The following is a 45,521-nucleotide window of genomic DNA, read 5'->3' on the forward strand; positions in this document are numbered from 1 at the left end:
CTGAAGCGGGGACCCTCCGAAGGAGGGCGGTGCAGTTGCGGTCGCCTTCTTTTGCTTACTTTTCTTGGCGAGACAAGAAAAGTGAGCGGCTGCCGGGCCGCCCCCGGCGCGTTCTTCCGACCGGAGAGAGAAAGTAATTAAGCTAGAGCGCAGGAAAGCAATCCGTGCAGACTGCCCCAAACCGCAAAATCAACACCGAAAAAAATACCGCCCAAAGGAGAAAACCCAAGGGCGGCACAGAATAATTCCAAAAAGGAATAAATCAGCGCTCCGAAAATGGATGCGTCTTCTTCCAATGTTCAGCGATATCGATGCGCCGGCAGATCCAGACTTTGTCATGTGACTGCACATAATCCAGGAAGCGTTGCAGGGCGCGGAACCGCCCAGGCCGCCCAAGCAAGCGGCAATGCATCCCGATGGACAGCATCTTCGGCGCCTCTTCACCCTCTTCATAGAGCACGTCGAAGCTATCTTTCAGGTACTGGTAGAAGTGCTCGCTGGTATTGAACCCCTGCGGCGTAGCAAACCGCATGTCATTGGAATCCAACGTGTAAGGCACCACCAGATGCGGCGCCTTCACCCCATCGCTGGTCTCCACTTCAGTCCAGAACGGCAGATCATCCCCGTAGTAATCGGAGTCATAGGCAAAGCCCCCATGCTCCACCACCAGCTGCCGCGTATTGGGCGAATCCCGCCCCGTATACCAGCCCAGCGGCGCGCTCCCGGTGAGCTCACGGAAAATCTGCACCGCCTCCCGCATATGCGCCCGCTCGGTCTCGATATCCATGTTCTGGTAATGAATCCACTTCAAGCCATGGCAAGCGATCTCATGCCCCAATTCCTGGAATGCCTGGGTCACATCAGGCGAACGCTGCAAGGCCGTGGCTACGCCAAAGATCGTCATCGGCAACCCGCGCTTCTCGAACTCGCGCAGGATGCGCCACACCCCCACCCGCGACCCATATTCGTAAATCGATTCCATCGACATGTGACGCGCCGGATAAGCCGCCGCCCCCACGATCTCGGAAAGGAATTGCTCCGACGCAGGATCGCCATGCAAGACGCAATTCTCGCCGCCTTCTTCATAATTGAGCACGAATTGCAAAGCCACCCGCGCCTGGCCAGGCCAGCGCGCGTGCGGCGGATTGCGGCCGTAGCCGGCCAGGTCGCGAGGGTAAGTTTGTTGCTGTGACATAAGTTCTTCGTTTGGCTGTCAAGAAAGGAAATCGCAGCGCCCGACCACAGCGCCGCAGGAAAAATCACACACGTGCAAAACCGCTGAGCAATCCATGATAAGCCTTGGGCAAGGGCCGCGCCCATTCACCCCCCTTGGCCGTGCCCAGCCCCAGTGCCACCAGCGACTCCGCCAGCTTGACCGCGGCGGTCACGCCATCGATCACCGGCGCACCAATGTCGCGGCCAATGGCCGCACACAGGTCGGCCATGCCCGCGCAGCCCAGCACGATGGCCTCGGCCCCGTCCTCGGCCAGCGCCCGCCGGCACTCCTCGGTAATGCGCGCCCGCGCATCGGACGCCGGATTCTCCAGCTCCAGCACCGCAATCTCGCAGGCGCGCACGTTACGGCAAAAACGCTGCATGCCGTAACGCTCGGCCAGGTGCCAGGCCATGCCGCTGGTGCGCGCCAACGTGGTCACCACCGAAAAGGAGGGCGCGACCAGGCTGGCCATGTGCATCGCCGCTTCAGCAATCCCGATCACCGGCCCCCGCGCCAACTCACGCGCCGCCGACAAGCCAGGATCACCGAAACAGGCAATCACGTAGGCATCCACGCCCTCGCGCTCACCCTGCTCGATTTCCTGCAGCAGCCCCGGCACGGCCAGCGCCTCGTCATAGTGGCTCTCGATCGAGGCCGGTCCCATCTGCGGACTCACGCCCGTGATCTCGGTGCCGGGGGCCGCCACCTGGCGGGCACAGGCCGTCATGGCCTCGGTCATGCTCATGGTGGTGTTGGGATTGATCAGCTTGATGCGCATGCTTGTTCCTTGATGCAATGAAGTCCAGGTCGGCGATGCTCAGCGCTTGCGCGCGAACATCAGGTAAAACACCGCGCCTAGCGCCGCACCGATGAACCAGGAGAAGTCCGCCGCTTTGCGCAGCTGCGGCAGCATCACGCAGGCCACGCAGACGGCAGCGGCCAGCACCAGCGCCTTGACCGCATCACGGTTGACGCCATTGGTGTACCAGTAACGGCCATCGGGACGCATGGTGTAGAGATCATCGACCTTCACCTGGCGCTGCTTGACCAGGTAGTAGTCCGACAGCAGGATGCCGTACAGCGGGCCAATGAAGCCCCCCAGCACATCGAGCGTGTAATGGATCACTTCCGGATTGCCGAACAGGTTCCAGGGCGTGATGAAGATCGAGGCCGTGGCCGCGATCATGCCGCCGGCGCGCCAGCTGATGCGGCTGGGCGAGAGGTTGGAGAAATCGAAGGCGGCCGAGACGAAGTTGGCCACGATGTTGATGCCGATGGTGGCCGTCAGGAAGGTCAGCGCGCCGATCACCGCAGCCGTGGTGCTGTCGATGCGCGAGACGGTTTCCACCGGGTCGGTGATCAGCTCGCCAAACACGGCGATGGTGGCAGAAGTCGTCACCACCGTGACTATCGAGAAGGCCAGGAAGTTGACCGGCAGGCCCCAGAAGTTGCCGCGCTTCACATCGGCGAAAGTATGGCAGTAGCGGGAGAAGTCGCCGAAGTTGAGCATCGGCCCGGAGAAGTAGGACACCACCAGCGAGATCGCCGTGATCATCACCGAGACCGCCGCCCAGCCGCTGTACTTGATCTCGCCCAGGTTGAGGCCCACGTTCTGCCAGCCAGCCTTGTAGATCATCCAGCCCGCCAGGATGAACATGACCACATAGACCGCCGGACCGGCAAAGTCGATGAACTTCTTGATGGTCTCCATGCCGTTCCAGAACACCAGCGCCTGCAACACCCACAGCAGCAGGAAGCCACCCCAGCCCAGCGTGGAGAGGCCGGCGAAGGAGTGCACGTGGACATCGGCATAAGGCTTCAATTCCGGGAAGAACTTCAGCACCACGACCACGAAGGCGGCCGAGGCCAGGTAGGTCTGGATGCCGTACCAGGCCACCGCGATCAGGCCGCGGATCATGGCGGGGACGTTGGCACCCAGCACGCCAAAGGACAGGCGGCTCATCACCGGATAGGGCACGCCGTGTGCCTGGCTCGGACGCGCCACCAGGTTGCAGAGCAGGTAGACGATGCTGATGCCGATCAGCAGCGAGATCAGCACCTGCCAGCTGGTCAGGCCCAGGGCGAACAGGCTGCCGGCAAACACGTAGCCGCCCACGCTGTGCACGTCGGACATCCAGAAGGCAAAGATGTTGTAGGAACCCCAGGTCTGTTTCTTCAGCGGGGCAAGGTCTTCATTGGTCAGGCGCGCATCGTCGGCGCCGGCGATATAGGCGCCGGGTGCAGCAGAGGGGGAAGCGTCGGTAGTCATGGCCGGTCTCCATCAAAGAGAAAGGTGGGGTGAAACGAATCACGCCCGGCCGCAGCCGGGCTGTTCAACGGACTTCCTGCATGCTCTTGTCGGCATGGTGGTGGTCACACGGTCGGTATTGCATTTGGCCGCGCGACGTGGCCCTGTTTGTTTCTCACTTCCTTTTTCCATCTTCCTGATCCTCCCTGGCGGGAAAATCAGGGTGTGCGCGCCGGCCCGTGGGTCACAGTCCCTTGCCGAGCACGGCACGCAGATCGAACTGGTCATCCGCATCCGGCCGTACCCGGTCCTCGCACAAATGCAAGTGATGTGCCATATGCGACTGGGCAGCGGCGACATCGCCTTTTTCCAGCGCTTCCAGCACGGTCTCGTGTTCATCGAAGGAGCAGGCGTTGTGACCCGGCGCCTCCGTCTTGGCGATCATCAGCGTGGTGCGCGAGACCAGCTTGCGCAAGGTGTCCACCAATAGCGCATTGCCGGTCAGCTCCGCCAGCGCCAGGTGGAACTGGGCGGAAAGCCGGATCCAGCGCGGCCGGTCACCGTTCAGGTAGCAATCCCGCTCTTCCTCCACCATGCGCCGCAAGCCGGCGATCTGGCGCGTCCCCGCCTCGCGCCCGACCTTCTCCAGCACCGCATGTTCGAGGATGTTGCGCAACTCGAACATGTCGCGCACCTCGGCATGCGAAGGGCTGGCGATGAAGGCGCCCCGGTTGGCTTCCAGGTCCACCATCCCCTCCGAGGCCAGGCGCGAGAGCACCTTGCGCACCGTGTGGCGGGCCGTGTCGTAGATCTGGCACAGGGTCTGCTCGGTCAGCTTGGTACGCGGCGGCAGGCGGTGCTCCATGATCGCGTCATAGATGTCCTGGTACATCCTCTCCTCGACCGCTCCCGTGCTTTCGCGCTCGCGCGCACTGGCGCGGGCCGGGGCGGCAGGGGGGCGTGCGGTTTTGCTGGCTTTGTTCATGATGCTCATGCTCTGGCTGGAATGACTGTCTGGAAGGTCTTGCCGGTCAACAACGAGGCGCATGGATCGTCAACAATCTGAAAATGGATTTGCAACAAAACGGGGCTCATTCTGCACCAAAAAGAATGCCCTGTGACCCTCTTTGGGTCACTGTCTGCGCGACTTTCGATGCTGCGGCGCAGCGCCGACGGGGCAAATTTCCCTTGTGAACAATGGTGTACCGCGTGCTGCATGGCGTAATCTTTATTCCAGAAATTGTTGTCAATCCGTGCGTACGATTGCGGCAAAAACGGGTGGTCAATGGTGTCGGTGGCACGCTGCAAAAGACGGGCCGGACCGTCGCCAATCCCCTGTCACGGCTATGCAAGAAGCGTGCTTGACCGCAGGGGATATGAAAAGAAAACGCCCGGCACGGGGCCGGGCGCGGTGTGGCGGGCTGCGGCGGGCTCAGTGGCTGGCGGCGTACTGTTCCAGCTCCTGGTGCAGGGTGGCCTTGTCTTCGTCAGACAGGAAGCAGGCATCGATGCCATTGCGCGCCAGCTGCAGCACCTGCTCGCGCGAGAGGTTCAGCGAGCGGGCGACGGCGTGGTAGTTGGCGTTCATGTAGCCGCCGAAGTAGGCCGGGTCGTCGGAGTTGACGGTCACGGCCAGGCCGGCATCGAGCAGGCGCGCCAGGTTGTGCTCGGCCATGTCCTTGACCACGCACAGCTTCAGGTTGGACAGGGGGCAGACCGTCAGCGGGGTGCGCTGTTGCGCCAGGCGCTGCATCAGGGCCGGATCTTCCTCGCTGCGCACGCCGTGGTCGATGCGTTCGACGTGCAGCACGTCGAGGGCGCCGATCACGTAGGCCGCCGGACCTTCTTCACCGGCGTGGGCCACCAGGCGGAAGCCCAGTTCGCGGCAGCGCGCGTAGACGCGTTCGAACTTCTCCGGCGGGTTGCCGCGTTCGGAGGAATCCAGGCCGATGCCCAGCCACAGGTCGGCGTACTGCTCGCGCAGCGGCAGTGCCGCTTCCAGGGTGGCAAAGGCGTCCTCTTCCGAGAGGTGGCGCAGGAAGGACATGATCATCACGCTGCCGAAGCCATCGCGGCGGCGCGCATCGCGCAGGGCGGCGGCAATGCCGGCGAATACGGTGGCGATGGGAATGCCGCGCTCGGTGTGGGTTTGCGGATCGAAGAAGATCTCGGCATGGCGCACATTGTCGGCTTGCGCGCGGGCAATGTAGGCCGCGGTCATGTCGTAGAAATCCTGTTCGGTGCGCAGCACGTTGGCGCCGGCGTAGTAGAGATCGAGGAAGGACTGCAGGTCGCTGAAGTTGTAGGCCGCGCGCAGGTCGTCGACCGAGGCGTAGGGCAGGGCGACGTTGTTGCGCTGGGCCAGGGCGAACATCAGTTCGGGTTCCAGCGTGCCTTCGATGTGCAGGTGCAGCTCGGTTTTGGGCAGGCCGGCGATGAAACCGTCCAGCGCGGCGCCGGTAGCGGAAGAAGAAATGACAGCTGAGCTCATGGAAACGACCCTTCAAAAATGGCTGGAACAGGGAAGGCAGGCGCGGGTTGAGACCCGATGGAGCCGCGCGACACCTCGCCGCGCCAGCATAGCCGCCTTCCGGACCCCGCATTATCACGCAAATCGCATACCCGGCTCCACAAAGGTAAAGGCCGGTATGCCGCTGAACCAAAGCGGCCGCACGGGCTCTGAGCAGCAGCATGGCTGGCTCCCGCCGGGCGGGACTTTGACGAAGATGCAAGGAATTCTCGCCAGCACCGGGCAAGACATGTTTAAATGCTAAGCTTCTTGGGGGAAACGAATGCGCAAGTCGATCAGGGAAAGCATGCAGTGGATCGTGGGTGGCACGGTGCTGGTGGCCATGTCGGGATGTTCGGTGATGCCGTGGACGGAAGCCGAGGACCCCACGGTAGTCCCTTACAAGACCATTCTCAGCGGTTCCTACCAGGGTTTCCTGAAGAACTGGGATGAGCAGCGTCAGCCGGTCTTCTGTGCCCTGATCCGCAGCCGCGCCGAGTGGGACCGCTGGATGCAGCCGGCCCCGGTGATGAACGACAAGCGTCCCTTCGGCCCCTCGGCTGATCATTTCGAGCGCAAGCAATACCTGGTGGTCGCGCGCAGCATGAGCGCCCCGGATGCGGCCGAGCGCCCCCATGTCTTCACGCCCTTGTCGCTGCGTCTGCGCGACGGCACCCTGCGCCTGAACTATCTCTATCGCGCACCGGCTTCCGGTGCTTCGTATCGCATCAAGGATTACCTGATGGTGGCCATTCCCAAGGAAAGGTTCACGACGGGGCCGGTGGTGTTTTATGAGAATGACCGGAAGGTGTGTGAAGTCGACCGGTAACGCTCAGGCTGGCCGCATCGCCAGCGACATCCGTGCAGGACATGAATGAAAAAGCCGAAGGCGAGCACCTTCGGCTTTTTCTTTTCTGACTCAGGCTGACACGTGACGGCTTCAAGCCCCCTGCGTCATCCCAATGAACTGCTGCAATTCCGGCGTCTTGGGATTGCCGAACAATTCCTCCGGCGGTCCGATCTCATGCACCTTGCCCTGGTGCATGAACACCAGCCGGTTGCAGACTTCGCGCGCAAAGCGCATCTCGTGCGTCACCATCAACAGCGTCATGCCTTCCTTGGCCAGGCCGCGCATGACGGTCAGTACTTCGTTGACCAGTTCCGGATCCAGCGCCGAGGTGATCTCGTCACACAGCAGGGCTTGCGGATTCATCGACAGCGCGCGGGCAATGGCCACGCGCTGCTGCTGGCCGCCGGAGAGTTGGTCCGGAAATGCATCGAACTTGTGGCCCAGCCCGACCTTCTCCAGGTTGGCCTTGGCGGTGGCCATCGCCTCGGCTTCGCTCGTGCCCTTGACGATCATCGGTGCAATCATCACGTTGCGGCCCACCGAAAGATGCGGGAACAGGTTGAACTGCTGGAAGATCATGCCGACCTTCAACCGCAGGTTGCGCAGCTCCAGTTCGCTGGCACCCAGCTTGGCGCCGGCTACGCTGATGTTGCCTTCGTCGATGCTCTCCAGGCCGTTGATACAGCGCAGCAGCGTGGACTTGCCCGAGCCGCTCTTGCCGATGATGGCGATCACTTCACCCGGTTCGACGTCCAGGCTGATGCCCTTGAGGACTTCGTTGTCGCCGAAGCGTTTCTTGACGTTGTCAATGGCGATGAGCGGCATTGTATTTCCTTTCTAAAGACTGGCTGTACTTGGACAGCGGCCAGCAAAGCACGAAGTAGAAGGCGCCCACGATGGCAAACACCGTGAAGGGGCGGAAGGTGGCATTGGTGATGACGGTGCCGGCCTTGGACAATTCGATGAAGCCGATGATGGAGGTCACCGCAGTGGACTTGATGATCTGTACGCCAAATCCCACCGTCGGTGCAATCGCAATACGGAAAGCCTGCGGCAGCACGATGTAGCGCATCTGCTGGAAGTAGCCCATGGCCAGTACCGATGAGGCTTCCCACTGCCCCTTGGGAATGGCTTCCACGCAGCCGCGCCAGATCTCGGCGAGATACGACGCGCTCCAGCACATCAGTGCCAGTCCGGCTGCCAGCCAGGCCGGCACTTCGATACCGAACAGCGCAATGCCGAAGAAGACCAGGAACAGCTGCATCAGCAGCGGCGTGCCCTGGAACAGTTCGATGTAGAGCCGTGCGACTTGCCGCAGCCAGTTCTGGCGCGAGGTGCGCATGAAGAGGATGACCAGGCCCAGCGCGCCGCCGAGCACGAAGGTGACCAGCGACAGCAGGATGGTCCAGCGCCACGCCAGCATCAGGTTGCGGACGATGTCCCAGGTAGTGAACGTGATCATGCGGTCCTCCGGGCGGTGATGAAGTAGTTGCCGATCAGGCGCAGCAACTGGCGGAGCAGGATGGCCAGTACCAGGTAGATGGCGGTGGCGACGATGTAGGCTTCGAAGGCGCGGAAGTTGCGGCCCTGGATGTAGTTGGCCGCGAAGGACAATTCTTCCACCGCGATCTGCGAACACACCGCCGAGCCCAGCATGACGATGACCACCTGCGAAGACAATGCCGGCCAAATTTTCTGCAGCGCCGGACGCAGGATGATGTGGCGGAAGATCTGCCCGCGCGACATCGACAGCGATTGCGCCGCCTCGATCTGCCCGCGCGGAATCGCCTGCACGCCGGCGCGGATGATCTCGGTGCTGTAGGCGCCCAGGTTGATCACCATGGCCAGGATGGCCGCCGTGATTTCACTGATGTGGATGTTCAGCGAAGGCAGGCCGAAGAAGATGAAGAACAGCTGCACCAGGAAGGGCGTGTTGCGGATGATCTCCACATAGCCGCTGACGATGGGTTTGAGCCAGCCCGGCCCCTGTGTGCGCGCCCAGGCACCAAAGATGCCCACGGCCACGCCCAGCACGCCGCCGATGGCGATGAGCTCGGCGGTGGTCGCCACACCCTTGACGATGACGTCGGTGTAGTCGAGCGTGGAAAGAAAATCGAATTGATAAGCCATGATGTCGTGTCTGCCCTGCCTCGAAAATGCTGCGTTTGCCGGGTTGTCCGCCTGCCTGCTGCCGGGGTGAAACTGTATTGCTGCTGTATTGCTGCTGTATTGGTGCTCTCTGGCGACCGTATTGCCGTCGCCTTGTGGACTGTACTGGTGCGTTCCCGCAACTGTCATGCCGCACACCACGAGGGTGTGCGGTCACTCCAGCAAATTACAGGCCAGCCGGCAGCGGCAGGCCCAGCCACTTCTGGGAGATGGTGTTGAGGCTGCCGTCCTTCTTGGCATCGGCTAGGATGGCGTCGACCTTGTCCTGCAGCTTCTTCTCACCCTTGTTCAGGCCGATGAAGCAAGGCGAATCCTTGATCAGGAACTTGGTCTCGGGCTTCTTGGGCGGGTTCTTGGCGATGATGGCGGCGGCCACCACGTTGCCGGTGGCGACCAGTTGCACCTGACCGGAGAGGAAGGAGCTGATGGTGCTGTTGTTGTCTTCGTAGCGCTTCACGGTCGCCGAGGCCGGCACGATCTTGGTCAGTTCCAGGTCTTCCACCGAACCACGGGTCACCGCAATGGTCTTGCCTGCCAGGTCGGCGGCGCTCTTGACCGGCAGGTCGGCCGGGCCGAACACGCCGTTGAAGAAGGGCGCATAGGCGGCGCTGAAGTCGATCACTTTTTCACGCTCGGCGTTCTTGCCCATGCTGGAGATGACCAGGTCGACCTTCTTGGTGGTCAGGTAGGGAATGCGGTTGGCGCTGGAGACCGGGATCAGTTCGACCTTCACGCCCATCTTCTTGGCGATCAGGTTGGCCACGTCGATATCGAAACCCTGGGGCTTGAGGTCGCTGTCGACCGAGCCGAAGGGCGGGAAGTCGGCCGGGACGGCCACGCGCAGCGTGCCGTTCTTCTGGATATCGTCCAGGGCGTCGGCGCGGGCAGCCGAAGCGGAGAACATCATGGCGCCGGCCATCAGGCCGAGCAGGAGTTTGGTCAGTTTCATAGCAGTTTCCCTTGGGTTGACGTCATTGACTACGTTGATGAGAGGCCTGTTGTGCAGCTCAAGGCCCTTTGCTTTGCTGGCGTGGCGGCCCGGTCTCGCTCGCGGCCCCCGGCCGCGATACCGATGCCAGTGCCTGTCGCAGCGGTTCCAGCGGATCGCTGCTGCGCACCTGGGTGAGCCCTGATTCCACATGTTGCAGGTGGTCCTGCATCAGTTGCTCTGCCTGTTCCAGATCGCCGCGCTCCAGCGCCTCGACGATCAATACATGTTCCGAACACGAATCCTCCGCCTGCTCCGACGACTGGTGCAGCATGGCCGTCAAGGTGGTGCGTGCGGTCAGGTCGCGCAGCGTTTCCGACAGCAGCGAGTTGCCCAGGCATTCGCACAGGCAGACATGGAAATCCCCCAGCAGGTAGCTGCGTGCCCCCACATCGGCCCCGGCGATGGCCGCCTCTTCGCGGGCGATGTGGTCGCGCAGCTGGCCGATGGCCTGCGTGCTGATCGGCCGCACCCGCGCCTGGCGCAACAGCCCCAGCTCGATCACGCGGCGTGCCTCGAAGGCTTCGCGCGCCTGTTCGGCGGTAGGCTCGATGACGAACCAGCCGCGCCGCGCACTGACGGTGACGATGCCGCGCGCCATCAGCCGGGTCAGCGCTTCGCGCACCTGGGTGCGCGAGACGCTGAACAGGTCGGCCAGCTGCTGTTCGCCCAACCGGGTCCCCGGCGCCAGTTGCTTGGCGAGGATGGCCTCGGTGATGCGGACCGCAATCTGCGACGACGACTTGGCGGAAGGATCGATGCTCATGTCCTCTCCTCAGCAAGTTGTGTGCCACGCTGATATACAAGATTGGCATACAACAACCCGCGACGATTATTGGCGGCCAGGCGCCGCTGTGGCAAGGGTTTGCGACCGGTGTCGCAGTACGGTCACGACCGCGGGAGGGGCGGTGATGCGGCGCAAAACGGGTGAAATGAAGGTTTGGGGGGCAGCCGCTGCCTGCTTTTGGTGCGTGCGGGCCGACCACAAGCGCGGTTGGCTTGCCCTGCTTTTGTGCGCCGCAGGGTGACCTGTGAAGGAATTGGCAGTTTTAGCCGTCAAATTTTTGCGGTTAGGCGGCAATATATTCACTTGAAGACACAGCTAAATTCCCTCCCGGTAATAAACTTGCAGTTGAATCTAGTTGGAATTTGATACAAATTGCTAACAAGCGCACCAGGAAAATCTGAAGAATTCGAACAACAAGCGGGGGATGGCAGCTCATCCGAGTCAGGATTTTCCGGATGCCAACAAGGACGTAGCCATGGTTTCATGTGGCCGGCCAAATTCATGACAAAATATCAGGGAGAGCACGTGCCGCGCTCAGCAGCAAGCCAAGCCTTACAACAATCAGCTGGTCGGACCTGGCGCGCCTTGCGGGCGCTGGCCTGGACCCTGGCCGCCGGCGCGGCGGCGCTGGTGACCGGTGCAGCACCGGCCCAGAACCCGGCCCCGAGCCCGGCGGCAGCAAGCGCGGCCGCGCCGACATCCATTGCCTTCTATTACGGCCCCAATCCCCCGCTGGCCGACCTGCAGGCCTTTGACGTGGCGGTGGTGGAACCGGCCTTCGTGCGCGACCCGGCCGCGCGCACACGCAGTGCGGCCAATGGTGCGCACCAGCTGTTTGCCTATGTCTCGCTGGGCGAGGTCCAGCCTTCACGGCCTTACTACAAGCAGATGCCGCCCGGCCTGCTCAGGGGCGACAACGCCGCCTGGGGCAGCCGCGTGATCGACCAGACCGCACCCGGCTGGCGCGACTTCTTCCTCGACAAGATCGTGGCACCCTTGTGGGCGCAGGGCTGGCGCGGTTTCTTCCTCGATACCCTGGATTCATACCAGCTCTTTGCCAAGACCGATGCCGAGCGCGCCGCCCAGACCCAGGCCATGATCGCCACGCTGCGCGAATTCAAGCGCCGCTATCCGCAGGCCAAGCTCATCCTCAATCGCGGCTTCGAACTGTTCCCGGAGGTGGCACCGCTCACTTACGCGGTGGCTGCCGAATCGCTCTATCGCGGCTACGATGCCGGCCGCCGCAGCTATGGCGCCGTAACCGACAATGACCGCGCCTGGCTCTCCGGCCAGCTGCGCACCATCCGCGACCGTTATCGCCTGCCGGCCATCGCCATCGATTACGTCGATCCGTTCCAGCCGGGTGCCCGCGCCCTGGCGCGCGAGACGGCCAACAAGATCAGCGCCGACGGCTTCCTGCCCTGGGTGGCCGATGGCACCTTGATGTCCATGGGCGTGTCCACTGTCGAACTGGTGCCGCGCAATGTGCTGGTATTGCTGGATGTGGCCCAGGGTGATGACCTGCATACCACCGAGGCCCAGCGCTTCCTGGGCATCCAGCTGAACCATCTCGGCCTGCGCTACGAATTCCGCGAAGTCGGCCGCGAGGGCCTGCCCACCGAGCCGCTGGCCGGGCGCTATGCGGGCGTGGTGACGTGGTTTCGCAGCGGCACCGATCACCAGCGACTGGGCCCTTGGATAGGGCAGCGCATCAAGGAAGGCGTGCCGGTGGCCATCTTCAATGCCTTCGGTTTCCAGATGACCAAGCTCAGCGCGGGCATGCTGGGGCTGACCAATTTTGCCGCACCGTCGCCGGAGCAGCTGGAGGTCACGTATGCCGACCCCGAACTGATGGGGTTCGAGACCAAGCCGCGCGTGGACCGCACGCAACTGGAACTGGTGCGCCTGACCGATCCTGCCGCCAAGTCGCTCCTGCGCATGAAGGATGGCCGCAACAATACCTACGATGCGGCCGCCATCATGCCTTGGGGCGGTTTCGCCCTGGCCCCGTTCGCCACCACCACGCTGCAGGTGATGGACCCGCCGCGCTGGGTGCTGCAGCCCATGCTGTTCCTCAAGCGCGCGCTGCGCCTGCCCGAACTCCCGGTGCCGGACGTCACCACCGAGGGCGGCCGGCGCATCCAGACCAGCCACCTCGATGGCGATGGTTTTCCTTCCAAGGCCGAGTATCCGGGCTCGCCCTTTGCGGTCGAAGTACTGCAGCGGGAGATCTGGGACCGTTACCGTTTTCCCGTGACGGTCTCGGTGGTGGAGGGCGAGCTGAGCCCGCAGGGCGTCTATCCGCAGCTCTCGGCGCAGACCACGGCGCTGGCGCGCAAGATGTTCACGCTGCCTTACGTCGAGCCGGCCAGTCATTCCTTCTCGCATCCCTTCAACTGGGCCGATGCGATGTATGACACCCGTACCGCCGACATCAACCAGATGGATGGCGATGCCTCGCGCACGCTGGACATCCCGAACTACAAATTCAACCTGCAGCGCGAGATCAAGGGGTCGATGGACTACATCAACAAGACCCTGCTGCCGCCGGGCAAGAAGGCCGAGGTCTTCCTCTGGACCGGCAACTGCGTGCCGCCCCCCGAGGCCATCGCCCAGACCTACCTGGACGGCTTCCTCAACATGAACGGCGGCGACACCATGATCACCAGGAGCCGCAACACCTGGACCGACATCGCCGCGCAAGGCGTGCGCAAGCAGGGCTGGTACCAGGTCTTCGCGCCCAACCAGGACGAGAACGTCTACACCGGCAACTGGACCGGACCCTTCTACGGGTTCGAGCGCGCCATCGAAAGCTATGAGTTGACCGGCGAGCCGATCCGCTTCAAGGCCGTGGACATCTACTACCACTTCTATGCCGGCACCAAGCCCGCCTCGGTGGCGGCGCTGCACAAGATCCACCGCTGGGCCGAGGCGCAGCCGTTCACGCGGCTGTACGTGTCGCAGTACATCCGCAAGGTCATCGATTTCGAAAACACCAGCATCGCCCGTACCGCCGATGGCACGCTGGTCTATCGCACCGGCGAGTACCTGCGCACGCTGCGCATCCCGGCTGGTGCCCCTGACGTGGACTTGTCACAGCCCGGCATCGCCGGGATCGCACCAGGCCCCAGCGGCCGTTACCTGATCACCTCGGCGGGCGAAGTGCGCATCCGCCCGCGCAGCACCAGCGAGCAAGCCGATGCGTCGCCGGCCTTGCCCATGCTGCTGGAGGCGGCCGGGCAGGTCGGTGATTTCCAGCGCAGCATCAACGGCAACAAGGCCGAGCTGCGTTTTTCGCTCACCGCCAATGGCGTCACGACCTTCAGCATCAGTGGTGCGCGTACCTGTACTGCTACCGCCGACGGCGTGGCGCTGGCCAAGGGCAAGTCGGTCAGCATCACCGGCCAGGCGTGGTATCGCAATTTCACCGGCAAGACTGCAGTTCACCAATATGACATTGGCTCCGCAACCGCCCCGCTCGCGACAACACGGCACCTGGTACTCGTTCAATGCACCTTATGAACGGGCCAGGCTGTTCTCGCCCTGGACGATCGCCGGCTTCGCGCTGGCGGTCGGGACGGTACTCGCCCTGGTCTACCCCAAGGTCTCGCTGCAGCAGCGCCTGGAAGTGGCCAATGCCAGCGGCAAATCCGACCTGCTGACGGTCGAGTACATCAAGGTCTTCCTCAAGGCCCAGCCAGGCAATGCGGCGCTGCGCGCCGAGCTGGTCAAGCAGATGATCGACCTCGGCCAGTTCGGCGAGGCGCGCGCGCAACTGGCCTTGCTGCAGATGGACAGCAGCGCCGACGCACGCATGTCGGCGGCCTGGCTGGAATACCGCATCCGCCAGCAGGAAGTCTTCGCCCTGCCGAAGGATGCGCCGGAGCGCACGCCCTTGCTGGCGCAGCTGCGCGAGCAGCTCAATGTGCTGATGACCTATCCGCTCACCGCGCAACAATGGCTGACGCTGTCGCAGGATGCCCTGGCGCTCGGTGACGGTGAATCCGCTCGTGCCGCCTTCGCGCGCCTGCTGGCCGATCGCAGCACGGCCGACATGTCCTACACCGAAGCGGTACGCTTGGGCCAGCAAAGCCTGGGCGTGGGCGATTACCACAGCAGCGCCGCCTTCTACCTGCTGGCCATGCAGCATGCCGGTTCGCTGGCCGCGCGCCGCGAGAATTTCCTCGACGCGATGCGGACCCTGCAGGCCGGCGGCTTCTACCAGGAAGCGCTGGCCGCCGCCGAGGCCAACCTCGGTCCGCTGGCCAATGACAAGACCGTGCTGCTGTACCTGACACGGCTGGCCCAGGCCGCCAATCGTCCGGATGCCGCCGAGCGTTACGTGAAGCAGTTGCTGCAACTGTCGATGGCGCGTGCGCTGGCGCCGCTGGCGGCCGCGCGAACCGGGCAGGGCGGTGTGGTGGCCGTGTCCATGCACGATTTCAGGCAGTCGCTGCAGCAGATGCAATCGCTGCTGCACCACCCGCAGCGCCTGCAGCATGAACTGCAGCGCGCGCTGCAGCAGGGCCGCCTGCTGCGCGTGGCCGGGGAGAACCAGCCCTCGGCAGCCGATGTGGCCTCCAGCCGCGCGCTGGCCAGGCTGCCCTTTGATGAGGAGATCTACACGCTGGCCTACAACGTCTTCCTGGCCAATCGCAACCTGGTCGATGCGCGCCTGCTGGCGCAATCGGCGGTGCGCCAGCGTCCCGATGACGCGGCCTGGCGCAAGCGGCTGGCGGAGATTTCCGAATGGAGCGGCGTGCCGGAACAGGCCACGCCGCAATGGCTGGCCTATGCGCGCCTGTCGGGCGATGAAGTGGCGTGGGACAACGTCCTGCGGGCTGCCGCCGGGACCTTTGAACAAGACATGCTGGTGGAAGCCCTGCAGCACAAGATGCAGGTCGAGCCCGGCAATGCGCAGTGGGTCAACCTGCTGGTGGCGCAATACGAAAACATCGGCCAGCCCGAGCGCGCAGCGGCCTTGCTGGAAGAGCGCCTGCGCGGCAAGCCGGCACGCACCCCCGATGCCGCCACCGAGCGCAAAGGTACGATGGAAGCGCTGGCCAAGCTGTACCTGCGCATGGGCCGCGATGATGCTGCGCTGGCCACCTTGCGCCGCCAGCGCGAGGAGTTCGGCCCTTCTGCCACCAACGCCCTGATGACCGCCAATCCCCTGTACCTGCGTGGCCGCCTGGACGATGCGCTGGAGGTGCTGCGCGCTGCCGCCAAGGTGGCGCCGGACGGCAATGCCGACTTCTGGCGCACCTATGCGGAAGTGTCGCGCTACATGGGCCTGAATGAAGAGGCGCGCATCGGCTACGACCGGCTGCTGGCCGCAGACCAGGCTGCCGAAGGCGACATGAGCAACATGATGGTGGTCATCCAGGATCGCGAACCCCGTGCCGCCGCCGAGCTGGCCGAGTTCGGTTTCCACCGCACCGGCGTACCCAATTTCGCGGTGCAGGCGCTGACCTATCGCCTGCGCCTCAATGACCTGGAGGGCGCGCGCGCTTTCCTCGCCAGCCTGACCCCGCAGCAGAAGGCGGCATTGGAAAAATACGTTCCTTTCCTCAGCGTGCGTTCTTCGGTCAGGCAATTGCAGCGCGATCTCGACGGGGCGCGCGCCGACATGCGCCTGGCCCTGTCGCTGGCACCGCGCGCGGCCGATGTGCGGGCCGAGACCCTCTGGGTGCTCATCGCCACGCGCGATGCGGCACTGCTCAATCGCGCCCTGACGATGTGGGCGCATGAGGCCGAGACCACGCCGCAACTGTGGGGACCGTATGCTGCGGCCAACATGTCGCTGAACCGCCAGGACCAGGCGCTGCACTGGTTCCGCAAATCCGGTTTCCCGCATGACGATTACCTGTGGCTGATGAGTTATGCCGAGGCACTGGATGCCACCGGCCAGCCCGACCTGGCCTGGCGCATCCGCCGCCATGCCTGGCTGGAAGTGCGCAATCCGCAACTGCTGCGCAATGTCCCGCCCGGACAATTGCACGAGTGGCGCGATCGCCTGGCGGCGCTGGCACCGCTCTTCATGAGCGCCGATGACAGTGCGCGCGTCATGCGCGCGCTGTTGCGAAGTGACGTGACGCTGCCGCCGCCCCCGGACGACCAGCCCGTCCCCGCCAATGGCCCGGCCCTGCTCAAGGACATGCAGCAAGCCGCGCGCAGCGATGCGCGCCAGCGCAGCCAGGATGAGGCGCTGTCAGCACGATTGGCGCAAGGTCCGGCGGCACTGTTCGCGCCCACGAACGATACCGGCCAGCGCCCGGGCGATGATGCGCGCTTGTCTTCCGGCGCGCGCGAACTGGCGCTGGCCTATGCGATGAACCAGAACCAGTCCGACCTGGCGCGCACCTGGCTGGCCACACGCTTTGCCCGGCAGCTCGACAAGCCGCTATGGGGCGAGCTGGCCATGGCGCTGGCCAGCGATGACCGCCAGCGACTCAACACCATGCTCGACAACCTGGCCGACTGGTTGCCCATGTATGACCGCGTCGAAGCGGCACGCGTGGCCGGGCGCGTCGGCCTGGCGCAGACACTGGCCTTCGACCAGCTCGAACGCCTGCCCGCTGACGACGAACTGCACGGACGGCTCACGGGCCTGGTCACCGATGAGCCGCCGCGCTTCTCGACAGGCTTCACGTCCACGCGCGAATTCCCGCTGGCTACCAAGCTCTTCACGGCCAATGCCGGCGTGGCGCTGACACCGGGCACGCGCTTCTACTTCGGCTATACCGAACGGCACCAGACGGTCAACGACACCACCTTGCTGGGCGATGTGCCGGCCGTGGATCGCCTCTTCGAATTCACCCTGCGCAGACGTATCGAGGATGGTTTCGTCAGTGCCAGCCTCCAGCACCGCGATGCGATGACTTCCTTCAACGGGCTGCGCCTGGAATTCTCGCAGCAGCTCACGCCCAAGATCACGCTCTCCGGCAATGGCGGGCTGAACCTGGCGGCCATTGATTCGGCACTGATCCGCGTGGGCGGACGGCGCAGCGGCGGCGAGCTGAACCTGAACCTGCAATTGAGCCGTACCGAATACCTGCGCCTGGGCGGCGGCCTGCAGCGCTACCAGACGCAGTCCGGCACGGCGCTGGGCAATGGCCGCACCCTCAATGCCGAAATCGGTACGCACCTGCGCGTGGAATATCCCAACCTGACCCTGCGCGGCTTCGTCAACGATGCCAAGTTCAGCGATCGGGGTGCCAGCGATGAGCAGATCGCGCGCCTGGTCCCGGCCGGCAACGATCCCACGGGCTTTCGCTACATGCCGCTGGATGCGCGTTCCTGGGGCCTTGCACTGGGCGCGGGGACCGTCATCGAAAACGCCTATACCCGCGCCTGGCGCCCGTATGCCGAGTTCGGCCTGACCCGTACGTCCGACATCGGCTGGGGCCGCAACCTGCGTGCCGGCATCGCCGGCAGCGTGCTGGGACAGGACGTGCTGTCGGTGGCCGCGCAGAGTACCAGCGCCACCCCCAATACGCCGCAGCGCGGGTTTGAATTGAATGTGCTCTACAAATGGTTCTATTGAAATTGAAACCGAAGGTGAAGACCTCGCTGTCCGTATCGTGTAAAAAATGATTGATCAACGAAATCGATGAATCAGCCCTCATTAATCTCTGGCCGCGAAAGGCCGCGCATCGCTCCAAGGTGACCACCATGACAAACAAGATCCTTTCCATGCTGTACAAACTCGGCAGCGCTGCCGTACTCGCCCTGGGCCTGGCCGCCTGCTCCACCACCGACATCGGCCAGGCGCCGGTGGTGCCGGCTGATGCCCGCTGGGGTTTGCTGCCCTTCGCCAATCACACCGAGACCCCGCAGGCCGGACTGCGTGCCGAGTCGATCTCGGAAAGCATTCTGCGCGCCAACGGACTGGCCGAGCTGCGCCGCTATCCGGCTTCGCTCAACAATGAAACCTTGTTCGAACCGATGGACCGCAAGCAGCTCGATGCTGCCCTCGACTGGGCGCGCAGCGAGAACATCGCCTATGCGCTGTCAGGCACTGTCGATGAATGGCGCTACAAGGTCGGCATCGACGGCGAGCCGGCCGTGGGCCTGACGCTGCAATTGATCGAGGTCTCCAGCGGCAAGGTGGTGTGGGCTGCGGCCGGTGCCAAGAGCGGCTGGAGCCGCGAGGCGCTCTCGGCCGTGGCCCAGAAGCTCATGCGCAACCTGCTGTCCCCCCTGCGCTCGCTGGCGCAGAGCGCTGCGGCCGTCAATGCCGCAAGCGCCGGCGAGGCGGCACGGGGTAGCGCACCGCAGGCCGATGCACTCACCAGTACTTCGGCTCCCGCGACGCCGCGCCCCTGATGGGAGAGAACGTGAACGAGCGCCAACGGCCCGCCTCCCCACCGGCCTCCCCGCCAAACGGCAGCGGCCGGCCATGGGCCGCCTCGCCGCGACCGGCCGCTACGGCAGCACAGAAGCGCCAGAAATTCTGGTCGCGCTTCTTTACGCGCTTCGATACCGACAGCGGCTCACCCCGCAAGGCGGCGCTGCGCATCGTCGAGACCATTGCGCTGGTGGCGGCCGCGCTGGCCGTGGCATGGTGGCTGGCCCCGGAAGATCCCTTCGGGCTGCAGGCGCAATTCCCCTGGCTGTGGCTGATGCCGGCCATCCTCGCCATGCGCTACGGCAGTACGCTGGGCGTGGTGGCCGTGGCCACCATGCTGGGCGGCTGGTATCTGCTCATGCATGGCCATCAGGAGGACGAGGCGCAAGCCGTGGTGTCGGCGGCGCAAGCCTTCCCGCAAGCTTATTTCCTGGGCGGGCTGGTGCTGACGCTGCTGTGCGGCCAGTTCGCCGAAGTGTGGAATGCACGCAGTCGCCGCCTGCGCGGGGTCAATGCCTACCTGGAAGAGCGCCTGACCATGCTCACCAAGAATCACTTCCTGCTGCGCCTGTCGCACGAGCGGCTGGAACAGGATCTGCTGTCCAAGCCGCTGACCCTGCGTGAATCGCTGGACCGCATGCGCGCCCTCACGCTCACGCAATACCTGCTGGACCCGGCGCGCATGCCGGCGCCGGATGCCTTCCTGCAGATCCTGGTGCAGAGCTGCCAGGTGGAATCGGCCTCGGTCTTTGCCTGCGACGTGCATGGCCACGTCCTGCCGGAAGCGGTGGCCAGCGTGGGCAAGGTCACGCCGCTGGTGGCCGATGATCCGCTGGTCCGTTACTGCCTGACCCAGCAGAAGCTGGGCCACATCCAGACCGAGAGCCTGAACCAGACCCTGCGCAACCAGAGCCGCTACCTGGTCTGCGCGCCCTTGCGCAATTACGAGGGCCGCCAGTTCGGCTTGCTGGTGGTGGAGCACTTGCCCTTCCTGGCCTTGAACGAAGACACGCTGCAACTGATGTCGGTGCTCATCGACTACTACGCCGACGGCATCGAGATGGGCGACAGCGCCCGCGCCATCCTGCAGCAGCTGCCGACCTGCCCGCCGGAGCTGGCGGTGGACCTGGTGCGCCTGCATCGCCTCAAGCGCAGCACCGACATCGATTCCTCGCTGGTGGCGCTGGTCTTCGGCGACGACGAACTCTCGCGCGACATGTACGACCAGGTCCGGCGCCTCAAGCGTGCCGCCGATGTGGTCTGGACCTACAAGGCCGGTGGCCGCAACGTGTTGATGACCCTGTTGCCGCTGGCCGGACCGGCAGCGGTCGATGGTTACCTGATGCGCATCGAGACTGCCTCGCACGCGCAGTTCGACAACAAGTCCCTGGCCAACTTCGCTGCCGCGCACACCGCTGCCCTGGGCAGCGATGAGCCCATGCGCCTCTTGATCAACCTGGTGGAACGCTGTGCTGCTTAAACTCTCCGCTGCCGGTCTGAGTTTCGAGACCGCCTCCGTCGCCTTGCTGCTGCAGGGCGGCAACGGGCTGGGCGTGCTCTCCGCTTACCTGCTGCTGCACATGGCCTCGTCGGCGCTGTTCGCACTGGCCATCGCCCAGGTGGCGCCACCGCAGTACCGGCGTCCGCGCACGGCCTTGCTGCTGTACCTGTTCTTCTTCAATTTCTTCATTCCCGTCGGCGGCATGCTGTGTGCGGTGGTGGCCTTGCTGGTGGCCGTGCTCTGGCCCAAGGACAAGCCGGAAGACCACTTCGATACCAGCCAGGCACCGGCCTTCGTCACCGCGCGCAGGCGCGAGGGCAGCGGCTTTTCCGGCAACCGCGTGCGGGCCCAGCTGGGCAACGTGGCCACGCCCGTGGACAAGCGGCTCAACGCCCTGGTGGCCATCCAGAGTACGCCCACGCGCGCCAGCGGCGCCTCGCTGCGCAGCCTGCTGGGCGACCCGGCCGACGACGTGCGCTTGCTGGCCTATGGCATCCTGGATGGCAAGGAGAAGAAGATCACCCAGCGCATCGTGGACATGCGCAACCATCTCAAGACCGTCTCCGATCCCGAGACCCTGGGCATCCTGCACCAGCAGGTGGCCGAGCTGTACCAGGAGCTGATCTACCAGAACCTGGTGCAGGGCGACCTGCTCAACTACTCCTACGCGCAGATGCGTGAACACGCCCAGGCGGCGCTGCAGATCGATGCAGCCCAGCCCGGCCTGTGGTTCATGCTGGCGCGCATGGAACTGGCCAACCGCAACGTGGCCGACGCCGCCGAGGCCATGCAGCGCGCGCATGAACATGGCTTTTCGCGCGTGCGCCTCTTGCCTTACCTGGCTGAACTCAGCTTCCTCGAACGCGACTACGAACAAGTGCGCAAGCTCTTCATCGAAATGCAATACGATCCCAGCGTCTCCTCGCAGCCGCAGCTGCATCGCTACTGGCGGCATGGCCGGCGTACCATCGCCAATCGACCCGAACCGTTCAATCCCGCAAGCGCTGCACGTCCCACCGGAGGCCGCCGATGAATGCTCCCGCCCTCCGGCCGGTCGCCGGCGATGCCTCCTATCAGCGCCGCGCCAAGGACTGCGATGTCATGCTGCTGCTGGAAGGGACCTTCCCGTACGTGAGCGGTGGCGTGTCAAGTTGGGTCAACCAGATCATCCGCGGGTTTCCCGAGATCCGTTTCGGCCTGTGCTTCATCGGCAGCCGGCCCGACGATTACGGCACGCCCAAGTACGCGCTGCCGGACAATGTGGTCCACCTGGAAACGCACTTCATCCACGAACACCTCTCGGCCACTGAGGTGGTGCGTTCGCGCGGCGATGCCAAGGCCTTCGAGCGCATCGACGAGCTGCATGCGATGTTCCGCGCCTACGACCGCACCGATGCCACGTCGCATTCGGCGCTGGTGGCGCAACTGGGCGAGCTGATCCCGATGATGGAGGACGGCGGCAAGATGGACCAGGACACCTTCCTCTTCAGCAAGCGCTCCTGGGATTACCTGGCCTCGCAATACCGCATCTTCTGCACCGACCCGTCTTTCGTCGATTACTTCTGGACCGTGCGCATCATGCACCAGCCGGTGTGGACCCTGGCCCGTGTGGCGCGCCAGCTGATCCCTGCGCGCTGCTATCACACCATCTCCACCGGTTATGCCGGATTCCTCGGGGCGCTGATGAAGATGCAGACCGGCCGTCCGCTGATCCTTTCCGAACACGGCATCTACACCAAGGAACGCAAGATCGACCTGTTCCAGAGCGAGTGGATCCGCGACAACCGCAATGTCTTCGAGAAGGATGCCTCGCAGATTCCCTACTTCCGCGAGATGTGGATCCGCTTCTTCGAGGCGCTGGGCCGATTGTGCTACCAGGCGTCCAACGAGATCGTCGCGCTCTACGAGACCAACCGCCTGCGCCAGGTCCATGACGGCGCACCGGCCGAGCGCACGCGCAATATCCCCAACGGCATCGACCTGCCGCGCCTGTCCAAGTTGCGCGCATTGCGCAGCGAGAAGATTCCGCCGGTGCTTTGCCTGTTGGGCCGGGTGGTGCCGATCAAGGATGTGAAAACCTTCATCCGCGCCATGCGCACCGTGGTCAACCAGTATCCTGAGGCCGAAGCCTGGATCGCCGGGCCGGAAGATGAAGACCAGGCCTACGCCGGTGAATGCCACGCGATTGCCGATGGCCTGGGCCTGACCGACAAGGTCAAGTTCCTCGGTTTCCAGAAGATCGATGAGCTCATGCCCAAGATCGGACTGGTGGTGCTCTCCAGCATCAGCGAGGCCTTGCCGCTGGTATTGCTGGAAGGGTTTGCCGCCGGCGTGCCGGCGGTAGCCACCGATGTGGGCTCGTGCCGCCAGCTCATCTACGGGCTCTCGGAGGAGGACCAGGCGCTGGGCGCGGCCGGTGACGTGGTCGGTATCGCCCAGCCGCAGGCGCTGGCCGATGCGGCCTTGAAGCTGCTGACCGATCCGCAGCGCTGGCATGCCGCCCAGGCGGCAGGCATTGCGCGCGTGGAGCGTTATTACACCCAGGACATGATGTTCGGTGCCTACCGTGAGCTGTACCAGCGTTCGCTGGCACACGGCAACGCGCACACCGACGCTGCATCCGGCCAGCCGCTGCGCTGCCCGGTGCGGCACTGACGAGGACCGCCATGGCCGGTATCGGTTTTGAACTGCGCAAGATATTGAAGCGCGACAGCCTGCTCTCGCTGATGCAGGCGTATTCCTACGCGGCCCTGATCAGTTCGGGGCCGTGGATCATGTCCATCGTCGGCATCCTGGTCATCGGCCTGGTGAGCTATACGGTGAACATGCCCAAGCTGGCCATCGTGCAGTTCCAGGTCAGCATCACCTACGTGATTTCGCTGTCGCTGATCTTCACCGGCATCTTCCAGCTGGCCTTGACGCGGTTTGCGGCGGACCGCCTGTTTGAAAAGGACAATCACGCCATCCTGCCCAATTTCCATTCGGTGTCGCTGTCGGTGACGCTGGTGGGCGGCGTGCTGGGACTGCTGGCGGTGGCTTTCCTGTTCCCGCAGCAGAGCGCGCTGTACCGGCTGCTCCTGCTGGCGGCCTTCATCATCATGTGCAACATCTGGATCGCCACCATCTTCCTGTCGGGGATGAAGCAATACAAGGCCATCTTCTGGATCTATGCGCTGGGCTACACCATCACCGTGGTGGCGGCGCTGCTGTTGCGTCCGTTGGGACTGGAGGGCTTGATGGGCGGCTTCGTGATCGGCCAGGCGGTGTTGCTCATGGCGATGATGGCGCTTATCCTGCGCAATTTCCCTTCGGACCGTTTCATCTCCTTCGAATTTTACGAGCGCAAGAAACTCTATCCCTCGCTCATGGCCATCGGCTTGTTCTACAACACGGCGATCTGGATCGACAAGGCCATGTTCTGGTTCACGCCCGAAACCAGCCAGGCCATCATCGGCCCGCTGCGCGCCTCGGTGATCTATGACCTGCCGGTGTTCCTGGCCTACCTCTCCATCATTCCCGGCATGGCCATTTTCCTGCTGCGCATGGAGACCGATTTCGTCGAGGACTATGATGCCTTCTATGAGGCCGTACGTACCGGGGCCTCGCTGGAAACCATCGAGAAGCACCGCAACGGCATGGTGGAAACGGTGCGCCTGGGCCTGCTGGAGATCATCAAGATCCAGGCCATCACCACCTTGCTGCTGATGGTCACGGGCGAGTCCATCCTCAAGTGGCTGGGCATTTCCACGCTCTACCTGCCGCTGCTCTACATCGACGTCATTGCGGCCAGCCTGCAGGTGGTGCTGCTGGGCATCCTCAACGTCTTCTTCTATCTCGACAAGCGCCGCATCGTACTGGGCCTGTGCGGGGGACTGGTGGTACTCAACGTCGCCCTCACCGCGCTGTCGCTGCGCCTGGGGCCGACCTTCTACGGGTTCGGGTTTGCACTGGCGGTGTTCGTGGTGGTGCTGGCCGGTTTCGTGCTGCTCACCCGCAAGCTGGAACTGCTGGAGTACGAGACCTTCATGCTGCAATGAGCGCCGCGCTCATTGCGGGACTCATTGCGGCAATGCTTGCGCCTTCCATTTTTTCCACAGACGATGCATGCGTTCGTGGCCATCCTTGACCTGGCCGGCGAGGAAGTCGCGTGCGTAGGCGATGCTCGGGGCCAGGCGTACCTGCTTCTGCTGCAGTTGCTGCAGCAGGGCATCGGCCACCACCAGGTCGTTCTGCAGGCCCAGCTGGTCCTGCAGGCGTGACAAGGCTTTCAGGTAGGGGCGGCTGCTTTTCTCGCCATACAGCGCCTGGAAGAACTCGATGTCGTAGCGCATCTTCTTGGCGGCGATGCGGGTACGGTGGCGCGCGCGGTCGTTTTCTTCCAGATGTGCACCGCGCTTGTTGAGGCGCTTCTCATCCCGTCGCAGCATCTGGCGTGCGTAGCGGAAAAGCGCTTGCGCGAGGGCTTCCCGGCCCGCAGCGTCGAGTCCATCGCGCCAGCCCGCCGTCAGCAGCCAGCGGCTGAACTGCAGCACCAGCGCCGTATAGCGCGGCGAGGCCACGGCCTGCACCGCCAGTGCATGTTCCTTGCCGGCTTCCACCAGCGCCGCATGGCGCACCCGTTCCAGGTCGATGGCACCGATGGCGTGCGCTGGCAGCGCGGCCAGTGTCTGCGTGGCCAGCACATCCCAGTCACGTGCATTGCCGATGGCTTGCGAGACCCACTCGAATTCATCGGCCAGGGAAGCGGGCAGGGTGATCACGGGATCGAACAGCGTGAAGGCCGAACGCAGGCGGCGAAGTCCCACGCGCATCTGGTGCAGGCGCTCGATGTCGTCGCTGTCCTGGTCGGCGATGTCATTGGCCTGGATCTGCTCCACGCAATTGTTGATCACCGCCAGGAAGGCCTGCTCCACCGGCATCTTGCGGGTCAGCTGCAGCGGCTTGGCGCGGCTGGCCGAGGAGGTGGCGGCAATGCCCTGCTGCGTGCGGCGCGCCTGATGGAACAGTCCATAGCCGCGCTGCGCCTTGCTCTGGATGCCGATGCGCAGCGGCAGGTCCTGCAGCAACTGCAGGGCGAAGTCGAAGAGGGCGCTGGCCTCGCCTTGCTTGAGTTCCAGTTCGATTTCGCAGACGTCCACCTTCAGGTCGCGGTGTTCTACCGTGCCCTGGTCGATTACGCATTCCACCTCGCTGCCATCCTGCAATACCAGGTCCCACACCATGCGCTGGATGTGGGTGCTGAAGATGGGCGTCAGCTGCGCAGCGGTCTTGTCGGAAAAGACCTTCCTGGCCCAGGTCTCGTCGGAGGCCGCCAGCTCGCGCAGCACCGGCAGGTCAGGTTGTTCACCATCGACCAGCGACTCCCATTCATTGCGCTGGTGCAGGCCGCCACTGACGCCGCCGCCTGCCTTGAGGGTCTGGATATATTCATTTCCGGTCCGGCGCACGCGCAGCCCGGCTTCGTTCTGGCGCAGCAGCAGTTCGGGCGTATCGAAGTAGGTACCGGTCTGGTCCTTGATGCGCGGTGCGGCCCGGGCGTAACGCTTGATGAGCGGATGACGGATGAAGGCCTTGGTGTGCTCGGGGGCGAGCAGCAGTTTCAGTTCGGTTTCCATGAGGCGTTCCGTGTCGGTTGGAAGTAGGGCGCTACCGGACTGGGCGGCGGCGAAGAAGCGGGGCGGGAAAGCGGTGCCTGGCGCTGCGCCATGTAGCGTGCGGGCGGCTTGCCCAAGGTATTGCGGAACATGGTGATGAAGGCGCTCACCGATTCATAGCCCAGGTCTTGCGAGACGCGCTGCACCGAGCTGCCCGAGGCCAGCCATTGCAGGGCCAGCATCAGGTGGATCTGCCGCCGCCAGCGGCCGAAGCTCATGCCGGTTTCGGCCTGCACGAAGCGGGCAAAAGTGCGCTCGCTCATCGCATGACGCTGGCCCCATTCGGCCACCGTGCTGCGGTCGGCAGGTTGTTCGGCCAGGTGGCGCGCAATCGCACGCAGCCGCGAATGCTGCGGCACCGGCAGGTGCAAGGGCAGGGCGTGGCGCTGGCTGTGTTCCAGTTCTTCGACCAGCACGGCGGCCAGGCGCGCGGTGCGCTCGTGCGGCGCGTAGTCCTGGCGCTGTTCGGCGAGGTGGCAGATCATCTGCACCAGCAGCGGCGACAGCGCCAGGGTGCAGCACTGGTCCGGCATGCTGGCCGCATGCGGCGCGATGAAGAGGAAGCACAGCTGGCCGTCCAGCGTGACGCGGTTGCTGTGCGGCACGCCCGGCGGGATCCAGACCGCCGACTGGGGCGGCACGATCCACATGCCCTGGGCCGTCTCGCAGGTGACCGCACCGTGCAGGGCCACCACCAGCTGGCCCTTGCGATGGCTGTGGAAGGGCGTCTCCCGCTCGCTCTGGCTGGTATGCACGCGCAGGGCCGTGACCGCGGCGTCGAGGCGGTCCGGATCGTGTTCGACCAGGCTGGCATAGAGAGTGGCCATAGGGAGTTGGGTTGACCGTTTTTAGCAATATGCTGGCATTGTAGCCAAATACGTGCAGGCTGCGATTGGCTAAGCTGGGCGCTCGCTGCTTTCGATCAATCATTGCCATCACGCCCGCCATGCATGCCACGCATCCCCCTCACGTTCGCCCTGTTCATCGCAGTGTCTGGCTCATTGCAGGCATCCTGCTGATCGCCGCCAATTTGCGTGCGCCGGTGACGGCCGTGGGGCCGGTGATGGGGCTGCTGCAACAGACCTTCGCCCTCTCGGCCGGGGCGGCAGGGCTGATGCTGACCTTGCCATTGCTGTGCTTTGCGCTGGTCTCGCCGCTGGCGGCGCGCGTGGCGCGCGGCCTGGGACTGGAGCGCACGCTCTTGCTGGCATTGTTGTTGATCGCAGGCGGCATCGTGTTGCGCTCGTCCGGATCGGTGGCAGCCCTGCTGGCCGGGACTTGCGTGATCGGCTGCGGGATTGCCGGCGGCAATGTGCTCTTGCCGAGCTTGCTCAAGCGCGATTTTCCCGATGACCTCACGCGCATGACGGCCGTCTATGCGCTCACCATGGGCGGTGCATCGGCACTGGGCTCGGTGTGCGCCGTTCCGCTGGCGGCGGGACTGGGCTGGGCGTGGGCGCTGGCTTCTTTCATTGCATTGCCGGTGGTGACGGTGCTGGTGTGGCTGCCGCAATTGCGGCGCGATACGCGCCCGGCCACGGCGCCTGCGCGCGCGGCGTCGATGTGGCGCCAGCCGCTGGCGTGGCAGGTGACCTTCTTCCTCGGGACCAATTCGCTGGTGTATTACGTGGTGACGGCGTGGCTGCCCTCCATCCTCGCGGCCAATGGGCACAGTGCCGTGGAGGCGGGCAACCTGCATGGCCTGATGCAACTGGCCTCGGCCTTGCCCGGTTTGCTGCTGGTGCCGCTGGGTCCGCGCATCCGTGACCATCGGCCGGTGGCGGTGAGCATGTCGGCTGCGACGGTCCTGAGCCTTGTCGGCCTAATGGCGTGGCCGCAGGCGTCCATCGTCTGGGTGCCGCTGTTCGGATTCGGGACCGGTGCGGTGCTGATCCTGGGGCTGGCTTTTGTCGGTACGCGCGTATCGACACCGCCACAGGCCGCCGCCTTGTCGGCCATGGCGCAGAGCGTGGGCTACCTGCTGGCGGCCGCCGGGCCCATCCTCATGGGACGGCTGCATGACGCCAGCGGCGGGTGGACGCTGGTGCTGGGCTTGTGTGCGGGCGGCGCGGTGCTCATGGGCGCGCTGGGCTGGCTGGCGGGCCAGCCGGGGCGGGTCATCGGGGCGGCCGCGCCAGGAGAGTGAAGCGCGACTGGAAATATCCGGCGGCTTCGCGGATCATGGCGGCTGCATCGCATGAGGGCGGCGTGTTGATCGCCGCTTTCGATTCCCCTTGATCCGCGACGACCAGCGCGACATACACCATGACCGCCTTGCTTCTTGCCCCGGTAGACCTGTATTGCGAACGGCTCGGTACCGCTTTCTGGGCCGAACCCGTCAATGCGCTTTCCAATCTCGCTTTCCTGCTGGCCGCGTATTTCTTGTGGCGCTTGCCGCTGCCGCAGGGGCGCAGCGCCGTGGTGATGTCACGCATCCTGATGCTGATGGTGGCCGTGATCGGGGTGGGCAGTTTTCTTTTCCACACCGTTGCGCAGCGCTGGGCATTGTTCGCCGATGTCATTCCGATTTCGGTGTATCAGGTGCTGTTCCTGGCGTTCTATCTGCGCAAGGTGGCGCGCCGCAACTGGCTGGTGACGCTGGGCTGGGTACTGTTCTTCTTTGTCGTGACCTACGGTGCGGGACGCCTGCCGGAGCAGTGGCTCAATGGTTCGGTGGCGTCGTATGGTTCGGCATGGCTCTTCATTGGCGGACTGGGCGTGTATCACTGGCGCATGCGCAAGACTGAACCGATGGCCCTGCTGTTGGCCACCGGTGTATTTACACTGTCTCTGGTGCTGCGTTCGATGGACATGGCGGTGTGCCCGAGCATCAGCATCGGGACGCACATGTTCTGGCATTTGCTCAACGGGGTGGTGTTGTATCTCACCACGCGGGCTTTTGTTCGCAATGCAGGCTCGGGGCCATGAAATGTTGTCGTCCGGTTCAGACTGAAATCGCCAGGGCCATGGCGTTGAATAAGGCGTGTACTGAAACCGTGACTAACACCGGAAAACCCTTCGGTCTTCTGGTCTCGACCAGGAAGACCCAAGAGAAGGCCAGGCCCGCGATGAACATGTCAACAGGCCAGCGCTCCTCAAATTCATGTGCCAATGCAAATAGAAAGCCCGAGATGACCAGGATGACGGGGGCGTTCAAGCGAAGCATTTGCAGACACTTTATGCATGCCCATTGAAAGATCAGGGTTTCCACCAAAGGGGCGAAGATGATCCCCGTCAGCACGGCACGCGCCGGTGACCAGGTTCGGAAGGGATCTGGCTGCGCAGTGACTGAAAAGCCGAGGAAACTTGCGGTTTCGTTCACCAGAATCTGTCCCGCCAAAATCAATAGCGGAGTCACTACCACCAGATGCCACCGAGCCACGATATTGGGATCGAGGAGGCTGCTTGAGCCTTGGCAGCGTCTACGCATTTGCGCCGTTTTTCATGAGTATCGAGACTGCAGTCATTCCTTGACTGCCCGCGTTCGTGGCACCCTTGTTCTTTCCAGCGTCCCGCCTTTGTAAGGCACCCGCCCCGACGGCACCACCACGGCTGCCTTCTGCACATGTCCCTCCTGGTCATCAAAGAACATGTGTGCGCCGAAGGCCTGCAGTACCTCCGCCTTGTTCAGCCCGCCGAGGAAGAAGGCTTCATCCACCGTCACGTTCCAGGTCCGCAAGGTATGGATGACGCGCTGGTGCGCCGGGCTGTTGCGTGCCGTCACGATGGCAATGCGCACCGGGCACTGCTTGGGCGGAAACTGTTTCTGGATCGCCGACAAGGCCAGCAGCAATTTGGCGAATGGACCTTCCTTCATGGCTTTCTTGCGATGGCGCTGCTCATGCCGCGCAAAGGCCTCCAACCCCTTCTCCGCAAAGATGCGCTCGGACTCCGCCGAGAACAGCACGGCATCGCCATCAAAGGCAATGCGGATTTGCTTGTCCGGCGCACTGTAGTCCAGCGGGGCGGCATACAACTGGGCCGCCGCCACGCCGGCATCGATGGCTTCCTGCACGTCGCCGGTATCGCGCGAGAGGAACAGGTCGATCTTGAAGGCTTGCAGGTAAGGCGCGGTCGGTCCGCCACCGGTGAAGGCCGCACGGCTGATGTCGAGCTTGTGGGCAGCGATGGCATTGAAGGCGCGCAGGCCCGTGTCGGGCGTGTTGCGCGAGATGACCACCACTTCCACCAGACGGCGTTCCGGGATCAATTCATTCAACTGCAGCAGCGCCTTGACCAGCGGGAAGGCCGTGCCGGGCTGCAGTGGATCGTTCTCGTGATCGCGCTGGTACTGCGCGTAGGCATCCACGCCCTCTTGGTCGTAGATGGCGTTCTCCGCTTCAAGATCGAAGAGGGCGCGGGAAGAGATTCCAATGACGAGCTTGTCCGAGAGATCGTAGGGCATGCGGCACATCCGTGGCGGGAAAGCCCTGATTGTAGAGCCCCCGGCCTGCCGACGCAGCCTTGGCAGAGATATTCGTATTCTTGATGTCTGGAGCGAACTGCTGCATATATCACGTCAAGTTCTGCCAACTGCGCATATTGTTTGCCAAACGGGGGTGTTACTCCGCGTAAAGAGAAAAAATCGGATTGCCCCGTTCAAAATAAATTTGTATGATGACCGGATAACTTTACGATAACGACCGCGAGACAGCATGTTTCAGAAGATCCCCGCACAGGCGCTCAGCGACACTGTAGCCAGGCAATTGCTGGAAAACATCGACGCCGGTGCCTTCCCCCGTGGCAGCAAGCTGCCCACCGAGGCGGTGCTGGCGCAGCAGTTCGGTGTGAGCCGCACGGTGGTGCGCGAAGCGATTGCGCGCCTGAAACATGAAGGCGTGGTCGAACCGCGCCAGGGTAGCGGCGTATTCGTGACCGAGCAGGCGGGCATCAAGCCGCTGCGCATCGATTACACCGAGGTCAGTTCGCCCGATGCGGTGCTGCAGATCGTCGAGTTGCGCCGCGCCATCGAGGCCGAGGTCGCCGCGCAGGCGGCCAAGCGCCGCAGTGCGGAAGACTTGCAGGCCATCGAGGCGGCATTGCTGCAGATCGGGGTCGATGTGGCCGCAGGTGGTGATGGCGTGGCCGCCGATGTGGCCTTCCATCGCGCACTGGCGCAGGCCACGCGCAATCCGTACTTCATCAAGACGCTGGAGTTCCTGTCCCAGTATCTGGAAGCGGCCACGGCGGTGACGCGTGGCAATGAAGCGCGGTATGAGGATTTCTCGCGCCAGGTGCGCGAAGAACATGAGGCCATCGTCGCGGCCATTCGCGCCGGTGATGAAATGGCGGCCCGCAATGCCGCCCAGACGCACATGTTCAATGCGGCACGGCGCTTGAGCCAGGGACAGTCCTGAACAGGATGTCCCGGCTTGAATGGCAGCAAATGAATTAAATGCTTTAAATGTTTTAAACGATTTATACGATTTAGACGATTTACGAAATCTGGAATTCTGACGCCGGCCTTTGCCGGCGTTGCATCATCAACCCGGCGCAATGTCCTGCCCGTCATGAGCGGCAGCGGCGTCATCAATGCGGAGGCAATTATGTCCAAGAATGTAGGTGTGATCGGTTTGGGAGCCATGGGTTATGGCGTGGCCAGCTCGCTGTTGCGTGCCGGTTTCAATGTGCATGCCTGCGACGTGCGCAAGGAAGTCCTGGACAAGTTCGCCGCCGCCGGCGGTGTGGCCTGTGCCAACCCGGCCGAGCTGGCCGGCAAGGTCGACGTGGTCATCACCCTGGTGGTCAATGCCGCGCAGACCGAGATGGTGCTCTTCGGTGAGAACGGCGCCGTCCCCGCCATGAAGCCGGGCAGCGTCGTCATCTCCAGCGCCACCGTGGCGCCTGACTTCGCCGTCGAACTGGGCAAGCGCCTGGCAGAAAAGGGCCTGCTGCTGCTGGACGCACCGGTCTCCGGCGGTGCCGCACGCGCCGCTTCCGGCGAGATGACCATGATGACCTCCGGCCCCGCCGAGGTCTACGCCAAGATCGAAGACGTGCTGGCCGGCATGGCCGGCAAGGTCTATCGCCTGGGCGACACCCACGGCATCGGCTCCAAGGTCAAGATCATCAACCAGCTGCTGGCGGGCGTGCACATCGCCGCCTCCGCTGAAGCCATGGCCCTGGGCCTGCGCGAAGGCGTCAATCCGGATGCGCTGTATGACGTCATCACCCACAGCGCCGGCAATTCGTGGATGTTCGAAAACCGCGTGCCGCACATCTTGAACGGCGACTACACCCCGCTGTCGGCCGTGGACATCTTCGTCAAGGACCTGGGCCTGGTGCTCGATACCGCCCGCCGCAGCAAATTCCCGCTGCCGCTGTCGGCCGCTGCGCACCAGATGTTCATGATGGCTTCCACCGCCGGTCATGGCGGCGAGGATGATTCGGCCGTCATCAAGATCTTCCCCGGCATCGACCTGCCGCCGGCCAAGGCCAAGTAATCCAGCGTCGTCCCTGCACCTGAATCGAGGAGTTTTCATGTCCACATCCCGTCCCTTGCTCGGTTGTATCGCCGACGATTTCACCGGCGCGACCGACCTGGCCAACATGCTGGTGCGCGGCGGCATGCGCACCGTGCAGACCATCGGCGTGCCCAGCGAAATGCCGGCCGTGGCGGCCGATGCGCTGGTGATCGCGCTCAAGTCGCGCACCATTCCTGCTGCCGAGGCCATCGAGCAATCGCTGGCGGCACTGCGCTGGCTGCAGCAGCAGGGCTGCACGCAGTTCTTCTTCAAGTACTGCTCCACCTTCGACTCCACCGACGAAGGCAACATCGGTCCGGTGACCGATGCGCTGATGAAGGAACTGGGCGTGGACTTCACCATTGCCTGCCCGGCCTTCCCGGAAAACGGACGCACCATCTACCGCGGCTACCTGTTCGTGGCCGATGCGCTGTTGAATGAGTCGGGCATGGAAAACCATCCGCTGACCCCGATGACCGATGCCAACCTGGTGCGCGTCCTGCAGCGCCAGACCGAATCCAAGGTCGGCCTGGTGCGCTACGACACCGTGGCACGCGGCGCGGCCGCAACCCAGGAGCGCTTCACCGCACTGCGTTCCGAAGGCGTCAAGATGGCCATCGCCGACGCCGTCTCCGACAAGGACTTGTTCACGCTGGGCGAAGCCTGCGCCGAACTCAAGCTCATCACCGGTGGTTCCGGCGTGGCGCTGGGTCTGCCCGAGAATTTCCGCCGCGCCGGTCTGCTGACCGCCGCCGGTGAAGCCGCACAACTGCCCAAGGTCGATGGCCTGTCGGTGGTGCTGGCCGGTTCCGCCTCCAAGGCGACCAATGCGCAGGTGGCCGAATGGAAAGCCAAGCGTCCCGCCTTCCGCATCGACCCGCTGGTCCTGGCCCGTGGCGAAGACGTGGTGGCACAGGCGCTGGCCTTTGCCGATGAACGCATCAAGAACGAGCCGGTACTGATCTACGCGACCGCCACCCCCGACGAAGTCAAGGCGGTGCAAAAGGAGCTGGGCGTGGCCAAGGCCGGTCACCTGGTCGAGCAGGCGCTGGCATCGATCGCTGCGGGCCTGAAGCAACGTGGCGTGCGCCAGTTCGTGGTGGCCGGTGGCGAGACCTCCGGCGCGGTGGTGCAGGCGCTGGACGTGCGCGCCCTGCGCATCGGGCCGCAGATCGATCCGGGCGTGCCGGCGACCGCTACGCTGGATGAGCAACCGGTGGCGCTGGCCCTGAAGTCGGGCAATTTCGGCAGCGTCGACTTCTTCGAGAAGGCGCTGCGCTATCTCGACGGGAAGACGGCATGAGCCGCAACACCAACGAAAGCGCGCTGCGCGAAGAGATCTGCCGCATCGGCGCTTCTCTCTACCAGCGCGGCTATACGGTCGGTTCGGCCGGCAACATCAGTGCGCGCCTGGATGACGGCTGGCTGATCACGCCGACGGATGCCTGCCTCGGTTTCCTCGATCCGGCGGCCATCGCCAAGGTCAATACGGCCGGCGAATGGGTCTCGGGCGACAAGCCGTCCAAGACCCTGGTCCTGCATCGCGCCATCTACGACAACAATCCCGAGATGCATGCGGTGGTGCATACGCACTCCACGCATCTGGTATCGCTGACCATCAACGGCGTCTACAGCGAGCAGGATGTATTGCCGCCCATCACGCCGTATTACGTGATGAAGGTCGGCCACATCCCGCTGATCCGCTATGCCCGTCCGGGTGCGCCGGAAGTGGCCGAGCAGGTGGCAAAGATCGCCACGCAAGTGCGCGGCGTGCTGCTGGAGCGGCTCGGTCCGGTGGTGTGGGAAAGCTCGGTCTCCAAGGCCGCCTTCGCCCTGGAAGAACTGGAAGAAACCGCCAAGCTGTGGCACCTGGCCGGTGGCCGTGCCACGCCGCTGGAAGAGCCCGCGCTGCAGGACTTGCGCGACACCTTCAAGGCGCGCTGGTAGCAGTAACGACAGCGCCCAGGCAGCGTCAGCAACCCATAGCAACAAAGCGTCATGGCGGCCGATGTTGGCCCGCCATGCCCCGCTTGCGCCCAACGGAAGGTGGTGGGCACAGGCGGCAGTCAAGCCGGCACCAGACCGGCCAATCAATGCCGGCCTTCGTACCGTTCCGAAAAGAGCGGTACGCGGGTCCGATTGAATCCATAAATTGCCCGTCAGACCACGGGCACCAAGCAACCAGCGGCCGTGCATAGACAGCCGCGACACTCTTAGGGAGATGTAACATCATGACCACCGCAAGCACTACCGGCGTCGGACTCGACGTCAACGACAAATCCAAGGACGGGCTGTACAAGAAAGTCTTCTGGCGCATCATGCCGTTCCTGATGCTGTGCTACGTGATCGCTTACCTGGATCGCGTCAACGTCGGCTTTGCCAAGCTGCAGATGTCGCAGGACCTGGGCTTTTCCGAGACCGTCTTCGGTCTGGGCGCGGGCCTGTTCTTCATCGGCTACTTCCTCTTTGAAGTGCCCAGCAACATCCTGATGCACAAGGTCGGCGCGCGCATCTGGATTGCCCGCATCATGATCACCTGGGGCATCCTCTCGGCGGCCTTCATGTTCGTGCAGAACGCCACCCAGTTCTACGTCCTGCGCTTCCTGCTGGGCCTGGCGGAAGCCGGTTTCTATCCCGGCATCATCCTGTACCTGACCTACTGGTTCCCTTCGCACCGCCGTGCCAAGGTGATCGCGGTCTTCATGTCCGGCATCCCGGTGGCCGGCATCCTGGGCAACCCGCTGTCGGGCTGGATCATGGATGCGTTCCACAACAATGGCGGCCTGGAAGGCTGGCAGTGGATGTTCCTGATCGAAGCCATTCCGGCGGTCCTCATCGGCCTGGCCACGGTGCTGTACCTGGACAACGACGTCAAGAGCGCCAAGTGGCTCTCCGATGAAGAGAAGGCCAGCCTGCAAGCCGACATCGACGGCGATGCCAAGGGCAAGGAAAGCAAGCACGGCTTCGGCGCCATCGTCAAGGATGCGCGTGTCTGGCTGATGTGCCTGATCTACTTCTCCTTTGTCATGGGTCAATACGGCCTGACGCTGTGGATGCCGACCCTGGTCAAGGCCACCGGTGTGAAGGGCAACCTGGAAATCGGCCTGCTGTCGGCCATTCCGTTTGGCTGCGCCATCATCGCCATGAACCTGATCGGCCGCAGCGCCGACCGCATGCGTGAGCGTCGCTGGCACCTGGTGATCCCGGCCCTGATGGGCGGCGTGGGCTTCGTGGGTGCGGCCCTGTTTGCCGACAACACTGCGGTCTCGATCGCTGCGCTGTCGCTGGCTGCGGCTGGCGTGCTGACCTGCGCCCCGCTGTTCTGGTCGCTGCCCACGGCCTTCCTGTCGGGTGCTGCGGCGGCCGTCGGTATTGCCGCCATCAACTCGGTGGGCAACCTGGCCGGTTTCGTCAGCCCCTACCTGATCGGCTACCTGAAGGACCTGACCCACAACAACGCTACCGGCATGTACATGCTGGCGTTGATGCTGGTGGTCGGTTCGATTGCCACCCTGGCCACCAAGCCGGGCATGGTCAACAAGTAATGTGATGTCCCGTTCAAAGCCCGCATGCCTGTGCTTGCGGGCTTTGACGTTTTCTGCACCTGCTGCCGGTGTGGACGCGCGCAAGCGTGTTCGCGCTACACTGGCCCCCTCGTTACCAAGGAGAATCCGATGCTGCGTTTTGCCGCCAACCTGAGCATGATGTATGTGGAACACGATTTCCTGGACCGCTTCGCCGCCGCCGCCAAGGATGGCTTCTCCGGCGTCGAGTTCCTGTTCCCCTACGACTACCAGCCTGAAGAGATCAAGTCGCGCCTGGAGGCCAATGGCCTGACCCAGGCGCTGTTCAACGCGCCCCCGGGCGACTGGGCCGCCGGTGAGCGCGGCATCGCCTCGCTGCCGGGCCGCGAAGACGAATTCAAGCGCAGCATCGAGACTGCGCTGAAGTACGCTTCCGTCATCGGCAACAAGACCCTGCACGTGATGGCTGGCCTGATCAAGCCCGAGCAGGATCGCGCGCGTCACCGCGCCGTATATCTGGACAACCTGTCCTATGCGGCACACCAGGCCGAATCCGCCGGCCTGACCGTGGTGATCGAGCCGATCAACACCCGCAACATTCCGGGCTTCTTCCTGAACCGCCAGGACGATGCCCAGGCCATCTGTGCCGAAGTGGGTGCGCCCAACCTGAAGGTGCAGTTCGACTGCTACCACTGCCAGATCGTCGAAGGCGACGTGGCCGTGAAGTTGAAGCGCGACATGCCCGGCATCGGCCACATCCAGATTGCCGGTGTGCCCGAGCGCCACGAGCCGGATGTGGGCGAGCTGAACTATCCGTATCTGCTCAAGTTGATCGATACCCTGGGTTACCAGGGCTGGATCGGTTGCGAATACAACCCGGCGGGGGCGACCTCTGCGGGATTGGGATGGTTGAAGGCGCTGGCTGAGCAGGGCCTGACCACGCTCAAGGCCTGATCACGACATGGTGTCAGCCCGCGTAAAGCGGGCAAGAAAAAAAGCGGAGCCCATGCAACGGGTTCCGCTTTTTTGTTTGGACGATGGATTCGTTCAGAACAAATCAATTTCTCCACCCACCGGCTTGGCCTGCAGCTTGGACGCATATTCACGTTCACGGCTGGCCAGATCGGCAGCGGCGTCCTTGATCTTCTTGACCAGCACCTTGCCCGTGCGCGGGAAGAAATGCACCTTGCGCGGCCAGATGTCGTTGAGGTCTTCGGCCACCACGCGGATCTTCTCGGCCGAGAGGTAATTCTTCACGAAGGCGGCATTGCGCTCGCCCACGTTCATGGCGTTCATGCCGCGCAGCACCGCGCCGCCGCCGAAGACCTTGCATTCCAGGTTCTCGCGCCGGGCTCCGGCCTTGAGGACGTCGTTGATCAAGACTTCCATGGCATAGGTGCCATAGCGCATGGAGGCCGAAACCGGGCTGTCGGCTTCGCCGCCGCCATCGGGCAGCATGAAGTGATTCATTCCGCCCACACCGCTGACGCGGTCGCGCAGGCAGGCCGAGACGCAGGAACCCAGCACGGTCACGATCATCATGTCTTCACCGGTATAGAAATATTCGCCCGGCAGGATCTTGGCGGTGTCGCAATTGAAGGCCCGGTCGTGATATCGATACGACGCGAAATTTTCCGGCTTGTTGATGACGGTTTGCATGCGGGCCCCTGATCGTTCTTGTACGTGCCCTGGTGAGGGACGGTGAGTGTTGGCGGTCCATGCATTGTCAGTCAGGCACGGCCCCCACGATATCGGGGAATTCCCTAGCCCGGAACATGCTTGTGCGCCATCGTTAATAGGGGATATCCGCAATCGCCCGCCGCTCCCATCCCGTGGTACGCTGCGCCCCCTCGACATGACCCGATCCCGGTCCGCTCTGACGGAGACGATTTGTACAGGCATTCCCCAAATGCCGGAGACAGGTATCGGACAGGCAGTTGAAACCGGCAGGCACGGCCCATTCAGGCAGGTGCGCCGTGGCCCCGCGCGGCCACGCCCGGCTGGGCTTGCATTGATCCGCAAGGCCCTCATGACGCAGCGCTTTCGCGCCCGCCCTCCACGGCAGGCGCTGCGGCCTGTGGCATGCACCGGTTGTCCGACTCCCCGCCACATGCAGGGGAGGCAGCCCTCTCTCATCACAAACGGATTAGACAATGTTGAAAAAATCCTTCCTGGCTTTGCTGGGATTCGTAGTTGCGCTGGTCGTCACGCCCGCTTCGCAGGCGGCTGACGTCAAGAAGGTCGACGTGCTGCTGGTCGGCGGCGGCATCATGAGCACCACCCTGGCGGTCTGGCTCAATGAGCTGGAACCCGGCTGGACGATGGAAATGGTCGAGCGCCTCGATGGCGTGGCCGAAGAAAGCTCCAACGGCTGGAACAACGCCGGCACCGGCCACTCGGCCCTGGCCGAACTGAACTACACGCCCGAAGACAAGGACGGCAAGATCCAGATCGCCAAGGCCATCGAGATCAACGAAGCCTTCCAGATCTCGCGCCAGTTCTGGTCATGGCAGGTCAAGAGCGGCGTGCTGAAGAACCCGCGCTCCTTCATCAATTCCACCCCGCACATGAGCTTCATCTGGGGCGATGACAACGTCGCCTACCTGAAGAAGCGCTACGAAGCCCTGCAGGCCAGCCCGCTGTTTGCCGGCATGCAGTATTCGGAAGACCACGAGCAGATCAAGAAGTGGGTGCCGCTGATGATGGAAGGCCGCGACCCCAACCAGAAGCTGGCTGCCACCTGGACCCCGCTGGGTACCGACGTCAACTTCGGCGAGATCACCCGCCAGTTCGCGGCCTACCTGCAGACCCGCTCCAACTTTGCCCTGAAGCTCTCCAGCGAAGTGCGCGACATCACCCGCAACGGCGATGGCACCTGGCGCGTGGTCTACAAGAACCTCAAGGATGGCAGCACCACCGAGACCGATGCCAAGTTCGTCTTCATCGGTGCCGGTGGCGGTGCCCTGAAGCTGCTGCAGAAGTCCGGCATCCCCGAGGCGCGTGACTATGCGGCCTTCCCGGTGGGCGGTTCCTTCCTCATCACCGACAACCAGGACATCGCCCTGCGCCACCTGGCCAAGGCCTATGGCAAGGCTTCCGTGGGAGCGCCGCCGATGTCGGTGCCGCACCTGGATACCCGTGTGCTGGATGGCAAGCGCGTGATCCTGTTTGGCCCCTTCGCCACGTTCTCGACCAAGTTCCTGAAGCAAGGCTCGCTGTGGGACCTGTTCTCGGCGACCACCACGCACAACGTGTGGCCGATGGCCCGTGTCGGTATCGACGAATATCCGCTGGTGGAGTACCTGGCCGGCCAGCTGATGCAGTCCGACGACCAGCGTTTCGCCGCGCTCAAGGAATACTTCCCCAACGCCAAGAAGGAAGACTGGCGCCTGTGGCAAGCCGGCCAGCGCGTGCAGATCATCAAGCGCGATGACGCCAAGGGCGGCGTGCTGAAGCTGGGTACCGAGATCGTCGCCTCGGCCGATGGCAGCATCGCCGGTCTGCTGGGCGCCTCGCCCGGCGCTTCGACGGCTGCGCCCATCATGCTGAGCGTGCTGCAGAAGGTCTTCAAGGACAAGCTGGCCACGCCGGAATGGCAGCAGAAGGTGCGCCAGATCGTGCCCAGCTACGGCACCAAGTTGAATGACCACCCGGACCAGGTCGCCAAGGAATGGGCCTACACCGCAGAAGTGCTGCAGCTGATGCCGCCGCCGGTGATCGCTCCCAAGGCGGCCGGCCAGACCGGCAAGGGTGGCAGCATGGAAAAGCCGAAAGCCAACGCATCGGCCGATATGGCGCTGTGATGGCGGGGTTGCCTGTTTTTTGGGCAACCTTGAAATGAAGTTTTCTGAAAAATGGGTAGTCCGGTGTCGCGCCGGCTACCCATTTTTTCATGGACCATCCTCAAGGCTGCCTGGCGGTGCAGGGCAGCGGTAGCTGCAGCAAGGCGGGCCAGCGGCTTGCCCAGTCGCTCTCGTGCGCCATGCCGGGGATGATCGCCAGCGCGGCGCAGTGCCCGGCCTTGGCGACGAAGCTGCGCGTGATGGCAGGGGTAATGACGGCATCCTCGGCACCGCCGACATGCAATTGCGGGATGCGTGCCACCTGTGCGGCCACATCGATGGGATTGAGCGAGCCCGGCATCTGCGAGACCTTGTGCCATTGGTTCACGGCCACGTGATCGAGATTGCCGGCCACCGTGCGGATGGCGCTGACATCCTTGCGCCGTGCCGCCAGCAGCACGGCGATGGCGCCGCCGCCCGAATAGCCGACCAGCTCCAGCCTGGCCGGCTGCAGTTGTGCCACATAGCGGCTCAGGGCTTCATCCATGGCGCTGACCACTTCCGGCGAGTAGCGCAGGCCGGCCCAGTAGAGCGGATGGCAGACCGGATTGCGCGCCATGGGCGTGAACTGGCAAGGCCGCGCGAGATACACCACGTCACCGCCATCGCTGGCCGCCAGGCGCAGGCCCATGGCCGAATGCGGCGTCGGGTCCGGCGAGACCTGGTTGCGCGTGATCCAGGCGCGGCCGTCGCCTTCCAGGTAGACGCGCAACAGCGGCGCCTTTGGCCGGGCGTGCACGTAGGCCGTCAGCACGAAGGGGCCGCCGCGCACTTCCTCGCGGTGCAGGCCGGCGGGTGCGGCCAGGGCATCGGCGCGTCGGACCAGGTCGGGATCGCTGGCGCAGCCGGCCAGCAACGCGAGGCTGGCGAGGGCAGGCAAGCGGAGTCGGGAAAGGAAGGAGGAGCGCATCGCGCGATTGTCGCCGGAGTGAAAAGGGCCCGCAAGCGCAAGCTGCGGGCCCTGTCCCATGGGATCAGCAATCTCAGAAGAGCCAGCCCACGCGAGCGGTCAGTTGATGCATCAGCGAGCGGTCGCGCACTTCGGCGTCATAGCCCAGCGTGCCATAGCTTCCCTGGGCGCCGTTGAAGCGATAGCTCACGCCCAGTTGCACGGCGTCGCGATTGGGTGCGGTGCTGGCGGTAGTGAAGCTGGGGCCGCCGGCCACGAAGCTGGCGGTGACATCCGGGTTGCCAGCCACCTCATGCAGGTAGCGCGCACGCAGTTGCAGGCGGTCGCCGTTGTCGCTCAAGCGATTCAGTTCCACACCGAGGGTAGGCTGGACCGAATTGGCGCGGCTGGAGGCCACATTCTGCGCCAGCGCCGCATTGCCGCTTTCGGTGTAGCCCTGATTGCTCAGGTGCGACAGGCGCAGGCCGGCCAGCCAGCGCCCGGACCAGCGCTGGCTGACCGCAAAGGGCAGCCCCGCTTCCACGCGCGCGCCGAGCTGCCAGCCGTTGTAGCTGCCATTGACGCGCTGGCCGAGGAAGTTGATGGCGCGCTGGCTGCTGTAGTGATTGCCACCCACCATGAGCGCGCCATCCAGCGTCCAGCCATCCATGTCCAGGCCGACATAGCCACCGACGTTGACGGCGTCGACATTGACGTCATTGCCGCTGGCATTGTCACTGCCGCGTGTACCGGCACGGGTATAGCCCAGGGTCAGGCCGGCCACTTCGCGCGCCGACAGGTCGGTTTCCATCCCGGCGGCCATGCCGTAGGCATTGACGTCGTAGCCATCAGCGCCGGCGCGGGCCTGCTGCCGGCCCCAGGCGCCCAGGCCTTGCAGCCAGACGCGGCCGCGTGCGGCGGCCTCGCCGGTGGCTACGCCACTGCTGCCCTGGCTGGCCACGGGCGCATCACCGCGTGCGCTGTCCACGCGCCCGGCCACGGCCGAGAAGACGCTGCCCATGGAGACCTGTGCCGCTTGCTGGCTGGCGCGATTGGTTTCCGGTTGCAGCTGCCGTACCGCGCTGCGATAGACAGCCGTAGTGGGCAAGGCATCCAGCGAGGCCAGCAGGTTCTGCACCTGGGCGTTGCTGCTGTTGTTGCCCAGCGCGTCGAGCGCACGGCCCAGCGGGCTGCCGCTGACGTCGCTCACGCTGGCGGTACGCTGGGCCGTAAGGATCAGGTCGTTGCCCGAGACTTGCAGGCCGTAATCCAGCGTGGCGGTATTGGCCAGCTGGATCTTCGACACATCGACCGACAGGCCGCCGGCCGCCGAGAGGATGGTCCAGCGCGCCGCCCCGGGAACATAGGTTTTGACCACGGGCTGCAGCGTCGCACCGTTGGACAGCGTGGCGCTGCCGGCGGCATTGATGCGGTCGGACTGCGTGCCGGCCACGCCCACCTGCAAGGTGGCGCCGCTGCCGACCGAGAGATTGCCACCGACGTTGATGATGCGGGTGGCCGTCCCCTGCGCGGCCTGGAATGTGCCATTGACGGCCAGGTTGCCGCTGGTGCCGAAGGCCCCGTTGACCTGCAGTACTGCGCCCTGGTTGACGGTCATGTTGCTGACGGTGCCGAGGTCATAGTTGAAGCGCGTCACGCCGTCACGCACGACGTAGTTCTCGAAGCCCGACAGCACGCCTGCTGCAAAGGTCTGCGTGCCCCCGGTGGTGAGCGTGTCGATGCCGGTGCCGCCGTTGATGGTACCGATCACGGTGCCACCCAGCAGTTGCAGCGAATCGTCGCCATCGCCCATGTCGATGGCCATGCCGTTCTTGCCTTCGATGCGTCCGTAGTTGATCAGCGTATCGTTGCCGCCGCCCATCTGCACCGCTGCGCCCGGCGCGGAGCTGCCGCCCTGGCCGGCCAGTGTGGCCTGTGTGCCGCCGGTGATCACGCCGCTGGCATTGTTGATGAGGGTATCGTCGTAATTGCCGACCAGCCCGACGGCGATCCCCTTGTTGCCGGTGATGCTGCCGTCGTTGACGATATACGCCTTGGCACCATTGACGCCACTGGCCCCGCCGGTGCCGCGCCCGGTGGTGTTGCCGTTGTTGTAGGTGATGCGCGGATTGCTTGGGTCCTTGGACCAGTCATTGCCATCATCGATGAGGATGCCGTGGGCATCGCCATAGATCACCGCGCCAGCATGGTTGATGATGGTGCCGCCACCGGCGGCGATGCCGTCGGCGCCATTCGGCTGGCCGGTGGAATCGAGCCCGCCTGCGCCATTGCCACGGATGGTCCCCCAGTTTTCGATGTAGGCGGTGCCGTCGATATCGACGCCGTCGCCATCGCCATTGCTGGTGGTGGCGCCGTTGCCGAGCACGTCATACACGCGTCCGCTGCCGGCATAGTTGCCGATGATGGTGCCGTAGTTGAAGACCACGCCATGGCTGTCGAAACCCACGCCCGAACCATTGTTGCCGGTGATGACACCGCTGGCCTGGTTGATCACCACGTTGTTGCTGATGGCCACGTTGCTGCGCGTGCTGCCATCGGCATAGGTGGCGTCGAAGGTGATGCCGCTTGCGCTCAGGCGCGGCGTGAGCGCGATGGCATTGGCCAGGTTGCTGTCGGGCGTGGCGGCCACCGGATCGCCGCCGTCGATGCCGTGGCGTGCGCCGGTGATGCTGCCGTAATTGACGATGACGGCATTGCGGATGCCGTCGTCGATGGAGATGCCATCGGCTGCTTTCGGCGGCGAACCGCTGGCGCAGGCCGACAGGTAATCCGGGCAGGAGGTGTTGACCGGGCTGGTGGTGAAGATGCGTCCGTAGTTGGTCAGCAGGATGTTGGAGCCCATCTTGATCGCGCTCGAACTCGACGAGCTGATGGTGGCGCTGCTGTTGCTGGCCGAGCCATTGACGATGGTATTGCCGGCGGTGGAGTAGTCGCCGTTGGCATTGATGGCGTAGTTCTTGCCATTGTCCGCATTGGTGGGTGTGGGGCCGGTCTGCGAGATGGTGCCGAGGTTGACGATGGAGAAGGTATCGCTGCCCTTGCCGATGAGGGTGGTGGGCGTCTTGGCGCTGCTGGAGGAACTGGTGATGACGCCGCCGGCAGCGTTGTTGAGGATCAGGTTGACCTTCTTGTGGTTGATGCTGATGGCCGTCAGGCCGCTGTTCTGGCCGATGGTGCCGGCGTTGTTGATGGTGACGGTACTGAGGTTGTCGTTGTCCTGCGAGGTCCGGATGGTGGCCGCGCTGCTCGAAGCCAGGGTGCCCCCTGCGTTGACGGTGATGTTGTCGGCACCGTTCTTGGTCAGGGTCTTGGCGGCGGTGTCGGTGGTGCCATCGGCTACCGTATAGTTGGCCGCATGGGTGGGCGCGTGGATGGCTTGCAGGGCAAGGGCCAGCGGAAGCAGGCGCAGGGGTAAGGAAGAACGTGCCATGTGCAAAGAAGTTGGTAGCAGGTTGTCAAGATCTGAAAGTTTGCTGACAACATGTGACCGGACCATTACATCGGTCGCTTGCGCCTGGCTTTTCGTCCCTCGGTGTGGTCTTTCTGATAATCTTCTGCCGTGGCAAGACGCTGACAATGTAAAGAACAAGGGGAGAGCAAGGATGGGAAGTTTCTTCATGCAGGCGGGGGCAGTCCATGGATAAATCGCTGTGGAGCTTCCTGCTGCCGCAATGGGATGGCACGGCCTACGGCGGGCTGCAGTGGACGTTTGCGCTGGTGATGCTGGCGGCCGTGGTGGTCTTGCCGCTGCTGCTGGCACGCAGCGCCCGGCCTGCGCAGTGGCAGGCGCGGCTGCAGGCGCTGGCTGGCGAGCGCGGGCCTTTGCCTGTCACGACCACGCCGGACCAGCTGAGCCAGGCCGTGGCTACGCCCGCCGAACGTTGGGCCGCCGCGATGCCGGGCTTGATCCTCATGTTGGGTTTGCTGGGTACCTTCATCGGCCTGGGCCTGGCCTTGACGGCCACGGCCGGCGTGCTCGGGCCGCAGGCGGCACCGGGTGCGCTGGGGGCGGTCATCGATGCGCTGGGCAGCAAGTTCAAGATTGCCGCGTGGAGCATGCTGGCGTTCCTGATCCTGAAGTCCTGGATCACCTTGCGTGCGCATGAGCAGGCGCGCCTGGGGTGGAGCATCGGCGTTCTCAAGGACGTGGCCACTGCGGCTGCGCAAGCGCAGGCGGTGCAACACGCAGAAGAACAGCAACGTCTGGTCGACGCCATCAAGCAAAGCGGACAAGCCCTGCTGGCGGCCCAGCAGGCCGAGGCGCAGCGCGCGCATCTGCGCCATGGCGAATGGCTGGAGGCGATGCAGCGCCAGTCCGGACGTTCCTCCTGAGGCCGCGATGAGTCGATCCGATCACGAATGGGTCGCCGCCACCGGGCTCATGGCGGCGCTGGCGGGGGTATTGATCGTCCTGCTGGCGGTGAGCCGGGCGGGTGGTCCGGAGCTTGCGCAGCAGCGTGCGCAGGCGCCGCAGGAGGCGTCCGCCTCCGCGCCCACGCCGCCCCCTGC

35 protein-coding genes are annotated in these 45,521 nt (G+C 64.1%); 18 read left to right on the forward strand and 17 right to left on the reverse strand.

Translation table 11 applies throughout. The annotated features are described in order from the left end of the window. Positions 1–262: 262 nt before the first annotated feature. The 5 genes from puuE to FYB76_RS25210 all read right to left on the reverse strand — a co-directional run bounded on the left by puuE (position 263) and on the right by FYB76_RS25210 (position 5,955). Complete coding sequence (puuE, locus tag FYB76_RS25190) at positions 263–1,195, reverse strand: allantoinase PuuE (RefSeq protein ID WP_088755045.1); 933 nt, start codon at positions 1,193–1,195, stop codon at positions 263–265. Positions 1,196–1,259: 64 nt separating this feature from the next. Further along, positions 1,260–1,994, reverse strand: a complete 735-nt coding sequence (locus tag FYB76_RS25195) for an aspartate/glutamate racemase family protein (protein WP_088755044.1) — start codon at positions 1,992–1,994, stop codon at positions 1,260–1,262. A gap of 39 nt (positions 1,995–2,033) precedes the next feature. Further along, positions 2,034–3,485 (reverse strand): NCS1 family nucleobase:cation symporter-1, encoded by a 1,452-nt coding sequence (locus FYB76_RS25200; RefSeq protein WP_154135439.1) that lies wholly within the window; start codon positions 3,483–3,485, stop codon positions 2,034–2,036. A 223-nt stretch (positions 3,486–3,708) separates the two neighbouring features. Beyond that, complete coding sequence (locus FYB76_RS25205; protein WP_088755042.1) at positions 3,709–4,449, reverse strand: GntR family transcriptional regulator; 741 nt, start codon at positions 4,447–4,449, stop codon at positions 3,709–3,711. A 447-nt stretch (positions 4,450–4,896) separates the two neighbouring features. Continuing rightward, complete coding sequence (locus FYB76_RS25210; protein WP_088755041.1) at positions 4,897–5,955, reverse strand: adenosine deaminase; 1,059 nt, start codon at positions 5,953–5,955, stop codon at positions 4,897–4,899. A gap of 301 nt (positions 5,956–6,256) precedes the next feature. On the opposite strand from FYB76_RS25210, the gene FYB76_RS25215 reads away from it, so the two are divergent. Continuing rightward, the gene (locus tag FYB76_RS25215; protein ID WP_154135440.1) at positions 6,257–6,802 is read left to right on the forward strand and encodes a hypothetical protein; all 546 of its coding nucleotides are present in this window, start codon (positions 6,257–6,259) and stop codon (positions 6,800–6,802) included. Positions 6,803–6,913: 111 nt separating this feature from the next. Here FYB76_RS25215 and FYB76_RS25220 read toward each other — a convergent pair whose 3' ends face one another. The 5 genes from FYB76_RS25220 to FYB76_RS25240 form a co-directional block, all read right to left on the reverse strand. Then, positions 6,914–7,648, reverse strand: a complete 735-nt coding sequence (locus FYB76_RS25220) for an amino acid ABC transporter ATP-binding protein (RefSeq protein WP_088755038.1) — start codon at positions 7,646–7,648, stop codon at positions 6,914–6,916. After that, positions 7,629–8,285 carry an amino acid ABC transporter permease gene (locus tag FYB76_RS25225; protein ID WP_154135441.1) on the reverse strand — a complete coding sequence of 219 codons (657 nt, stop codon included), beginning with the start codon at positions 8,283–8,285 and terminating at the stop codon, positions 7,629–7,631. The genes FYB76_RS25220 and FYB76_RS25225 overlap by 20 nt, the downstream gene beginning before the upstream one ends. Beyond that, on the reverse strand, positions 8,282–8,953 hold the full coding sequence (locus FYB76_RS25230) for an amino acid ABC transporter permease (RefSeq protein ID WP_088755036.1): 672 nt from the start codon (positions 8,951–8,953) through the stop codon (positions 8,282–8,284). Before FYB76_RS25230 ends, FYB76_RS25225 begins: the two co-directional genes overlap by 4 nt. A 205-nt stretch (positions 8,954–9,158) precedes the next feature. Beyond that, positions 9,159–9,941 (reverse strand): transporter substrate-binding domain-containing protein, encoded by a 783-nt coding sequence (locus tag FYB76_RS25235; RefSeq protein WP_088755035.1) that lies wholly within the window; start codon positions 9,939–9,941, stop codon positions 9,159–9,161. 58 nt (positions 9,942–9,999) lie between these two features. After that, a complete protein-coding gene (locus tag FYB76_RS25240) occupies positions 10,000–10,746 on the reverse strand; it encodes a GntR family transcriptional regulator (protein WP_088755034.1) in 747 nt (248 codons plus the stop codon). 546 nt (positions 10,747–11,292) lie between these two features. Between FYB76_RS25240 and FYB76_RS25245 the strand changes: the two genes are divergently transcribed. The 7 genes from FYB76_RS25245 (at position 11,293) to pelG (ending at position 24,655) form a co-directional block, all read left to right on the forward strand. After that, positions 11,293–14,289, forward strand: a complete 2,997-nt coding sequence (locus FYB76_RS25245; RefSeq protein WP_370516417.1) for a bifunctional glycoside hydrolase 114/ polysaccharide deacetylase family protein — start codon at positions 11,293–11,295, stop codon at positions 14,287–14,289. Further along, positions 14,219–18,313, forward strand: a complete 4,095-nt coding sequence (locus FYB76_RS25250) for a tetratricopeptide repeat protein (RefSeq protein ID WP_229297098.1) — start codon at positions 14,219–14,221, stop codon at positions 18,311–18,313. Before FYB76_RS25245 ends, FYB76_RS25250 begins: the two co-directional genes overlap by 71 nt. A gap of 128 nt (positions 18,314–18,441) precedes the next feature. Beyond that, a complete protein-coding gene (locus tag FYB76_RS25255) occupies positions 18,442–19,095 on the forward strand; it encodes a penicillin-binding protein activator LpoB (protein WP_229297099.1) in 654 nt (217 codons plus the stop codon). A gap of 11 nt (positions 19,096–19,106) precedes the next feature. After that, positions 19,107–20,597, forward strand: coding sequence for a PelD GGDEF domain-containing protein (locus FYB76_RS27150; protein WP_370516418.1), 1,491 nt, complete (start codon positions 19,107–19,109; stop codon positions 20,595–20,597). After that, the gene (locus tag FYB76_RS25265; RefSeq protein WP_370516419.1) at positions 20,587–21,651 is read left to right on the forward strand and encodes a hypothetical protein; all 1,065 of its coding nucleotides are present in this window, start codon (positions 20,587–20,589) and stop codon (positions 21,649–21,651) included. The genes FYB76_RS27150 and FYB76_RS25265 overlap by 11 nt, the downstream gene beginning before the upstream one ends. Continuing rightward, positions 21,648–23,273 (forward strand): GT4 family glycosyltransferase PelF, encoded by a 1,626-nt coding sequence (pelF, locus tag FYB76_RS25270; protein ID WP_088755030.1) that lies wholly within the window; start codon positions 21,648–21,650, stop codon positions 23,271–23,273. The genes FYB76_RS25265 and pelF overlap by 4 nt, the downstream gene beginning before the upstream one ends. A gap of 11 nt (positions 23,274–23,284) precedes the next feature. After that, entirely contained in the window at positions 23,285–24,655 is a 1,371-nt protein-coding gene (pelG, locus tag FYB76_RS25275; protein ID WP_154135444.1) for an exopolysaccharide Pel transporter PelG, read from the forward strand. Between the two features lie 21 nt (positions 24,656–24,676). Here the strand turns inward: pelG and FYB76_RS25280 are convergent, their stop codons facing one another. Both FYB76_RS25280 and FYB76_RS25285 read right to left on the reverse strand, forming a co-directional pair. After that, entirely contained in the window at positions 24,677–26,233 is a 1,557-nt protein-coding gene (locus FYB76_RS25280) for a CYTH and CHAD domain-containing protein (RefSeq protein WP_154135445.1), read from the reverse strand. Then, complete coding sequence (locus FYB76_RS25285) at positions 26,218–27,099, reverse strand: helix-turn-helix domain-containing protein (RefSeq protein WP_088755027.1); 882 nt, start codon at positions 27,097–27,099, stop codon at positions 26,218–26,220. The genes FYB76_RS25280 and FYB76_RS25285 overlap by 16 nt, the downstream gene beginning before the upstream one ends. 119 nt (positions 27,100–27,218) lie before the next feature. Between FYB76_RS25285 and FYB76_RS25290 the strand changes: the two genes are divergently transcribed. Both FYB76_RS25290 and FYB76_RS25295 read left to right on the forward strand, forming a co-directional pair. Continuing rightward, positions 27,219–28,418 (forward strand): MFS transporter, encoded by a 1,200-nt coding sequence (locus tag FYB76_RS25290; RefSeq protein ID WP_154135446.1) that lies wholly within the window; start codon positions 27,219–27,221, stop codon positions 28,416–28,418. A 119-nt stretch (positions 28,419–28,537) separates the two neighbouring features. Next, entirely contained in the window at positions 28,538–29,200 is a 663-nt protein-coding gene (locus tag FYB76_RS25295; RefSeq protein WP_154135447.1) for a ceramidase domain-containing protein, read from the forward strand. A 16-nt stretch (positions 29,201–29,216) separates the two neighbouring features. Here FYB76_RS25295 and FYB76_RS25300 read toward each other — a convergent pair whose 3' ends face one another. After that, positions 29,217–29,594, reverse strand: coding sequence for a CPBP family intramembrane glutamic endopeptidase (locus FYB76_RS25300; RefSeq protein WP_195724720.1), 378 nt, complete (start codon positions 29,592–29,594; stop codon positions 29,217–29,219). A gap of 141 nt (positions 29,595–29,735) precedes the next feature. Then, positions 29,736–30,677, reverse strand: coding sequence for a 5'-nucleotidase (locus tag FYB76_RS25305; protein ID WP_088755195.1), 942 nt, complete (start codon positions 30,675–30,677; stop codon positions 29,736–29,738). Positions 30,678–30,927: 250 nt separating this feature from the next. Here FYB76_RS25305 and FYB76_RS25310 point away from each other — a divergent pair, with 250 nt between their 5' ends. The 6 genes from FYB76_RS25310 to otnI all read left to right on the forward strand — a co-directional run bounded on the left by FYB76_RS25310 (position 30,928) and on the right by otnI (position 37,214). After that, positions 30,928–31,629 (forward strand): FadR/GntR family transcriptional regulator, encoded by a 702-nt coding sequence (locus tag FYB76_RS25310; RefSeq protein WP_088755023.1) that lies wholly within the window; start codon positions 30,928–30,930, stop codon positions 31,627–31,629. Between the two features lie 189 nt (positions 31,630–31,818). Next, positions 31,819–32,715: an L-threonate dehydrogenase gene (gene ltnD / locus FYB76_RS25315; protein ID WP_088755194.1), complete on the forward strand. Its 897-nt coding sequence runs from the start codon at positions 31,819–31,821 to the stop codon at positions 32,713–32,715. A 37-nt stretch (positions 32,716–32,752) separates the two neighbouring features. After that, entirely contained in the window at positions 32,753–34,039 is a 1,287-nt protein-coding gene (gene otnK / locus FYB76_RS25320) for a 3-oxo-tetronate kinase (RefSeq protein WP_154135449.1), read from the forward strand. Further along, positions 34,036–34,683 (forward strand): aldolase, encoded by a 648-nt coding sequence (locus FYB76_RS25325; RefSeq protein WP_154135450.1) that lies wholly within the window; start codon positions 34,036–34,038, stop codon positions 34,681–34,683. Before otnK ends, FYB76_RS25325 begins: the two co-directional genes overlap by 4 nt. Before the next feature lie 284 nt (positions 34,684–34,967). Then, the gene (locus FYB76_RS25330) at positions 34,968–36,281 is read left to right on the forward strand and encodes an MFS transporter (protein WP_154135451.1); all 1,314 of its coding nucleotides are present in this window, start codon (positions 34,968–34,970) and stop codon (positions 36,279–36,281) included. 129 nt (positions 36,282–36,410) lie between these two features. Beyond that, complete coding sequence (gene otnI / locus FYB76_RS25335) at positions 36,411–37,214, forward strand: 2-oxo-tetronate isomerase (RefSeq protein WP_154135452.1); 804 nt, start codon at positions 36,411–36,413, stop codon at positions 37,212–37,214. Positions 37,215–37,307: 93 nt separating this feature from the next. Here the strand turns inward: otnI and cheD are convergent, their stop codons facing one another. Further along, complete coding sequence (gene cheD / locus FYB76_RS25340) at positions 37,308–37,919, reverse strand: chemoreceptor glutamine deamidase CheD (protein WP_034341503.1); 612 nt, start codon at positions 37,917–37,919, stop codon at positions 37,308–37,310. 494 nt (positions 37,920–38,413) lie between these two features. On the opposite strand from cheD, the gene mqo reads away from it, so the two are divergent. Further along, positions 38,414–40,063, forward strand: coding sequence for a malate dehydrogenase (quinone) (mqo, locus tag FYB76_RS25345; protein ID WP_088755018.1), 1,650 nt, complete (start codon positions 38,414–38,416; stop codon positions 40,061–40,063). A gap of 100 nt (positions 40,064–40,163) precedes the next feature. Here mqo and FYB76_RS25350 read toward each other — a convergent pair whose 3' ends face one another. Further along, the gene (locus tag FYB76_RS25350) at positions 40,164–41,012 is read right to left on the reverse strand and encodes an alpha/beta hydrolase (protein ID WP_088755017.1); all 849 of its coding nucleotides are present in this window, start codon (positions 41,010–41,012) and stop codon (positions 40,164–40,166) included. A gap of 73 nt (positions 41,013–41,085) precedes the next feature. Continuing rightward, complete coding sequence (locus tag FYB76_RS25355) at positions 41,086–44,442, reverse strand: autotransporter domain-containing protein (protein WP_154135453.1); 3,357 nt, start codon at positions 44,440–44,442, stop codon at positions 41,086–41,088. A gap of 206 nt (positions 44,443–44,648) precedes the next feature. Here FYB76_RS25355 and FYB76_RS25360 point away from each other — a divergent pair, with 206 nt between their 5' ends. Further along, complete coding sequence (locus FYB76_RS25360) at positions 44,649–45,344, forward strand: hypothetical protein (RefSeq protein ID WP_154135454.1); 696 nt, start codon at positions 44,649–44,651, stop codon at positions 45,342–45,344. Positions 45,345–45,521: the final 177 nt, after the last annotated feature.

Source organism: Herbaspirillum sp. CAH-3, from assembly GCF_009668275.1.
Lineage (GTDB): Bacteria > Pseudomonadota > Gammaproteobacteria > Burkholderiales > Burkholderiaceae_D > Herbaspirillum > Herbaspirillum aquaticum.

Coding starts and splice junctions, on each gene's coding strand:
- mqo (WP_088755018.1), top strand. CDS start 38,414: ATGTTGAAAAAATCCTTCCTGGCTTTGCTGGGATTCGTAGTTGCGCTG.
- FYB76_RS25360 (WP_154135454.1), top strand. CDS start 44,649: ATGGATAAATCGCTGTGGAGCTTCCTGCTGCCGCAATGGGATGGCACG.
- pelF (WP_088755030.1), top strand. CDS start 21,648: ATGAATGCTCCCGCCCTCCGGCCGGTCGCCGGCGATGCCTCCTATCAG.
- otnI (WP_154135452.1), top strand. CDS start 36,411: ATGCTGCGTTTTGCCGCCAACCTGAGCATGATGTATGTGGAACACGAT.
- FYB76_RS25350 (WP_088755017.1), bottom strand. CDS start 41,012: ATGCGCTCCTCCTTCCTTTCCCGACTCCGCTTGCCTGCCCTCGCCAGC.
- FYB76_RS25290 (WP_154135446.1), top strand. CDS start 27,219: ATGCATGCCACGCATCCCCCTCACGTTCGCCCTGTTCATCGCAGTGTC.
- FYB76_RS25325 (WP_154135450.1), top strand. CDS start 34,036: ATGAGCCGCAACACCAACGAAAGCGCGCTGCGCGAAGAGATCTGCCGC.
- pelG (WP_154135444.1), top strand. CDS start 23,285: ATGGCCGGTATCGGTTTTGAACTGCGCAAGATATTGAAGCGCGACAGC.
- FYB76_RS25250 (WP_229297098.1), top strand. CDS start 14,219: ATGACATTGGCTCCGCAACCGCCCCGCTCGCGACAACACGGCACCTGG.
- otnK (WP_154135449.1), top strand. CDS start 32,753: ATGTCCACATCCCGTCCCTTGCTCGGTTGTATCGCCGACGATTTCACC.
- FYB76_RS25230 (WP_088755036.1), bottom strand. CDS start 8,953: ATGGCTTATCAATTCGATTTTCTTTCCACGCTCGACTACACCGACGTC.
- FYB76_RS25310 (WP_088755023.1), top strand. CDS start 30,928: ATGTTTCAGAAGATCCCCGCACAGGCGCTCAGCGACACTGTAGCCAGG.
- puuE (WP_088755045.1), bottom strand. CDS start 1,195: ATGTCACAGCAACAAACTTACCCTCGCGACCTGGCCGGCTACGGCCGC.
- FYB76_RS25195 (WP_088755044.1), bottom strand. CDS start 1,994: ATGCGCATCAAGCTGATCAATCCCAACACCACCATGAGCATGACCGAG.
- FYB76_RS25225 (WP_154135441.1), bottom strand. CDS start 8,285: ATGATCACGTTCACTACCTGGGACATCGTCCGCAACCTGATGCTGGCG.
- FYB76_RS25235 (WP_088755035.1), bottom strand. CDS start 9,941: ATGAAACTGACCAAACTCCTGCTCGGCCTGATGGCCGGCGCCATGATG.
- cheD (WP_034341503.1), bottom strand. CDS start 37,919: ATGCAAACCGTCATCAACAAGCCGGAAAATTTCGCGTCGTATCGATAT.
- FYB76_RS25255 (WP_229297099.1), top strand. CDS start 18,442: ATGACAAACAAGATCCTTTCCATGCTGTACAAACTCGGCAGCGCTGCC.
- FYB76_RS25240 (WP_088755034.1), bottom strand. CDS start 10,746: ATGAGCATCGATCCTTCCGCCAAGTCGTCGTCGCAGATTGCGGTCCGC.
- FYB76_RS25305 (WP_088755195.1), bottom strand. CDS start 30,677: ATGCCCTACGATCTCTCGGACAAGCTCGTCATTGGAATCTCTTCCCGC.
- FYB76_RS25295 (WP_154135447.1), top strand. CDS start 28,538: ATGACCGCCTTGCTTCTTGCCCCGGTAGACCTGTATTGCGAACGGCTC.
- ltnD (WP_088755194.1), top strand. CDS start 31,819: ATGTCCAAGAATGTAGGTGTGATCGGTTTGGGAGCCATGGGTTATGGC.
- FYB76_RS25285 (WP_088755027.1), bottom strand. CDS start 27,099: ATGGCCACTCTCTATGCCAGCCTGGTCGAACACGATCCGGACCGCCTC.
- FYB76_RS25280 (WP_154135445.1), bottom strand. CDS start 26,233: ATGGAAACCGAACTGAAACTGCTGCTCGCCCCCGAGCACACCAAGGCC.
- FYB76_RS25220 (WP_088755038.1), bottom strand. CDS start 7,648: ATGCCGCTCATCGCCATTGACAACGTCAAGAAACGCTTCGGCGACAAC.
- FYB76_RS25210 (WP_088755041.1), bottom strand. CDS start 5,955: ATGAGCTCAGCTGTCATTTCTTCTTCCGCTACCGGCGCCGCGCTGGAC.
- FYB76_RS25355 (WP_154135453.1), bottom strand. CDS start 44,442: ATGGCACGTTCTTCCTTACCCCTGCGCCTGCTTCCGCTGGCCCTTGCC.
- FYB76_RS25205 (WP_088755042.1), bottom strand. CDS start 4,449: ATGAACAAAGCCAGCAAAACCGCACGCCCCCCTGCCGCCCCGGCCCGC.
- FYB76_RS25215 (WP_154135440.1), top strand. CDS start 6,257: ATGCGCAAGTCGATCAGGGAAAGCATGCAGTGGATCGTGGGTGGCACG.
- FYB76_RS25200 (WP_154135439.1), bottom strand. CDS start 3,485: ATGACTACCGACGCTTCCCCCTCTGCTGCACCCGGCGCCTATATCGCC.
- FYB76_RS25330 (WP_154135451.1), top strand. CDS start 34,968: ATGACCACCGCAAGCACTACCGGCGTCGGACTCGACGTCAACGACAAA.